Source organism: Streptomyces sp. NPDC005551, assembly GCF_042871785.1.
Classification (GTDB): Bacteria; Actinomycetota; Actinomycetes; order Streptomycetales; family Streptomycetaceae; genus Streptomyces.
On sequence record NZ_JBIAJE010000002.1, the window covers coordinates 1 to 55,969 of the forward strand.

General features: G+C 72.9%; 51 protein-coding genes and 1 pseudogene (1 of these 52 cut by a window edge). 32 read left to right on the top strand and 20 right to left on the bottom strand.

Features of this window, described 5'->3' with window-relative positions:
- Both ACFYP4_RS04260 and coxB read right to left on the bottom strand, forming a co-directional pair.
- Nucleotides 1-207, bottom strand: a pseudogene (locus ACFYP4_RS04260) (cytochrome ubiquinol oxidase subunit I); the annotation flags it as partial.
- A complete protein-coding gene (gene coxB, locus ACFYP4_RS04265; protein ID WP_358856015.1) occupies nt 204-1,163 on the bottom strand; it encodes a cytochrome c oxidase subunit II in 960 nt (319 codons plus the stop codon). The pseudogene ACFYP4_RS04260 and the gene coxB, both read right to left, overlap by 4 nt.
- A gap of 280 nt (nt 1,164-1,443) precedes the next feature.
- Here coxB and ACFYP4_RS04270 point away from each other — a divergent pair, with 280 nt between their 5' ends.
- Nucleotides 1,444-2,826, top strand: a complete 1,383-nt coding sequence (locus ACFYP4_RS04270; protein ID WP_388782735.1) for a cysteine desulfurase/sulfurtransferase TusA family protein — start codon at nt 1,444-1,446, stop codon at nt 2,824-2,826.
- A gap of 54 nt (nt 2,827-2,880) precedes the next feature.
- Here ACFYP4_RS04270 and ACFYP4_RS04275 read toward each other — a convergent pair whose 3' ends face one another.
- A complete protein-coding gene (locus tag ACFYP4_RS04275) occupies nt 2,881-3,855 on the bottom strand; it encodes a carbohydrate kinase family protein (RefSeq protein WP_388782738.1) in 975 nt (324 codons plus the stop codon).
- A 132-nt stretch (nt 3,856-3,987) separates the two neighbouring features.
- Here ACFYP4_RS04275 and ACFYP4_RS04280 point away from each other — a divergent pair, with 132 nt between their 5' ends.
- Entirely contained in the window at nt 3,988-4,197 is a 210-nt protein-coding gene (locus tag ACFYP4_RS04280) for a hypothetical protein (RefSeq protein ID WP_358856012.1), read from the top strand.
- Between the two features lie 177 nt (nt 4,198-4,374).
- On the top strand, nt 4,375-5,913 hold the full coding sequence (locus ACFYP4_RS04285; RefSeq protein WP_358856011.1) for a hypothetical protein: 1,539 nt from the start codon (nt 4,375-4,377) through the stop codon (nt 5,911-5,913).
- 231 nt (nt 5,914-6,144) lie between these two features.
- On the opposite strand, the gene ACFYP4_RS04290 is transcribed toward ACFYP4_RS04285, so the two are convergent.
- Nucleotides 6,145-6,501: an iron-sulfur cluster assembly accessory protein gene (locus tag ACFYP4_RS04290; RefSeq protein ID WP_358855852.1), complete on the bottom strand. Its 357-nt coding sequence runs from the start codon at nt 6,499-6,501 to the stop codon at nt 6,145-6,147.
- Nucleotides 6,502-6,812: 311 nt separating this feature from the next.
- Here ACFYP4_RS04290 and nadA point away from each other — a divergent pair, with 311 nt between their 5' ends.
- On the top strand, nt 6,813-7,997 hold the full coding sequence (gene nadA, locus ACFYP4_RS04295) for a quinolinate synthase NadA (RefSeq protein ID WP_388782742.1): 1,185 nt from the start codon (nt 6,813-6,815) through the stop codon (nt 7,995-7,997).
- A 112-nt stretch (nt 7,998-8,109) separates the two neighbouring features.
- Here the strand turns inward: nadA and ACFYP4_RS04300 are convergent, their stop codons facing one another.
- The 4 genes from ACFYP4_RS04300 to ACFYP4_RS04315 all read right to left on the bottom strand — a co-directional run bounded on the left by ACFYP4_RS04300 (nt 8,110) and on the right by ACFYP4_RS04315 (nt 11,350).
- Nucleotides 8,110-8,793 (bottom strand): response regulator transcription factor, encoded by a 684-nt coding sequence (locus ACFYP4_RS04300; RefSeq protein ID WP_358855854.1) that lies wholly within the window; start codon nt 8,791-8,793, stop codon nt 8,110-8,112.
- Entirely contained in the window at nt 8,790-10,010 is a 1,221-nt protein-coding gene (locus tag ACFYP4_RS04305) for a sensor histidine kinase (protein ID WP_388782744.1), read from the bottom strand. The genes ACFYP4_RS04300 and ACFYP4_RS04305 overlap by 4 nt, the downstream gene beginning before the upstream one ends.
- Before the next feature lie 225 nt (nt 10,011-10,235).
- A complete protein-coding gene (locus ACFYP4_RS04310) occupies nt 10,236-10,514 on the bottom strand; it encodes a hypothetical protein (RefSeq protein ID WP_358855856.1) in 279 nt (92 codons plus the stop codon).
- A 44-nt stretch (nt 10,515-10,558) separates the two neighbouring features.
- The gene (locus ACFYP4_RS04315) at nt 10,559-11,350 is read right to left on the bottom strand and encodes a PspA/IM30 family protein (RefSeq protein ID WP_358855857.1); all 792 of its coding nucleotides are present in this window, start codon (nt 11,348-11,350) and stop codon (nt 10,559-10,561) included.
- A 276-nt stretch (nt 11,351-11,626) separates the two neighbouring features.
- On the opposite strand from ACFYP4_RS04315, the gene ACFYP4_RS04320 reads away from it, so the two are divergent.
- The 3 genes from ACFYP4_RS04320 to ACFYP4_RS04330 all read left to right on the top strand — a co-directional run bounded on the left by ACFYP4_RS04320 (nt 11,627) and on the right by ACFYP4_RS04330 (nt 14,244).
- Nucleotides 11,627-12,253: a DUF3043 domain-containing protein gene (locus ACFYP4_RS04320; RefSeq protein WP_358855858.1), complete on the top strand. Its 627-nt coding sequence runs from the start codon at nt 11,627-11,629 to the stop codon at nt 12,251-12,253.
- Between the two features lie 83 nt (nt 12,254-12,336).
- Nucleotides 12,337-13,038: a methyltransferase domain-containing protein gene (locus ACFYP4_RS04325; protein WP_358855864.1), complete on the top strand. Its 702-nt coding sequence runs from the start codon at nt 12,337-12,339 to the stop codon at nt 13,036-13,038.
- A gap of 132 nt (nt 13,039-13,170) precedes the next feature.
- Entirely contained in the window at nt 13,171-14,244 is a 1,074-nt protein-coding gene (locus tag ACFYP4_RS04330) for a trypsin-like peptidase domain-containing protein (RefSeq protein ID WP_358855859.1), read from the top strand.
- Between the two features lie 73 nt (nt 14,245-14,317).
- Here ACFYP4_RS04330 and ACFYP4_RS04335 read toward each other — a convergent pair whose 3' ends face one another.
- The gene (locus ACFYP4_RS04335) at nt 14,318-14,530 is read right to left on the bottom strand and encodes a hypothetical protein (protein ID WP_358855860.1); all 213 of its coding nucleotides are present in this window, start codon (nt 14,528-14,530) and stop codon (nt 14,318-14,320) included.
- Nucleotides 14,531-14,643: 113 nt separating this feature from the next.
- Between ACFYP4_RS04335 and ACFYP4_RS04340 the strand changes: the two genes are divergently transcribed.
- A complete protein-coding gene (locus tag ACFYP4_RS04340) occupies nt 14,644-15,843 on the top strand; it encodes a bifunctional adenosylcobinamide kinase/adenosylcobinamide-phosphate guanylyltransferase (protein ID WP_358855861.1) in 1,200 nt (399 codons plus the stop codon).
- 7 nt (nt 15,844-15,850) lie between these two features.
- On the opposite strand, the gene ACFYP4_RS04345 is transcribed toward ACFYP4_RS04340, so the two are convergent.
- Nucleotides 15,851-16,915 carry a class I SAM-dependent methyltransferase gene (locus ACFYP4_RS04345; protein WP_388782750.1) on the bottom strand — a complete coding sequence of 355 codons (1,065 nt, stop codon included), beginning with the start codon at nt 16,913-16,915 and terminating at the stop codon, nt 15,851-15,853.
- A 116-nt stretch (nt 16,916-17,031) separates the two neighbouring features.
- On the opposite strand from ACFYP4_RS04345, the gene cobT reads away from it, so the two are divergent.
- Together cobT and ACFYP4_RS04355 are read left to right on the top strand one after the other, a co-directional pair.
- Nucleotides 17,032-18,177 (top strand): nicotinate-nucleotide--dimethylbenzimidazole phosphoribosyltransferase, encoded by a 1,146-nt coding sequence (gene cobT / locus ACFYP4_RS04350; RefSeq protein ID WP_388782753.1) that lies wholly within the window; start codon nt 17,032-17,034, stop codon nt 18,175-18,177.
- A gap of 313 nt (nt 18,178-18,490) precedes the next feature.
- Nucleotides 18,491-20,287: a phosphatidylglycerol lysyltransferase domain-containing protein gene (locus ACFYP4_RS04355; RefSeq protein ID WP_358855917.1), complete on the top strand. Its 1,797-nt coding sequence runs from the start codon at nt 18,491-18,493 to the stop codon at nt 20,285-20,287.
- A gap of 46 nt (nt 20,288-20,333) precedes the next feature.
- Here ACFYP4_RS04355 and ACFYP4_RS04360 read toward each other — a convergent pair whose 3' ends face one another.
- On the bottom strand, nt 20,334-21,101 hold the full coding sequence (locus tag ACFYP4_RS04360) for a hypothetical protein (RefSeq protein WP_358855918.1): 768 nt from the start codon (nt 21,099-21,101) through the stop codon (nt 20,334-20,336).
- 60 nt (nt 21,102-21,161) lie between these two features.
- On the opposite strand from ACFYP4_RS04360, the gene ACFYP4_RS04365 reads away from it, so the two are divergent.
- Nucleotides 21,162-21,944 (top strand): adenosylcobinamide-GDP ribazoletransferase, encoded by a 783-nt coding sequence (locus ACFYP4_RS04365; protein WP_388782757.1) that lies wholly within the window; start codon nt 21,162-21,164, stop codon nt 21,942-21,944.
- A 93-nt stretch (nt 21,945-22,037) separates the two neighbouring features.
- On the opposite strand, the gene ACFYP4_RS04370 is transcribed toward ACFYP4_RS04365, so the two are convergent.
- Entirely contained in the window at nt 22,038-24,074 is a 2,037-nt protein-coding gene (locus tag ACFYP4_RS04370; protein WP_388782760.1) for a hypothetical protein, read from the bottom strand.
- 328 nt (nt 24,075-24,402) lie between these two features.
- On the opposite strand from ACFYP4_RS04370, the gene ACFYP4_RS04375 reads away from it, so the two are divergent.
- The 7 genes from ACFYP4_RS04375 to ACFYP4_RS04405 all read left to right on the top strand — a co-directional run bounded on the left by ACFYP4_RS04375 (nt 24,403) and on the right by ACFYP4_RS04405 (nt 35,142).
- On the top strand, nt 24,403-25,923 hold the full coding sequence (locus tag ACFYP4_RS04375) for a leucyl aminopeptidase (protein ID WP_358855921.1): 1,521 nt from the start codon (nt 24,403-24,405) through the stop codon (nt 25,921-25,923).
- Nucleotides 25,924-26,223: 300 nt separating this feature from the next.
- The gene (gene lpdA / locus ACFYP4_RS04380; protein WP_358855922.1) at nt 26,224-27,612 is read left to right on the top strand and encodes a dihydrolipoyl dehydrogenase; all 1,389 of its coding nucleotides are present in this window, start codon (nt 26,224-26,226) and stop codon (nt 27,610-27,612) included.
- Nucleotides 27,613-27,697: 85 nt separating this feature from the next.
- A complete protein-coding gene (gene sucB / locus ACFYP4_RS04385; protein ID WP_388782763.1) occupies nt 27,698-29,536 on the top strand; it encodes a 2-oxoglutarate dehydrogenase, E2 component, dihydrolipoamide succinyltransferase in 1,839 nt (612 codons plus the stop codon).
- A 233-nt stretch (nt 29,537-29,769) separates the two neighbouring features.
- On the top strand, nt 29,770-30,393 hold the full coding sequence (locus tag ACFYP4_RS04390; protein ID WP_358851668.1) for a GntR family transcriptional regulator: 624 nt from the start codon (nt 29,770-29,772) through the stop codon (nt 30,391-30,393).
- A gap of 355 nt (nt 30,394-30,748) precedes the next feature.
- Nucleotides 30,749-33,451: a pyruvate dehydrogenase (acetyl-transferring), homodimeric type gene (gene aceE, locus ACFYP4_RS04395; protein ID WP_388782767.1), complete on the top strand. Its 2,703-nt coding sequence runs from the start codon at nt 30,749-30,751 to the stop codon at nt 33,449-33,451.
- Between the two features lie 87 nt (nt 33,452-33,538).
- On the top strand, nt 33,539-34,510 hold the full coding sequence (locus tag ACFYP4_RS04400) for a WYL domain-containing protein (protein WP_358851666.1): 972 nt from the start codon (nt 33,539-33,541) through the stop codon (nt 34,508-34,510).
- Nucleotides 34,511-34,623: 113 nt separating this feature from the next.
- On the top strand, nt 34,624-35,142 hold the full coding sequence (locus tag ACFYP4_RS04405) for a DUF4240 domain-containing protein (RefSeq protein ID WP_388783800.1): 519 nt from the start codon (nt 34,624-34,626) through the stop codon (nt 35,140-35,142).
- Nucleotides 35,143-35,170: 28 nt separating this feature from the next.
- Here the strand turns inward: ACFYP4_RS04405 and ACFYP4_RS04410 are convergent, their stop codons facing one another.
- Together ACFYP4_RS04410 and ACFYP4_RS04415 are read right to left on the bottom strand one after the other, a co-directional pair.
- Nucleotides 35,171-35,389 carry a hypothetical protein gene (locus tag ACFYP4_RS04410; RefSeq protein ID WP_358851665.1) on the bottom strand — a complete coding sequence of 73 codons (219 nt, stop codon included), beginning with the start codon at nt 35,387-35,389 and terminating at the stop codon, nt 35,171-35,173.
- A 101-nt stretch (nt 35,390-35,490) separates the two neighbouring features.
- Nucleotides 35,491-36,240: a peptidoglycan recognition protein gene (locus ACFYP4_RS04415; RefSeq protein WP_358851664.1), complete on the bottom strand. Its 750-nt coding sequence runs from the start codon at nt 36,238-36,240 to the stop codon at nt 35,491-35,493.
- 1,046 nt (nt 36,241-37,286) lie between these two features.
- Here ACFYP4_RS04415 and ACFYP4_RS04420 point away from each other — a divergent pair.
- Nucleotides 37,287-38,471: a MarP family serine protease gene (locus ACFYP4_RS04420; RefSeq protein WP_358851663.1), complete on the top strand. Its 1,185-nt coding sequence runs from the start codon at nt 37,287-37,289 to the stop codon at nt 38,469-38,471.
- A 71-nt stretch (nt 38,472-38,542) separates the two neighbouring features.
- On the opposite strand, the gene ACFYP4_RS04425 is transcribed toward ACFYP4_RS04420, so the two are convergent.
- Nucleotides 38,543-39,031 (bottom strand): GNAT family N-acetyltransferase, encoded by a 489-nt coding sequence (locus ACFYP4_RS04425; RefSeq protein ID WP_358851662.1) that lies wholly within the window; start codon nt 39,029-39,031, stop codon nt 38,543-38,545.
- A gap of 71 nt (nt 39,032-39,102) precedes the next feature.
- Between ACFYP4_RS04425 and ACFYP4_RS04430 the strand changes: the two genes are divergently transcribed.
- Together ACFYP4_RS04430 and ACFYP4_RS04435 are read left to right on the top strand one after the other, a co-directional pair.
- Entirely contained in the window at nt 39,103-40,017 is a 915-nt protein-coding gene (locus ACFYP4_RS04430) for a TIGR01777 family oxidoreductase (protein WP_388782772.1), read from the top strand.
- 180 nt (nt 40,018-40,197) lie between these two features.
- A complete protein-coding gene (locus ACFYP4_RS04435; RefSeq protein ID WP_388782775.1) occupies nt 40,198-41,631 on the top strand; it encodes an NAD(P)/FAD-dependent oxidoreductase in 1,434 nt (477 codons plus the stop codon).
- A gap of 7 nt (nt 41,632-41,638) precedes the next feature.
- Here the strand turns inward: ACFYP4_RS04435 and ACFYP4_RS04440 are convergent, their stop codons facing one another.
- Complete coding sequence (locus tag ACFYP4_RS04440) at nt 41,639-43,078, bottom strand: regulator (RefSeq protein ID WP_388782777.1); 1,440 nt, start codon at nt 43,076-43,078, stop codon at nt 41,639-41,641.
- Nucleotides 43,079-43,385: 307 nt separating this feature from the next.
- Between ACFYP4_RS04440 and lipB the strand changes: the two genes are divergently transcribed.
- The 4 genes from lipB (at nt 43,386) to ACFYP4_RS04460 (ending at nt 46,491) form a co-directional block, all read left to right on the top strand.
- On the top strand, nt 43,386-44,183 hold the full coding sequence (lipB, locus tag ACFYP4_RS04445; protein WP_358851658.1) for a lipoyl(octanoyl) transferase LipB: 798 nt from the start codon (nt 43,386-43,388) through the stop codon (nt 44,181-44,183).
- Between the two features lie 114 nt (nt 44,184-44,297).
- Nucleotides 44,298-45,263 (top strand): lipoyl synthase, encoded by a 966-nt coding sequence (gene lipA / locus ACFYP4_RS04450; protein ID WP_358851657.1) that lies wholly within the window; start codon nt 44,298-44,300, stop codon nt 45,261-45,263.
- Nucleotides 45,264-45,538: 275 nt separating this feature from the next.
- On the top strand, nt 45,539-45,742 hold the full coding sequence (locus ACFYP4_RS04455) for a hypothetical protein (protein WP_358851656.1): 204 nt from the start codon (nt 45,539-45,541) through the stop codon (nt 45,740-45,742).
- A 50-nt stretch (nt 45,743-45,792) separates the two neighbouring features.
- Nucleotides 45,793-46,491 carry a DUF4191 domain-containing protein gene (locus ACFYP4_RS04460; protein ID WP_358851655.1) on the top strand — a complete coding sequence of 233 codons (699 nt, stop codon included), beginning with the start codon at nt 45,793-45,795 and terminating at the stop codon, nt 46,489-46,491.
- Nucleotides 46,492-46,615: 124 nt separating this feature from the next.
- Here ACFYP4_RS04460 and ACFYP4_RS04465 read toward each other — a convergent pair whose 3' ends face one another.
- Nucleotides 46,616-47,083 (bottom strand): RDD family protein, encoded by a 468-nt coding sequence (locus ACFYP4_RS04465; RefSeq protein WP_388782781.1) that lies wholly within the window; start codon nt 47,081-47,083, stop codon nt 46,616-46,618.
- Between the two features lie 210 nt (nt 47,084-47,293).
- Between ACFYP4_RS04465 and glnA the strand changes: the two genes are divergently transcribed.
- Nucleotides 47,294-48,703, top strand: coding sequence for a type I glutamate--ammonia ligase (gene glnA / locus ACFYP4_RS04470; protein ID WP_358851653.1), 1,410 nt, complete (start codon nt 47,294-47,296; stop codon nt 48,701-48,703).
- 123 nt (nt 48,704-48,826) lie between these two features.
- Here glnA and ACFYP4_RS04475 read toward each other — a convergent pair whose 3' ends face one another.
- Nucleotides 48,827-49,129, bottom strand: coding sequence for a hypothetical protein (locus ACFYP4_RS04475; RefSeq protein WP_358851652.1), 303 nt, complete (start codon nt 49,127-49,129; stop codon nt 48,827-48,829).
- A 332-nt stretch (nt 49,130-49,461) separates the two neighbouring features.
- Complete coding sequence (locus ACFYP4_RS04480; protein ID WP_388782785.1) at nt 49,462-50,802, bottom strand: DUF2252 domain-containing protein; 1,341 nt, start codon at nt 50,800-50,802, stop codon at nt 49,462-49,464.
- 294 nt (nt 50,803-51,096) lie between these two features.
- Between ACFYP4_RS04480 and ACFYP4_RS04485 the strand changes: the two genes are divergently transcribed.
- The gene (locus ACFYP4_RS04485; RefSeq protein ID WP_388782788.1) at nt 51,097-52,293 is read left to right on the top strand and encodes a winged helix DNA-binding domain-containing protein; all 1,197 of its coding nucleotides are present in this window, start codon (nt 51,097-51,099) and stop codon (nt 52,291-52,293) included.
- 69 nt (nt 52,294-52,362) lie between these two features.
- Here the strand turns inward: ACFYP4_RS04485 and ACFYP4_RS04490 are convergent, their stop codons facing one another.
- On the bottom strand, nt 52,363-52,671 hold the full coding sequence (locus ACFYP4_RS04490; protein WP_388782791.1) for a hypothetical protein: 309 nt from the start codon (nt 52,669-52,671) through the stop codon (nt 52,363-52,365).
- Between the two features lie 162 nt (nt 52,672-52,833).
- On the opposite strand from ACFYP4_RS04490, the gene ACFYP4_RS04495 reads away from it, so the two are divergent.
- The 5 genes from ACFYP4_RS04495 to ACFYP4_RS04515 all read left to right on the top strand — a co-directional run.
- Nucleotides 52,834-53,193: an arsenate reductase family protein gene (locus ACFYP4_RS04495; RefSeq protein WP_358851648.1), complete on the top strand. Its 360-nt coding sequence runs from the start codon at nt 52,834-52,836 to the stop codon at nt 53,191-53,193.
- 122 nt (nt 53,194-53,315) lie between these two features.
- On the top strand, nt 53,316-54,005 hold the full coding sequence (locus ACFYP4_RS04500; protein ID WP_358851647.1) for a hypothetical protein: 690 nt from the start codon (nt 53,316-53,318) through the stop codon (nt 54,003-54,005).
- Between the two features lie 446 nt (nt 54,006-54,451).
- Nucleotides 54,452-55,480, top strand: a complete 1,029-nt coding sequence (glnII, locus tag ACFYP4_RS04505) for a glutamine synthetase (protein ID WP_358851646.1) — start codon at nt 54,452-54,454, stop codon at nt 55,478-55,480.
- 168 nt (nt 55,481-55,648) lie between these two features.
- Complete coding sequence (locus tag ACFYP4_RS04510) at nt 55,649-55,771, top strand: hypothetical protein (RefSeq protein WP_358851645.1); 123 nt, start codon at nt 55,649-55,651, stop codon at nt 55,769-55,771.
- A 117-nt stretch (nt 55,772-55,888) separates the two neighbouring features.
- Nucleotides 55,889-55,969, top strand: partial view of a winged helix-turn-helix domain-containing protein gene (locus ACFYP4_RS04515; protein ID WP_358851644.1) — the start only. It continues 501 nt past the right edge of the window; 81 of the gene's 582 nt are visible here — the first part of the coding sequence; the start codon lies at nt 55,889-55,891; its stop codon lies beyond the right edge, outside the window.

The window sequence follows — 55,969 nt, forward strand, 5'->3', positions numbered from 1 at the left end:
GGCACGCATCAGCAGCGCCATGACGCCACCGATGCAGAAGAACGCGAACGACGTGATCAGGTACAGCGAGCCGATCGTCTTGTGGTCCGTGGTGGTGAGCCACTTGACCACGACGTTGCCGGGCTGCCTGCGCCGGACCGGCACCTCGTTCTGGTAGTGCTCAGCCTCCGCCCCGGCAGCACCCTGAGGTTCGTTGAGGATGCTCACAGTACGTTGCTCTCCCGGTTCTTCTCGTGGTCCGTCTGCTCGATGCCGGCCGGGACGTAACCGGTCTGTCCCTGCTCGGCGAGCTTCCTGAGGTGGGCCTCATAGCGCTCGGGAGAGACGACCTTCACGTTGAACAGCATCCGGGAGTGGTCGACGCCGCAGAGCTCGGCACACTTGCCCAGGAAGGTGCCCTCCTTGTTGGGGGTCACCTGGAAGGAGTTGGTGTGGCCCGGGATCACGTCCTGCTTCATCAGGAACGGCACCACCCAGAACGAGTGGATGACGTCACGTGACGTGAGGACGAAGCGGACCGTCTTGCCCTTGGGGAGCCAGAGGGTCGGGCCGGGGTTGTCGGTCTGCGGGTTCCGCGAGCCGGGCGTGCCGACGTCGTAGACGCCACCGGCGTTCGCCGGGAAGTCGTCCTTGTACTTGCGCGGAATCGCGGCCAGGTTCTTGTCGGTCTTCGCGTTCCCGGTGGAACCGTCGACGTTCTCGATGTAGTTGAAGCCCCAGCTCCACTGATAGCCCACGACGTTGACGGTGACGTCGGGCTTCTTGTCGAGACTGAGGAGCTTCGACTCGTCGCGGGCGGTGAAGTAGAACAGCACCGAGACGATGATGAGCGGGACCACCGTGTACAGCGCCTCGATGGGCATGTTGTACCGGGTCTGCGGGGGAACCTCGACCTTGGTGCGGCTGCGCCGGTGGAACATGGCGCTCCACAGGATCAGACCCCACACCAGCACGCCGACGGCGAGCGCGGCCGCCCACGACCCCTGCCACAGGGAGAGGATCCGCGGAGCCTCTTCCGTGGTCGGGGTGGGCATACCAAGGCGGGGGAAGTCCTTGTATGTGCAACCGGTCGCGGTCGCCAGGACCAGGCCCGCAGTCAGTGCCTGCAGCAGCTTCCGCCGCATCGGGCGCCGCGGCGAGCGGTCGGAGCCGTTGGGACTCACGTAGCGCCTTCCCGAGAGTCTCGCCCGCGCTGGTTGGCTACGGCCTTCTCGCTGGTCGCTCGCCGCCCTGGCACACGGGCAGGGGTTTGGATGTTTATGCGGACCAAACCCTACTGGACGCTATTTGGGGTCGCGCGGGGAGGGTGCCCAACGCGCCGTCGGGCACCCCGAAGGGGTGCGGCTCGCCGCGGGGAGCCCGCCGGGGGACTTCCGGAATGCCCCGCTCCGGCCGTTTCTGACGCCCTCTCCGGACCGGGGTGGGAAGAGTTAGCGTGTGGGCGTGTCCTACTTCGACGCCGCGTCGTCCGCACCGCTGCACCCCGTCGCCCGCCAGGCCCTGCAAGCCTCCCTCGACGAAGGGTGGGCCGACCCCGCCCGGCTCCACCGGGAGGGGCGGCGCGCCCGGTTGCTGCTCGACGCCGCCCGCGAGGCGGCCGCCGACGCGGTGGGCTGCCGCCCGGACGAGCTGGCCTTCACCTCGTCCGGGACCCGTGCCGTGCACGACGGGATCGCGGGCGCCCTCGGGGGACGACGGCGCGTCGGACGCCACCTGATCGTGTCAGCGGTCGAACACTCTTCGGTGCTCCATTCGGCGGAGCTGCACGCATCGGACGGCGGCACGCTGACCCGGGTCCCGGTACGGCGCACCGGTGCCGTCTCCGCCGAGGAGTACGCGGCGGGCCTGCGCGCCGACACGGCTCTGGCCTGCCTCCAGTCCGCCAACCACGAGGTGGGCACGGAACAGCCGGTGGCCGCGGTCGCGCAGGCGTGCCGGGAGGCGGGGGTGCCGCTGCTGGTGGACGCCGCGCAGTCGCTGGGCTGGGGGCCGGTGGAGGGCGACTGGTCCCTGCTCGCGGCGAGCGCCCACAAGTGGGGCGGCCCGGCGGGGGTCGGGCTGCTCGTCGTGCGCAAGGGAGTGCGGTTCGCGCCCCGGGGACCGGTGGACGAGCGCGAGTCGGGCCGGGCGGCCGGGTTCGAGAACATCCCAGGGATCGTGGCCGCGGCGGCGGCGCTGCGCGCCGTCCGGGCGGAGTCGGCCGCGGAGGCGGTCCGGCTGCGTGAGCTGACGGAGCGGATCCGGATCAGGGTGCCCGAGCTGGTCCCGGACGTGGAGGTGGTCGGCGACCCGGTCCGCCGGCTGCCCGGCATCGTCACCTTCTCCTGTCTCTATGTCGACGGGGAGACACTTCTGCACGAGCTGGACCGGGCGGACTTCTCGGTCTCGTCGGGTTCTTCGTGCACGAGCAGCACGCTGACCCCGAGCCATGTCCTGAGGGCGATGGGCGTCCTCAGCGAGGGCAACGTCCGGGTGTCGCTGCCGCCGGGGACCACGTCCGAGGAGGTCGAGCGCTTCCTCGCGGTCCTGCCGGGCACGGTCTCCGCGGTCCGCGAGAAGCTGGGGGCCCCCGGGGAGCCGGCGAGGACGCCCGCGGCGTCCGACGCCCTCGTGGTGGACGCCCTGGGCAGGCGCTGCCCGGTCCCCGTCATCGAGCTGGCCAAGGTCATCGCGGACGTGCCGGTCGGCGGCACGGTCCGGGTCCTCGCGGACGACGAGGCGGCCCGGCTCGACATCCCGGCGTGGTGCGAGATGCGGGGGCAGGAGTACGTCGGCGAGGAGCCGGCGGACCGGGGCTCGGCCTACGTGGTCCGCCGGGTGTCGTGAGCCCCGGCCCCTCCGGCTGCCGGCGCCACCCGGAGAGGCCGTCCGTCCGTACCGCTAGACGAGGTGCGCCTGGACGTCGGCGGCCGCGTCGTGGCCGTACGCCTTGGTGAAGCGGTCCATGAAATGGGCCCGGCGCAGCTGGTACTCCTGCGTGCCGACGGTCTCGATGACCAGCGTCGCGAGCATGCAGCCGACCTGGGCGGCGCGCTCCAGGGAGACGCCCCAGGCGAGGCCGGAGAGGAAGCCCGCGCGGAACGCGTCGCCCACGCCCGTGGGATCGGCCTTGCGCTCCTCCTCGGGACAGCCGACCTCGATCGGGTCCTCGCCGGCGCGCTCGATGCGCACACCGCGCGAACCGAGTGTCGTCACCCGGTGGCCGACCTTGCCGAGGATCTCCTCGTCCGTCCAGCCGGTCTTGGACTCGATGAGCCCCTTCTCGTACTCGTTCGAGAAGAGGTACGTGGCTCCGTCGAGCAGTATCCGGATCTCGTCGCCGTTCATCCGGGCGATCTGCTGCGAGAAGTCGGCGGCGAAGGGGATCGTGCGGGAGCGGCACTCCTCCGTGTGGCGCAGCATCGCCTCGGGGTCGTCCGCGCCGATCAGGACGAGGTCGAGGCCGCCGACGCGGTCCGCCACCGACTTGAGCTCGATGAGGCGGGCCTCGCTCATCGCGCCGGTGTAGAAGGAGCCGATCTGGTTGTGGTCGGCGTCGGTGGTGCAGACGAAGCGCGCGGTGTGCAGCACCTCGGAGATGCGGACGGAACCGGTGTCGACGCCGTGGCGGTCCAGCCAGGCCCGGTACTCGTGGAAGTCGGCGCCGGCCGCGCCCACCAGGATCGGTGAGGTGCCCAGCTGACCCATGCCGAAGGCGATGTTCGCGCCCACTCCGCCCCGGCGCACGTCGAGGTTGTCGACCAGGAAGGAGAGGGAGACCGTGTGCAGCTGGTCCGCGACAAGCTGGTCGGCGAAGCGGCCGGGGAAGGTCATGAGGTGGTCGGTGGCGATGGAGCCGGTGACTGCGATACGCACGGCGAGGACACGCTCCTGCGGGAGGGAGGGGATGACGCTTCACGCTACCGGCTGGACCGGCAGTGCTGAAGCGGGCAAAACTACCCGATAGTAGATCTTTCTTCGTGACCTCCCGGTGCATACGGTGCCGGTATGACGAACCTCAAGGTCCACGGTTCCGCTTCGCTCGACCCCGAGGTCGACCTGGCGTCGCTGCGCGGCGACTGCGCCCGGATGGTCCGGCACTGGGCGGCACCCGCCCACGCCACTCCCCGGCCCGTCTCCCCCTTGCTCATCCACGGCGTCACGGTCCCCTCCTCCTCCGCCCGGCTGCTGGACGCGATGTCCGACTACGGCGACTGACGGAAAACGGCCGGAACCAGGCCTGGAGCCGGGCCCGGCGCCCGCGGGGAACCGCACGCTCCGCCGCTGCGTCTCATCGCCGTCCCCCGCGGAGGGGACGGGGTATACGACTCCTGAGGATCCGACTTTGACAGGGTCGGGTCACAGGGACAGCAGCGGAGCCGAAGGAGCGATGCGGTGAGCACCGAGCGACGCGACAACGACGCGAGCGAACCGGCCGAGGGCGACGCCGGGACGGCCGGGCAGCGCCGCCGGCACTCCCCGGTGGCCGTCGTCTCGGTCGCGGCCGCGGTGCTGCTGGTCGGCGGCGGCGGGGCGTACGTCGCCACGACCGCGGCCGGCAGCGGTGACGACCGGGGCGGTTCGGCCGCCCCCGGCGGCGACGGCACTCCCCCGCCGCTGGCCCTCGACGGCTACACCGAGGGCGGCACGGGCGGCACCGGGGACACCAACGGCATCGCGCCCGGTGAGCCCAACCCCTACGGCGTGACCTACCACGCGGTCGGCGAGCTGCCCGCCGGCCCGGACTCCGCGCCCGTCTATCGGGCGAAGGGCGAGGTCACGGAGGGCGAGGTGGCCCGGCTGGCCGGGGCCCTCGGCCTGAAGGGCACACCGAGGCTCGCGGGCGGGACCTGGAAGGTGGGGCCGGACAAGGACGGTTCCGGGCCGAGCCTCCAGGTGAACAGGCAGGCGCCGGGCACCTGGACGTTCAGTCGGTACGCGCCCGGCACGGACGACTGCGGGAGCGGCACGGTGTGCGGGAGCGCCCCGGGCGCCAAGGACGGTGACGCGGTGAGCGAGGCCGCCGCGAGGAAGGCCGCGGCACCCGTGCTGAAGGCCGTCGGGCAGGACGACGCGAAGCTGGACGCGCGCCAGCTCATGGGCGCCGTCCGGGTGGTGAACGCGGACCCGCGGATCGGTGACCTGCCCACGTACGGGTGGACCACCGGTGTCCAGGTGGGCGGGGACAGCCAGGTGGTGGGCGGCAGCGGGCAGTTGAAGGCTCCGGTCGAGGGGGACACGTACCCCGTGATCGGGGCGGAGAAGACGCTGGATCTGATGAACGGGTCGGCGGCGGGCGGCGGGCGCAAAGGCATCGGGGGCTGCGCGAGCCCCGTACCGCTGAAGGACCGCGAGGAGGCGCCGTGCGAGGGGTCGACCGCCACGTCGGCGCGGGAGTCCGTGGCCGTGGAGAAGGCGGTCTTCGGGCTCGCGGCGCACTTCGTGGCCGGACGGCAGACGCTGGTGCCGTCCTGGCTGTTCGACGTGCGGGCCAAGGGGGCGGACGACGGGTTCACCGTGACGCATCCGGCCGTCGACCCGCGGTACCTGACCTCGCCCGAGCCCGCCGGGACGCCGACCGAGCAGCCGAGTCCGCGGCCGAGCGGACCGGGTGACGAGCCGACCTCGCAGCCGGCCCCGCGGGACGTGCGCGTGCAGGGCTACACCGCCGACGGCAAGAAGCTGACCGTGAGCTTCACGGGCGGGGTGTGCGCCGACTACTCGGCCGACGCGAAGGAGAGCAAGGGCAGGGTGACGGTCACCGTCACCGAGAAGCCGCATCCCGGCAAGGCCTGCATCCTGATCGCCAAGGTCTACCGGCAGACGGTGCGGCTGGACGCGCCGCTCGGCGGCCGCGAGGTCGTGGGGACGGACGGCAAGGAGGTCCGGGAGGGCAAGGTGACGTCTCCGGAGGGCTCGGCGAAGCCCCGGTGACGGCCGCCCCTGGATGACAGCCGCGCCTCCGTGACGGTCGCGCCCGAAATGACGGCCGCACACCGGTGACGGCCACACCGGTGACGGCCGGGCCCCGGACGACAGCCGCGCGGGCCGCTTCGAGACATGACGAAGGCGGCGTCCCCGTCGAACGGGGACGCCGCCTTCGTCATGTCTCCTCGGCGCGCGGCCGTGCCGTACACACCGACCGCGCTCGGCCGGGGAGCCGGTCTAGTTGAAGGAGTCGCCGCAGGCGCAGGAACCCGACGCGTTCGGGTTGTCGATCGTGAATCCCTGCTTCTCGATCGTGTCCACGAAGTCGATGGAGGCGCCGCCCAGGTACGGGGCGCTCATGCGGTCGGTGACGACCTTGACGCCGTCGAAGTCCTTGACGACGTCGCCGTCGAGGGAGCGCTCGTCGAAGAAGAGCTGGTAGCGCAGGCCGGAGCAGCCGCCGGGCTGAACGGCGACGCGCAGCGCCAGGTCCTCGCGGCCTTCCTGGTCGAGCAGGGCCTTGACCTTGGCCGCGGCGGCGTCGGACAGGATGATGCCGTCGCTCACGGTGGTGGTCTCGTCCGATACGGACATCTGCTTCTCTCCCGGGTTGTACGGAGACTGCTTGCCGACGGTTGCAACCGGCGGGGCCGCGGATTCATTCCGGGCCGAAGCGTGTCTTCTCGCTTCTGTCCTCTTCATGCTCGCACATGCACCAGAGCACGGACAGCGGCTGGGGACAACCCCTGCCGGGATTCACGTCACATCGACGCTATGGGCATCGTCAACGTGACGTGAAGCGGTTATCATAGATAGCGTCATTTCGACGAGAAGGCTTGTCCCACATGTCCCGCCGGGCCGCTCGAAACGGTCCGGCGAGCCGCAGAACAGAAAGGGTGCGTGTGGTGACCACCGCCCAGCCCCAGGAGCTCGACGTACAGCCGACGCCTCTCGCCCTGCTGCTGCTCGGCCGGGAGGCCGACCCGCGCAGCGAGCGCGGTGTCGAGTGCCCCGGCGACCTGCCCTCCCCGTCCGAGCCGGACCTGGTGGAGCGCGCCCGCGCGGCCAAGGAGAAGCTCGGGGACAAGGTCTTCGTGCTCGGCCACCACTACCAGCGCGACGAGGTCATCCAGTTCGCGGACGTGACGGGCGACTCCTTCAAGCTGGCCCGCGACGCCGCCGCGCGGCCCGAGGCCGAGTACATCGTCTTCTGCGGCGTGCACTTCATGGCCGAGTCCGCGGACATCCTGACCTCCGACGACCAGAAGGTGGTCCTGCCCGACCTCGCCGCCGGCTGCTCCATGGCCGACATGGCGACGGCCGAGCAGGTCGCCGAGTGCTGGGACGTGCTGACCGAGGCCGGCATAGCCGAGCAGGTCGTGCCCGTCTCCTACATGAACTCGTCCGCCGACATCAAGGCCTTCACCGGCAAGCACGGCGGCACGATCTGCACGTCGTCCAATGCCAAGAAGGCGCTGGACTGGGCCTTCGAGCAGGGCGAGAAGGTGCTGTTCCTGCCCGACCAGCACCTGGGCCGCAACACGGCCGTCCGTGACATGGGGATGTCCCTCGACGACTGCGTCCTCTACAACCCGCACAAGCCGAACGGCGGCCTGACCGTCGAGCAGCTGCGCGACGCGAAGATGATCCTGTGGCGCGGTCACTGCTCCGTCCACGGCCGCTTCTCGCTCGAGTCGGTGGAGGACGTACGGGCCCGGATCCCCGGCGTGAACGTCCTGGTCCACCCGGAGTGCAGGCACGAGGTGGTGGCCGCCGCCGACTACGTGGGCTCCACGGAGTACATCATCAAGGCGCTGGAGGCGGCCCCGGCCGGCTCGAAGTGGGCGATCGGCACGGAGCTGAACCTGGTCCGCCGGCTGGCGAACCGTTTCGCTCCCGAGGGCAAGGAGATCGTCTTCCTCGACAAGACGGTCTGCTTCTGCTCGACCATGAACCGCATCGACCTCCCCCACCTGGTGTGGACCCTGGAGTCGCTGGCCGAGGGCAACCTCGTCAACCGCATCGAGGTGGACAGGGAGACCGAGGCGTTCGCGAAGCTGGCGCTGGAGCGGATGCTGGCGCTGCCGTAGCGCTCCCGCCGCACCCACGCCGACGGGGCGTCCCTCCTCGAAGGAGGGGCGCCCCGCGCGTGTGCGGTGGCCGGCCCGGATCGGCCCCTGGGCCGGCTCCGGATCCTCGGTCTCAGTCCACCCTCGGACGGACCAGGCCCGACTCGTACGCGATCACGACCAGCTGTGCCCGGTCGCGCGCGCCCAGCTTCGCCATGGCGCGGTTGACGTGCGTCTTCACGGTGAGCGGGCTGACCGACAGCCGCTCGGCGATCTCGTCGTTGGAGTGCCCGCCGGCCACCTGGACCAGCACCTCGCGCTCGCGCCCGGTGAGCGTGCCGAGCCGCTCCAGGCGGGCCGGGTCTTGTCCGTCGTCGGCCGGGTCGCCCTGCGCGAGGAACCGGGCGATCAGCCCTTTGGTGGCCGCCGGCGACAGCAGCGCCTCACCGCCCGCCGCGATCCTGATGGCGCTGAGCAGTTCCTCGGGCTCGGAGCCCTTGCCGAGGAACCCGGACGCGCCCGCCCGCAGCGACTGCACCACGTACTCGTCGACCTCGAACGTCGTCAGCATCACCACGCGGACGTGCGCGAGCCCGGGGTCCGCGCTGATCAGCCGGGTGGCGGCCAGTCCGTCGGTGCCCGGCATACGGATGTCCATGAGCACCACGTCGGCGCGTTCCTCCCGCGCCAGCCGCACCGCCTGCGCACCGTCGGACGCCTCCCCCACGACCTCCATGTCGGGCTCGGAGTCGACCAGGACGCGGAAGGCGCTGCGCAGCAGTGCCTGGTCGTCGGCGAGCAGGACGCGGATGGTCATGCGGGGCCCCCCGTGACGGACGTGCGGTTCTTGACCGGCAGGATCGCATGGACCCGGAAACCGCCGCCGTAGCGGGGACCCGCGGTGCAGGTGCCGCCCAGCGCGGTGACGCGCTCGCGCATGCCGAGGAGACCGTGGCCGCCGCCGTCCCGCGGCCCCTCCTGCTGCCCGGGGCCGTTGTCGAGCACGGTCACCTCGACGTTCGACCCCACGCGGACGACGCTTACCTCGGCCTTCGCCTCGGGGCCCGCGTGCTTGCGCACATTGGTCAGGGCTTCCTGGATCACCCGGTACGCCGCGAGGCCGACGGCGGCGGGCAGACTGGTGCCGTGGTCGGCGCGGGCGACCTCGACGGGCAGCCCGGCGTTGCGGAAGGTGTCGGCCAGCTCGTCGAGGCGGTCCAGGCCGGGGGCAGGTTCGGTCGGGGCCTCCGGATCGCCGCTCTGCCGCAGCAGCCCGACCGTGGCCCGCAGTTCGTTGAGCGCCGAGCGGCTGGCCTCCCGGACGTGGGCGAGCGCCTCCTTCGCCTGGTCGGGCCGCTTGTCCATGACGTGTGCGGCGACGCCCGCCTGCACGTTGACGAGGGCGATGTGGTGGGCGACCACGTCGTGCAGGTCGCGGGCGATGCGCAGCCGCTCCTCGGCGACACGCCTGCGCGCCTCCTCCTCACGGGTGCGTTCGGCGCGCTCGGCCCGCTCCCGGATGGCGTGCACGAAGGCGCGCCTGCTGCGTACGGCGTCGCCGGCGGCGGCGGCCATGCCGGTCCAGGCGAAGATGCCGAGGTTCTCCTGGGCGTACCAGGGCAGCGGGCCCGCGAGCATGGCGGACGCCGTCAGCACGGTCATGGTGAGCAGGCCCACGCGCCAGGTGGTGGGGCGGTCGGTCGCCGACGCCACCGTGAAGAGGGCGACCACGGCGGACATCGCCACGGGGGCGCGGGGGTCGCCGGTCACCAGCTCCACGAGGGAGACGGCACCCGTCGCGGCCAGGACCGTCATCGGGGCACGGCGGCGGAAGACGAGGGCTGCCGCGCCGAGCACCATCAACGCGAGGCTGAGGGCGCCTGCCGTGCGGGCACCCCAGGTCGCGCCGTGCTCACCGTGCGGATCGACGTAGGAACCGGCCAGCATGCAGGCCAGTACGCCGGCGGCCAGGGCCGCGTCCAGGGCGAGGGGGTGTGCTCGGAGTCTGCACCGGGTCCGCTCGAGGGTGCTCACCCCGCAAAGGTACGGGGCCCCTGCGGGAGGCGGAACGGGGCTGCCGGGGTGCCGGTGTCCGGGTGTCCCGGTGGCCGGGGAGCGTCGTCCTTCGTGCGTACGGCACCCGGCGGGTCCCGGGGGCGGGGTGGGTCGGCGGACTCACCACGACCGCGTCCTGCTCGACGGTCGGCGGCGGCGCCTCCCGCAGCGGGCGGGGAGGGCGTGTGTCCGTGGGGCGGGAAGTCAGCCGGGGATCAGGCCGTCGTCGCTCAGCATCGTGCGTACCTCGTCGAGGGACGCGTCGGGCGAGGGGAGGATCAGGCCGGACGGCTCCAGGGAGTCGTCCGGCAGGGGCGTGCCCAGGCTGCGGACCGCCTCCAGGAGGGCGGCCAGCGTGCGCCGGAAGCCCTCCTGGTCGCCGCGCTCCATCTCGGCGAGCAGCTCGTCGTCCAGTCTGTTCAGTTCGGTGAGGTGGCCGTCGGCCAGCGTCACCTGCCCCTCCCCCATGATCCGTACGATCATGTCGCCCTCCTCAGGCGTGGGACCCGGCGGATGCCGGTGCGTTCCTACTGCTTGTCGAAGCGCGGAGTGTCCTGCGGCTGCTGCTGGGAGCCGGGCCGGCCGGGGCCGCCCTCGATCGCCTGCTGCGACGTCCCGCCCGCCAGCTCCGCCTTCATGCGCTGGAGTTCCAGCTCCACATCCGTACCACCGGAGAGCCGGTCCAGCTCGCTCTGGATGTCGTCCTTGGCGAGCCCGGACTGGTCGTCGAGGGCTCCGGAGGCGAGCAGTTCGTCGATCGCGCCGGCCCGCGCCTGGAGCTGCGCGGTCTTGTCCTCGGCCCGCTGGATGGCCATGCCGACGTCGCCCATCTCCTCGGAGATGCCCGAGAAGGCCTCCCCGATCCGGGTCTGCGCCTGGGCCGCGGTGTAGGTGGCCTTGATGGTCTCCTTCTTCGTACGGAAGGCGTCCACCTTGGCCTGCAGCCGCTGGGCCGCGAGGGTGAGTTTCTCCTCCTCGCCCTGGAGGGTCTGGTGCTGGGTCTCCAGGTCGGTCACCTGCTGCTGGAGCGCGGCCCGGCGGGAGAGCGCCTCGCGGGCCAGGTCCTCGCGGCCGAGGGCGAGCGCCTTGCGGCCCTGGTCCTCCAGCTTGGAGGACTGCGACTGCAGCTGGTTGAGCTGGAGTTCCAGGCGCTTGCGCGAGGTCGCCACGTCGGCGACGCCGCGGCGCACCTTCTGCAGCAGCTCCAGCTGTTTCTGGTACGAGTAATCGAGGGTTTCGCGCGGGTCCTCGGCCCGGTCAAGGGCCTTGTTCGCCTTCGCGCGGAAGATCATCCCCATACGCTTCATGACACCGCTCATGGGCTTCGCGCGCCCCCTTCTGACGGACTACGGCTCCAGCACCTGCGACAGAACCCACAGTACGGGCCCTGCATCCATTACCGCACTGTTCGGGGACGGATGCGCTCATCCCCAAGGACGACTGCGTACGGCCCCGCTCCGGCGTAGGGAGTAGGTGTCTCTCGGGGTCCCCCGGGGTCCCGCGGGACCTCCGGGAGCCGAACGGCACGCAACGTCCCCCTTGTCCCAGTACAGACGTCCGGTGTTGCCGGATCGTTCCCCGGTCCGCTGTGGTCCATGCCGCGGTACCCCGTACCCTTGGGTTTTGTGTTCCGTAGCCGTGCCAACGAAGAGAAGGCCCCCGCCGTCAAGGCGCGGGTGACCGACTCCAAGCAGCCCCGTGACCCGCAGGCCCCCAAGGGTCGCCCCACGCCCAAGCGCAGTGAGGCCCAGACCCAGCGCCGCAGCGTCGCCAACACGCCGACGTCGCGGAAGGAGGCGGCCAAGCGGCAGCGTGACGAGCGCCGGGCCCAGCTGGAGAAGCAGCGCCAGGCGCTGGCCAGCGGCGACGAGCGTTTCCTGCCCGTCCGCGACAAGGGTCCGGTGCGCAAGTTCGCGCGGGACTTCGTGGACTCGCGGTTCTGCGTCGCCGAGTTCTTCCTGCCGATGGCCGTCGTCATCCTCGTACTGAGCATGGTGCGGGTGGGCTCGTTGCAGAACATCGCGCTGCTGCTGTGGCTCGTGGTGATCGCGATGATCGTGCTCGACTCGATCGGCATCGCGATCCGCCTGAAGAAGCAGCTGAACGCGCGCTTCCCCGACGCGCCCAAGAAGGGCGCCGTCCCGTACGCGCTGATGCGCACGCTGCAGATGCGTCGACTCCGGCTGCCCAAGCCGCAGGTCAAGCGCGGAGAGCGGCCCTGAGCGCGACGTCTTTCTCCGGGGGTGCGGCGAACGCCTGGCTGAGCAAGCTGGGCGGGCTGCGTGATGTGGTGCGGCAGGAGCTGGTGGCCCGGCAGCTCGACGAGCAGATAGCCGGCCGGTTCCCGGTCGGGCAGCGGCTGCGGGTTCTGGACGTCGGTATGGGCCAGGGCACGCAGGCGCTGCGGCTGGCCCGCGCCGGGCACCAGGTCACCGGCCTGGAGAAGGACGCGCGGATGCTGGCCGTCGCCCGCGAGGCGCTGGCGGCGGAACCCGAGGGCATCCAGGGGCGGGTCCGGCTCGTCGAGGGCGACGGCCGGGAGACGGGGGTCCACTTCCTGCCCGGCAGCTTCGACGTGGTGCTGTGTCACGGCGTGCTGATGTACGTCGAGGAGCCGGACGCGCTGCTCGCGGGGATGGCCCGGATGCTGGCGCCCGGCGGACTCCTCTCGCTTCTCGTGCGGAACGCGGACGCGCTGGCCATGCGGCCGGGGCTGGCCGGGGACTGGCGGGGTGCGCTGGAGGCGTTCGACACGGTCGCGTACCGGAACCGGCTCGGCCTCGACGTCCGCGCCGACCGGCTCGCCACCCTGACGTCGACCCTCCTGGGCATCGGGGCGCCGCTGCACGCCTGGTACGGGGTGCGGGTCTTCACGGACCTGGCGGCGGACGGGGCCGCGGTGCCGTCGGACGTGGACGTCCTGCTGGCCGCCGAGGAGCGGGCCGGGCGCACGGATCCCTACCGCCAGGTGGCGGCGCTGCTGCATCTGTGCGGAGTGCGCGGCTGAGAGGCCCGCCCCGTGCGGACGTGAGGCTTCGGGACACCGCGAGTCCCCCGTGCGGACGTACGGGCGGACGGACACCGCCTGTTCGGGTGTGCAGCGGAGGCCGGTCCGGCGCCCGGACGGAACACTTCGGGCATGGACGCTTCCCGTGCCCGCACCCGTCCGCGGCTGTTCGCGGCCGCCGTCGTCTGTTCCGCGGCCCTGCTCGCGGGCTGTGCCGCGGCCGGCCCGTCGGTCACCGGGGCCGGTGCTACGACGGCCGGGGCCGCCGCCGTCCCCAGGACCGCCGGTGACCTCCAGGACGCCTACCAGAGGGTCATCAGGGACGTCCTGCCGTCGGTGGTGCAGATCCAGGCACGCGACGATCTCGGCTCGGGGGTCGTGTACGACGGCCGGGGGCACATCGTCACCAACGCGCACGTGGTGGGGAACGAGAAGACGTTCCGGGTGACGACGGCGAACAGCGAGGACGTGCTGACGGCCCGGCTCGTCTACGCGTACCCGGAGCAGGATCTGGCCGTCGTCAAGCTGGACAAGGTGCCCGACGGTCTGAAGGCGGCGCCGCTGGGCGACTCGTCGAAGGTGGCGGTCGGGCAGATCGTCCTCGCGATGGGCTCGCCGCTCGGACTGTCGTCCAGCGTGACGCAGGGCATCGTCTCGGCGACCGGGCGCACCGTCAGCGAGGGCAGCTCGGGCGGCGGGACCGGCGCGACGATCGCGAACATGGTGCAGACGTCGGCCGCGATCAACCCCGGCAACAGCGGCGGCGCGCTGGTGGACCTGGACGGCAGGGTCATCGGCATCCCGACGCTGGCCGCGACGGACCCCGGCCTCGGGAACGGCGCCGCGCCCGGGATCGGCTTCGCGATCCCGGCGTCGATGGTGCGCACGGTCGCCGACCAGATCATCGCGGACGGCCGGGTCACCGACTCGGGCCGGGCCGCGCTCGGCATCACCGGCCGCACGGTCGTCGACGCCGGCTACCGGGCCACGGGGGTCGCCGTGGTCGAGGTGCGCAGGGGCGGGGCGGCCGACAGGGCCGGCATCGAACCGGGCGACATCATCACCCGGTTCGGGGACACGGACATCGGGACGATCACCTCGCTGACCGAGGCCCTGGCGGCCGAGCAGCCCGGCGAGCGGATCAGGGTGACGTACACCCGGAACGGCGGCGAGAGGACGGCCGACGTGACGCTCGGCGAGCAGTGAGCCGCCCGGCCCCGCGCGAGCTCTCGCCGTGCGGAGTGCTGCCGGGGGGGTGTGCCCCCGGCAGCACGTGGAGCTACGCCTCCTCGGCCTGCAGGCTCATCGGACCGTAGATCTCCGTGGTGTCCTCGAACAGCCGCACCTGGTCGGCACCTCCGTCCGCGAGGTCCTTCCAGTGCTCACCGATCCACGACTCGGCGTCCCCCTGCGTGGTGAACTCCTCCGGCACGACCGAGGGCGCGACCTCCGCCCCGTCCGCCTTCTCGAACCGCCACGTCCATGCCGCCATGTACGCCTCCCAGGTATGAGCACACTGCACAGCAGGGGCCGGACAAGATCCCGCCCCTGCCCGAAGCCTAGCCGGACGCGCAAGACCTGCACCGACAGGCGAAAATCAGCTTCGTGGAACTGACTCTGCTCGGCACCGGTGCCCCGGCGGGCCTGCCCCGCCCCGACTGTCCCTGCGCCGCGTGCGCGACCGCGCTCGGCGCCGACGCGCGGGCGGCGACCGCGCTGCTCGTCGACGGGACGCTGCTGCTCGACCTCACCCCGGGGGCCGCGTTCGCCGCCGCCCGCGCCGGACGCTCGCTGGGTGGCGTACGACAGGTGCTGCTCTCGCATCCGCACAACGGCCCCGCCGTCGAGGTCCCCGCGGGCGTGCCGCAGCCCGGACGGGTGCCCGACGGGCGGGAGCTTGCGCTGCTCACCGGGCATCGGGTGCGGGCCGTGCCGATGGACGCGCCCGGCACCGGATACGCGGTGACGGGCCCCGACGGGCAGCGGCTGCTGTATCTGCCGCCGGGGGCGGCGCCCGCCGGGCTCGACGAGAACGCCGGGGCGTACGACCTGGTCGCCGCCGACGTCGTGGGCCGGCCGGACGCGCTGGCGAGGCTGCGGGCGGCCGGGGCGGTGGGGCCGACGAGCGACGTCGTCGCCGTGCACCTCGACCACGACGTGCCGCCGGGCCCCGAACTGCACCGCCGGCTCGCCGCCGCCGGGGCCCGGGCGGTGCCGGACGGTACGACACTGACCGTCGGCGGGTACGAGGACGTACCGGACGTGCCGCGCCGCACCCTCGTGCTGGGCGGCGCCCGCTCCGGCAAGTCCGTCGAGGCCGAGCGCCGGCTGGAGGCCTTCCCGGAGGTGCTGTACGTGGCGACGGGCGGCACCCGCGCCGGGGACGGCGAGTGGGCGTCCCGGGTGCACGCCCACCGGGAGCGCCGGCCGGGCTCCTGGCGGACCGCCGAGACCTGCGACCTGGTGCCGCTGCTGGCCGAGGACGGTCCCCCGCTGCTCATCGACTGCCTGTCCCTGTGGCTGACGGACGCGATGGACGCGGTCGGCGCCTGGGACGACGCGGAGTGGGCGAGCGGCGGTGAACGCGCCCTGCGCAAGCGGGTCGCGGAGCTGACGGACGCGGTGCGCCGCACCCGCCGGACCCTCGTCGCCGTCTCCAACGAGGTCGGGTCCGGCATCGTCCCTGCGACGGCGTCCGGCCGCCGCTACCGCGACGAACTGGGGCGGCTCAACTCCGCGTTCGCGGCGGAGTGCGAGCACGTGCTGCTGGTGGTGGCGGGGCAGGCGCTGCCGCTGCGGACCTGACGGCGGCTCAGGCCCCGCGGCGGGCGATGATCCGGTACGCGTTCGAGAAGCGGGTGCGGCTGAACAGCGGGGCCAGGACGTGGTCCAGGACCGAGGCCGCGAGGAGCAGGGGGACGGTGGCCCTCGTCAGGACCGTGCGGACGGCACGCTGGAGTTCGGTGGGGGGTTTGGCCCGCCAGGGGGCGTCGACGTCGGGCAGCAGACGCGCGAGGGCCAGGGCGAGGGCGCCCGTCAGGTCGTAGGGGATGTGGGGTTCCCGGCGGTCGGTGGCGACGATCTCGCAGCCGAGGGACTCCAGTTCGGCGAGCAGGTTGGGCAGCGGCATCAGATGCAGGTGCTGCGGCTGCCCGGAGTTGACCCACCAGCGGCCGAGCAGCATGCCGAACACGCAGGCGGGATCGGGTACTTCGATCAGAAGGTGCCCGCCGGGCCGCAGGGCGGCCAGCGCCGCGCGCAGTTCACCGCGCGGGTCGGGGGTGTGCTCCAGATGGTGGAACATGCTCACCACGTCGTAACGGCCCCGCACCCGCTCGGCGATCCCGGGGTCGGTGAGCCGGCCCAGATGGGCCTCGTCGACGCGTCCGGCCGCGTACGCCCTCTCGATGCGCGCGGTGGCGTCGATTCCGTCGAAGGCGGTGTAGGGGTGGATCTCCTTCGCCGTCTGCGCGAAGTGCCCGTGCCCGGTGCCGACGTCCAGCCAGCTCTCCGGCTCCGGGAAGCGCAGCATCGTGCGGGCGGCGGCGCGGTGGCGCCGGCGGCTGCCGCGCAGGGCGAGGATGCGTTCCGCGAAATCGTCGTGTCCCTCGTGGAAGTCGAGGTGGTAGAAGGCCAGACCCTCGGCGGTGAGCCGGGGGTTCTGGAAGGCGTGGGCGCAGCTCCGGCACTCGTCGACGACGAAGGTGCCGGGCTGGTGCCGGCGCGGATTGGGGGTGCGCAGCCGGGTGCGCAGCCGTGTCGACCCGCACCACGGGCAGTCCTCGCGGCGCGGTTCGTGGAAGCGGTCGGTGCCCTGGGCGAGTTCACTGAGGTATGCGGCGCGGCGCAGGGCGCTCGTCCGTGGAGTGGGGGTCATGAGCGGCTCCTGGACCCGGGTGGCAATTCGATGCAAACCGGAACGTAGGGGATCTCGATCATGGGTGCAATGACGTGACTCCGCCGTGTTCGACCGCGGCCGGTACTGTTCGGCGAATGAGCTCGCTAAATCTCGACGACTTCACCGATCTCATCGAGCGCCCCGACGGGGGTGTGCGCCGTGACGCCGAGGCGCGCAGGGAGCGGCAGGGCGTGCCGCCGGGCTCGCTCGGCCGCCTCGACGAGCTGGGCGAGTGGCTGGCGGCGGCGCAGTCCGCGGTGCCGGTGCGGCCGGTCGAGCGCCCTCGCGTGGTGCTGTTCGCCGGCGACCACGGGATCGCCGGACTCGGCGTGTCGGCGCGGCCCGCGGGCAGCGCCGGGCTGCTGGTGCGCGCGCTCCTGGAGGGCGGCAGCCCCGCCGCGATCCTGGCCCGTCGGCTCGGCGTGCCGGTGCGGATCGTCGACATGGCCCTGGACTGCGACCCGGACGGACTGCCCGACGAGGTGGTACGGCACCGCGTGCGGCGCGGGTCGGGGCGGATCGACGTCGAGGACGCGCTGAGCCTCGACGAGGCCGAGGCGGCGTTCCGCGCGGGGGTCGCCGTCGCGGACGAGGAGGCGGACTCCGGTACGGATCTCGTCGTCCTCGGTGATGTGAGCGTCGGCGGGACGACCGCGGCGGCGGTGCTCGTCGCCGCGCTGTGCGGGACCGACGCGTCGGTGGTCACCGGGCGGGGCGGACGGCCGATCGACGACCTCGCGTGGATGCGCAAGTGCGCGGCGGTGCGGGACGCGTTGCGCCGGGCGCGGCCCGTGCTCGGGGACCAGCTCCAGCTGCTCGCCGCGGTCGGCGGGGCCGACCTCGCCGCGATGACCGGGTTCCTGCTGCAGTGTGCGGTGCGCAAGACGCCGGTGATCCTCGACGGGGTGGTCTCCGCCGCGTGCGCCCTGGTCGGGCAGCGGGTCGCCTTCCGGGCGCCGGACTGGTGGCTGGCCGGGCAGAACAGCGGGGAGCCGGCGCAGGCGAAGGCGCTCGACCGGATGGCGCTCGAGCCCCTTCTCGACCATGGGGTCACCGTGGGTGAGGGGGCCGGGGGGTTGCTGGCGCTGCCGTTGGTGCAGGCTGCGGCGGCGTTGGCGGCGGAGTTGCCGGAGGTCTCCGGGACCGGTGACGCCGGGGGGCTCGACGGGGTCGGGTCGCTTCCCGGGGGCGGGGAAGTCCCCGGGGTGGCCGAGGGGGCCGGCGCCTCCCCGGCGGGGTGACGGCCGAGGGTTCGCCCCGGGGGGCGGGGGCGACTGAGCTCGCCCCGGGGGGGCGGGGGGCGGTGGTGCCGCGGCTGCGGGTCGTGCGGGGCTGGGCGCGCAGTTCCTCGCGCCCCTGAGGGGGCTCTGCGGGCGGCGCTGTGACGTGCGGGTGGGGTGGGCTCGGTGCGCGGTTCCTCGCGCCCCTGACCGGGCTCTGCGGGCGGCGCTGTGATGTGCGGGTGGGGTGGGGTTCGGTGCGCGGTTCCTCGCGCCCCTGGGACGTGTCGTGGCGGCCGTTTTCTTGGGGGTTCGGGACTTATCATCCCCCGTCATGGGAGATGTCCGAATTGCCACTGAGCGGGAACGGGGCCCGGCCCGGCAGGGCGAGCGAGTCCCCCGGTCCGCCGGCGCCCCACGCAGGGCCGCGGCGTTCGCCGTCCGGTATCTGCGGGGCGTCGCGTTCGTCAACTTCCTGAGCGCCGGGTGGGTCTCCCTCGGGCAGGACGTGCGGCGGCACAACACGGAGAACTACTTCACGCCGTATCTGCTGACGGCGGGCTTCGCGTCCGGTGTCTTCACGATGTTCCTCGCCCTCACCATGCGACGCCGCAAACGGGCCGCGTGGATCCTCAACCTCGTGCTCAGCGGGTCGTTCCTGGGGCTGTTCGCCCTCGCCATGGTCTTCCCCGAGGTCCACCGGTACCCGCAGAACTGGGTCTCGCTCGGCCTGACCGCCGCCTTCGTGACGTCGCTCGTCGTCGGCCGGCGGGAGTTCTACGCGAAGGGCGACCGCTCGAACCCGAGGCTCGCCGCGGCCGTCGCGACCGGCGGCCTGCTGATCACCTCGCTGCTCGCCGCACTCCTCGTCACGGTCACCAACCAGGCTTCGGACGCGCGGAGTTCGACGTTCGCGGACCGCTGGCGCTACGGCACCGTGCGGCTCGCGTCCGTCGCCGCCGACGACGCGCACTTCCCCGGCATCACGACGCCCGCCTGGGTCGACGTCGCCGTCAACGGGTGCGGCACCCTGCTGGTCCTCGCCGTCCTCTACGCCGCCTTCCGCTCCCGCCGCGCCGTCGACCCGCTCACCGAGGACGACGAGAAGCAGCTGCGCGCCCTGCTGGAGAGGAACGGCGACCGCGACTCCCTGGGCTACTTCGCCCTGCGCCGCGAGAAGAGCGTCGTGTGGTCGCCGACCGGCAAGGCCGCGGTGGCGTACCGCGTGGTGGGCGGGGTGTCGCTGGCGAGCGGGGACCCCGTCGGCGATCCGGAGGCCTGGCCGGGCGCCATCGCGCCCTGGCTGGCCGAGGCCCGCGCGCACGGCTGGATCCCGGCGGTGATGGGCGCGAGCGAGGAGGCGGGCACGATCTACGCGCGGCACGGCCTCGACGCGCTCGAACTGGGTGACGAAGCCCTCGTGGACATCGCCGAGTTCACGCTCGAAGGGCGCGCGATGCGCACCGTCCGGCAGGCCTTCAACCGGGTCAGGCGGGCCGGGTACCAGGTCCGCATCCGGCGGCACGAGGACATCCCGGCCGCGGAGATGACGTACCTCCTGGAGCGGGCGGACGACTGGCGGGACGGCGCCACCGAGCGCGGTTTCTCGATGGCGCTCGGCAGGCTCGGCGATCCCGAGGACGGGCGGTGCGTGATGCTCGAATGCACCGATGGCGACGGCGCGTTGCGGGCGCTGCTGTCCTTCGTCCCGTGGGGCCCGCACGGGCTGTCGCTGGACCTGATGCGGCGCGACCGGGACGCGGACAACGGGCTGATGGAGTTCATGGTGATCGAACTCCTGCGCCGCGCCGGGGAGATCGGGATCACGCAGGTCTCGCTCAACTTCGCGATGTTCAGGTCCGTCTTCGAGCGGGGCTCACGGCTCGGCGCGGGACCGGTGCTGCGGCTGTGGCGTTCACTGCTCAGCTTCTTCTCCCGCTGGTGGCAGATCGAGTCGCTGTACCGCGCGAACGCCAAGTACCGGCCGATCTGGGAGCCCCGGTTCCTGCTCTTCGAGAAGAGCGCGGACCTGCCGCGCATCGGGATCGCGGCGGCGCGCGCCGAGGGGTTCCTGGAGGCGCCGGGTCTGCCGAAGTGGCTGCACCGCAGGCATTTGGAGACGCACCGCTGAGGGCGGGCGGCGGCGGGCCTCCGCCGTCCCGGCGGGGAGCGGGTCATCAGCGGTCCGGCAGGGAGCGGACCGGTTCCGGGTCGTCGGGCTTGCCGCCGATCAGGTCCTGGAGTTTGCGCCGGGGCGCCGCCCAGCGGCGGTCGTGGTGGTAGGCGCGCAGTCTCGCCCTGGCCCGGGCACGGGGCCGCCGCCGGTAGAAGCGCCTGGCCCACGGTGAGCCGGGACGGGCCAGCCGGATCGCTCCGACCAGGGCGACGAGCGGGACGATCACCCCGAAGAGCGCCGTGCGCCCCTTGCCCTTGCTCAGGGCGAGCAGCGCGAAGAGGAAGTTCACGGCGACGCTCAGGACGACGCCGCCGCGGTCGCGCAGTTCCTGCTGGCTGAGGTCGTTGACCCCGAACGGCAGGAAGCCGCCGAGGACCAGGCCGACCAGGGCCGCCGTGACCACCACGACCTCGACGCTCTTGCGTCCGGCCTCGGTCCAGTAGACGTCGTCGAGGTGCAGGATCAGCGCGAACTCGTCGAGCACCAGTCCCGCCCCGATCCCGAAGACCACGGCGAACGCGCATGCGCCGAAGCCGTGCCGGGCGCTGGCCACCGCGCCGAAGCCGCCGATCACGGTCAGCACGACACCCGGTACGACGTGGTGGATGTGCAGCTCACCGGCCTTCACGTTGCCGAACGGACCCTTGCCCGCGCGGATCATCCGGACGACGACACGCGTGACGACGAAGGTCAGGACGAAGGAGGCGAGCGCCAGCAGCAGCGGCAGCTTGCCCGGCTCGACGATGTTGCGGTACACCCAATGACCCATATGCGAACTTTATCCACGACCGCTGTCACCGCTCCTCCTGTCGGCGGATAGCCTGCGCCGGTGTCCAGGACCCCGCTCGACGACAGCCTCCGTTTCGCCTTCGGCACGCTGACGGTGCTGCCCGTCGCGGTGACCCGCTGGGACCGCGACGCCGCACGTGGCGGCATGCTGTGCGCGCCCGTCGCCGGTCTCGTGGTGGGGCTCGGCGCCGCCGCGGCCGGGGTGCTGCTGCTGGCGCTCGGGGCTGGGCCCCTGACGGCCGCCGTGGCCACCGCCGCGGTACCGGCCGCGCTCACCCGGGGCCTGCACCTCGACGGGCTCGCCGACACGGCGGACGGGCTGGGCAGCGGGAAGGCCGCGGAGGACGCGCTGCGGATCATGAAGCAGTCCGACATCGGGCCGTTCGGGGTGATCACCCTGGTGTTCGTGCTGTTCGCCCAGGTGGCCGCCCTCGCCCAGGCCTACGACGGCTCGTGGACCCGGGGCGCGTGCGCGGCGGTCGTCTCGGCGGTCGCCGCCCGGCTCGCCCTCACGCTGGCCGCCCGCAGGGGGGTGCCGCCGGCCCGGCCCGAGGGGCTCGGCGCGGCCGTCGCCGGCGTGGTGCCGGTGGGGAACGCGCTGGTGGTGGCCGTGCTGGTGCTCGCCGCGGCGGCGGGTGCGGGCGCGCTGTCCGGGCCGTACGGCGTGGTGCGCGGCGCGGTCGCGGTCCTCGCCGCCTGCGCCGCCGCCGAACTGCTGCTGCGCCGCTGCGTCCGCCGGTTCGGGGGTGTCACCGGCGATGTGTTCGGAGGGGTCGCGGAGACCGCGGCGACGGCCGCGCTGGCCGTGCTGTCGCTGCACTGAACCGGTCGCGGGCGCTCCCGCGCATGGGGGGCAGTGTGCCCGGGGCGCTCCCCGCCCCGGGCACCGCCCACGCCGTTCCGACGTACCGCCGAGCTAGGGCAGGGTGAGCCGGAGCGCGGTCTGCAGCGTGTCGGGGGTGGTCCAGGCCGAGCGCCTGCCCGCGTACGGCGTCCCGAACACACTGGTGCCGAGCAGCGTCTGCTTCCTGGTCCCTTCGGGCGCGGTCACCGGGATCTGCGTCCCGGACGGGGCGCTGACGGTGACGGCCCTGCCGACGCGGTACGCGGTGACCCGGCCGTTCGCGACGGCCGTCCGCCAGTCGGCGCGGCGCTTGAGCTCGGTGCCGATCGCGCTCTGCCGGGGGTTCTCCAACGGGGCGCTGTCGGCGTAGAGCGCCCGGTAACCGGCCAGCACCTTGTCCAGGACCGGGTACAGCAGCCGGTCCTCGGCGAGGTTGGACTGGTGCACGTAGTGCGGTCGCGGGTCGTTGCCGACGGCGTGCCCGAGGGCGGTGCGCGCCTCCTGCGGGACGATGTACGACAGATAGCCGGTCGCCGTGTCGAGGGGCTCGGACATGCACGTGGAGGTGGGGTTGTCCTCGCAGACGCCGCTGCCGCCGTCGGCCCTGGACGTGTAGATCCAGTTGTACTCGTCGGCCATCTCGGCCTTGGTGCCCACGTTGTAGTACACGTTCATCGGGTAGCGGGGCACGGTCAGCGCGCCGCCCACGGAACGCTGGTCCGGCTCACGGGAGTTGTCCGAGCCGGTCCACCTGATGCCGTTGTCGGAGAGCGCGCCGGCCAGGTTCGGGTTGTCGGCGGGCTGCTGCGGCAGCGACTTGAGGCCGGAGTGCTCACCGGTCACCAGCTCGGTGCGGTCGACCGGCAGGCCCTTGGCGAGGGCCCAGCCGTAGTTGTCGCGGATCTGCGCCGAGATGTCGGAGCGGCTCGTGTACCGGGTGGAGCCGTCCGCGTTCCTGGCGCAGCTCCACGGCACCGTCGAGGTGTCCTGCACGCAGCCGAGGAAGGCGTGGGTGTAGGTGTGGTTGACCCAGCGGTACTCGGCCCGGTCGGCGAGCAGCCGGTCGGCGAGGGCGTCCGTGCCGCCGTTCTCACTCCTCCACTCCTCGCCCGAACCGGCGTTGTAGACCATGTCGAGGGTGAAGCCGCTGGTCCGCTGCCACTGCGCGGCGTAGGCGGCGTCGGCCGCCGTCATCCGGACCGGGGCGGTGGTCTCCTCGCCGCCACCGCCCACGCAGTCGAGTTCGCCCGGCGTGCAGTTGCGTTCGGTGTCCCAGCGGGCGTCGGGTGCGAAGACGTCGTCGACGTGCACCGCGAAGTAGTTGCGGCTGCGCCCGAGGTGGATGCCCTGGGTCAGCCATTCCACGATGCCCCGGGCGAGGACCCGGAACTGCTGCTGGTACTGGTTGTAGGCGAAGGTCACCACGAGTTCGCGGCGCCCGTCGTGGGCGTACTCGCCGACCAGCGCGGCGCGGCCCGTCCCCCCGGGCACGGCGGTGTCGACGTAGGTGGTGAAACCCTCCCTCGGCTTCGCCAGGAAGCCGTAACTCTCCAGCGCGGTGGCGGAGTTGTCCTCGAAGGTGAGCGGGCCTTCGAGGTAGCCGAACGGGCCCGACCGGCCCGCCGTGGTGACGGCCGCCTCCTGGCCGTCGAGGCTCCCGGAGTAGCCGCCCTCGCTGGTGTACTCGAGCCCGACCTCCGGATGGGCCCAGGTGTAGGCGTCCACCTGCGGGATGCCGTACGTCCTCTCGTACGCCTCCAGGGCGCTCTGCTCGGCCGAACCGGTTCCGAACGGTGCCTCGTCGGGCAGCACCACGCCCTGGTACCTGGCCCGCGGCGTGCCGCCGGCCGTGTCGCTCAGGAACGCCGCGTCGATCCTCGGGCGGCCCGGGTCGTCCAGGTCCACCGTGGTGTACGGGACCCCCGTGCTTCTCAGCTCGGCGGTGATCGCCCCGACGGGGCTCTCGCCGTTGTCCACGACGAGGACCTTCAGGTCGACGCGCGGCTCCGGTGCCGCCGAGGCACCGGGCACCCCCAGGCCCGTCACCAGCAGACCGGCGGCCGCCAGGGCGGCCGCCGTGTTTCTCCAACCGAGCGCACTCCGCGCCATGTGGGTCCTCCCCCAGAAAAGATCCCCTTGTGGCTGTTCCGAGGAGGATCCGTCGAAATGATGCAAAGCGGCGGGTCGGCCGCTCACCGGAACCCGATGAGTGTGACCCGGGTCACGGGGTACGACGGCGATAAGTGGCCATGACGCCACTCAGGAGTGAACGTTCGAAGGAATGAGCGAACCCCCGCGCGCGCGTAGGCTCGTCACCGGTATCACCCGGCCCGGTCCGAGGCGCCGCCCCCCGCCGATCTAGGGTCTGGTGCACAGGCCCGGTCGACCCACCCCCGCTCGACCGTCCACATTTCAACGGAAGCGAGAATTCACCACCGTGACTGCTCTCACTCTCAGCACCGCCGCGGCGTCCGGTCTCCGGGCCGACGCCATCGTGGTCGGTGTCGCGAAGGGCGCCCGGGGCCCGGTCGTCGCACCGGGCGCCGAAGCCGTGGACAAGGCGTACGACGGCAGGCTCGCCGACGTCCTGGAGACCCTGGGCGCCTCGGGCGCCGAGGGCGAGGTGACGAAGCTGCCCGCGCCGTCCGGTTTCAAGGCCCCCGTGGTGGTCGCGGTAGGCCTCGGCGCCCTCCAGGAGAAGGGCGAGGCCTACGACGCCGAGTCCCTGCGCCGGGCCGCCGGCGTCGCCGCCCGCGCGCTGGCCGGCACCAAGAAGGCCGCCTTCGCGCTGCCCGTCACGGACCCGGCCGACGCCGGCGCCGTGGGCGAGGGCGCGCTCCTCGGCGCGTACACCTTCGACGCGTACAAGGAGAACGGCTCCGCCGCCAAGGGCGGCAAGGCGCCGCTGGGCGAGGTCGTGCTGCTCGGCGGCAAGCCCCGCGACAAGGTGTACAAGGCCGCCGTCGAGCGCGCCGTCGCCGTCACGGAGGAGCTCAACCGCGCCCGCGACCTGATCAACACCCCGCCGAACGACCTGACCCCGGAGGCCTTCGCGGCCGTCGCGCAGGCCGCGGCCAAGGAGCACGGCATCAAGGTGCAGGTGCTCGACGAGAAGGCGCTCGCCAAGGGCGGCTACGGCGGCATTCTCGGCGTCGGCGCGGGCTCCGCGGCCGCTCCCCGCCTGGTCAAGCTGTCGTACACCAGCTCCAAGGCGAAGAAGCACCTCGCCCTGGTCGGCAAGGGCATCACCTACGACTCGGGCGGCATCTCCCTGAAGCCGCCGGGCCACAACGAGACGATGAAGTGCGACATGAGCGGTGCCGCGGCGGTCTTCGCCGCCGTCGTCGCCGCCGCCCGTCTCGGCCTCGAGGTCAACGTCACCGGCTGGCTGGCGCTCGCCGAGAACATGCCCTCGGGCTCGGCGACCCGTCCCGGCGACGTGCTGCACATGTACAGCGGCAAGACCGTCGAGGTCCTCAACACGGACGCCGAGGGCCGCCTGGTCCTCGCCGACGCGCTGTGGAAGGCGTCCGAGGAGAAGCCGGACGCGATCGTCGACGTGGCGACCCTGACCGGCGCCATGGTGCTGGCCCTCGGCAACCGCACCTTCGGCGTGATGGCCAACGACGACGCGTTCCGCACCGCGATCGTCGAGGCCGCGGAAGAGGTCGGCGAGGCGTCCTGGCCGATGCCGCTCCCGTCCCACCTGCGCAAGGGCATGGACTCCCCCACCGCCGACATCGCCAACATGGGCGAGCGCATGGGCGGCGGTCTGGTGGCCGGCCTGTTCCTGAAGGAGTTCGTGGGCGAGGGCATCACCTGGGCGCACCTCGACATCGCCGGCCCGGCCTTCAACGAGCAGGGCCCCTTCGGCTACACCCCGAAGGGCGGCACCGGCTCCGCGGTCCGCACCCTGGTCCGGCTCGCCGAGCTGACGGCGGCGGGCGACCTGGGCTGACACCCGCGACGGCGTCGCGCCCCGGGCCTCCCGGCCCGGGGCGCGGCCGTTCGTTCGCATGGGCGTACGGCGGTTGCGCTCTCGACGAAATCCGTACTCTCGTACGTCCTCGCACCGCCCGCACGTGACGGAACAGACGTCTCACACCCCGGCCCGGCGTCCCGTCTCCGTCCGACAAGTGCGAAGATGGGTCCTCGGCAGGACAGGGCCCCCACCACAGGGCCGAAGAAGCGGCCGGACACCAGCCGCCGCCCGGTCACTGACGACCGGCGTACGGCGCACATGCATGGAGGACGTGACGTGGCGAACGACGCCAGCACCGTTTTCGACCTAGTGATCCTCGGCGGCGGTAGCGGCGGTTACGCCGCGGCCCTGCGCGGGGCGCAGCTGGGCCTGGACGTCGCCCTGATCGAGAAGGGCAAGGTCGGCGGCACCTGCCTGCACAACGGCTGCATCCCCACCAAGGCTCTGCTGCACGCCGGTGAGATCGCCGACCAGGCACGCGAGAGCGAGCAGTTCGGTGTGAAGGCCACCTTCGAGGGCATCGACATGGCGGCCGTCCACAAGTACAAGGACGACGTGATCTCGGGCCTGTACAAGGGTCTGCAGGGCCTCATCGCCTCCCGCAAGGTGACGTACATCGAGGGCGAGGGGCGGCTCTCCTCCCCCACCTCCGTCGACGTCAACGGCCAGCGCGTCCAGGGCCGCCACGTGCTGCTCGCGACCGGCTCCGTGCCGAAGTCGCTGCCGGGCCTGGAGATCGACGGCAACCGGATCATCTCCTCGGACCACGCGCTGGTCCTGGACCGGGTCCCGCAGTCGGCGATCGTGCTGGGCGGCGGCGTCATCGGCGTCGAGTTCGCCTCGGCGTGGAAGTCCTTCGGCACCGAGGTGACGGTGATCGAGGGCCTCAAGCACCTCGTCCCCGTCGAGGACGAGAACTCCTCCAAGCTCCTCGAGCGCGCGTTCCGCAAGCGCGGCATCAAGTTCAACCTGGGCACCTTCTTCTCGAAGGCCGAGTACACCGAGAACGGCGTCAAGGTCACCCTGGCCGACGGCAAGGAGTTCGAGGCCGAGGTCCTCCTCGTCGCCGTCGGACGCGGCCCGGTCTCGCAGGGCCTCGGCTACGAGGAGCAGGGCGTCGCGATGGACCGCGGCTACGTCCTGGTCGACGAGTACATGCGCACGAACGTGCCGACCATCTCCGCCGTCGGTGACCTGGTCCCGACCCTCCAGCTCGCGCACGTGGGCTTCGCCGAGGGCATCCTGGTGGCGGAGCGTCTGGCCGGTCTGAAGACCGTTCCGATCGACTACGACGGCGTGCCCCGGGTGACGTACTGCCACCCCGAGGTCGCCTCCGTGGGCATCACCGAGGCCAAGGCCAAGGAGATCTACGGTGCGGACAAGGTCGTCGCCCTGAAGTACAACCTCGCGGGCAACGGCAAGAGCAAGATCCTCAAGACCGCGGGCGAGATCAAGCTCGTCCAGGTCAAGGACGGTGCCGTGGTCGGCGTCCACATGGTCGGCGACCGTATGGGCGAGCAGGTCGGCGAGGCCCAGCTGATCTACAACTGGGAGGCGCTGCCCGCCGAGGTCGCCCAGCTCATCCACGCCCACCCGACGCAGAACGAGGCGCTCGGCGAGGCCCACCTGGCACTCGCGGGCAAGCCGCTGCACTCCCACGACTGATCAGCCGCACCGGCTGACCCGTCACTGTCGCACCAGGGCGCGACGACCACAGACTTCCGCACATTCGTAAGGAGCAACCGAAACCATGCCGGTTTCCGTAACCCTTCCGGCGCTCGGCGAGAGCGTCACCGAGGGCACCGTCACCCGCTGGCTGAAGGCCGAGGGCGAACGCGTCGAGGCCGACGAGCCGCTGCTGGAGGTGTCGACCGACAAGGTCGACACCGAGATCCCCTCCCCCGCCGCCGGTGTCCTCTCCTCCATCAAGGTCGCCGAGGACGAGACCGTCGAGGTCGGCGCCGAGCTGGCCGTCATCGACGACGGCACGGGCGCGCCCGCCGCCGAGTCCGCTCCGGCCGCCGAGCCGGCCCCCGAGCCCGAGGCCGCTCCCGAGCCGGCCCCGCAGGCCACCCCGTCCACCGAGCAGGCGGCTCCCGCGCCGGCCCCGACCGCCGAGGCCAGCTCCGGCGGCGGCAGCGCCGAGGGCACCGACGTCGTCCTGCCCGCGCTGGGCGAGTCGGTCACCGAGGGCACCGTCACCCGCTGGCTGAAGGAGGTCGGCGAGGAGGTCTCCGAGGACGAGCCCCTGCTCGAGGTCTCCACGGACAAGGTCGACACCGAGATCCCGTCGCCCGCCTCCGGCGTGCTGCTGGAGATCGTGGTCGGCGAGGACGAGACCGCCGAGGTCGGCGCCAGGCTCGCCGTCATCGGTGCGCCCGGTGCCACCCCGGCGGCCGCTCCCGCCGAGGCCCCGGCCGCTCCGGCCGCCGAGCCCGAGCCCGCGCCCGAGCCCGAGCCGGCTCCTGAGCCCGAGCCCGAGCCGGCTCCCGCAGCCGCCGCTCCGGCTCCGGCCGCCCCGGCCCCGGCCCCGGCCGCTCCGCAGGCTCCGTCCGCTCCCGCGCCGCAGCAGCAGACGACCCCCGCACCCGACCCGGCGCCCGCGGCCCCGGCCCCGGCTCCCGCCGCCCAGGCCCCGGCGCCCGCCGCGACCTCCGGTGACGACGGCGCGTACGTGACCCCGCTGGTGCGCAAGCTCGCCGCCGAGAACAGCGTCGACCTGTCCTCCGTCAAGGGCACCGGCGTCGGCGGCCGCATCCGCAAGCAGGACGTCATCGCCGCCGCCGAGGCCGCGAAGGCCGCCGCCCCGGCTCCGGCCGCGGCGGCCGCCCCCGCGGGCAGGAAGGCTCCGGCACTGGAGGCCTCCCCGCTGCGCGGCCAGACCGTCAAGATGCCCCGCATCCGCAAGGTCATCGGCGACAACATGGTCAAGGCCCTGCACGAGCAGGCGCAGCTGTCCTCGGTCGTCGAGGTCGACGTCACCCGTCTGATGCGCCTGCGCAACCAGGCCAAGGACTCCTTCGCGGCCCGCGAGGGCGTCAAGCTCTCCCCGATGCCCTTCTTCGTGAAGGCGGCGGCCCAGGCGCTGAAGGCCCACCCGGCCGTCAACGCCCGGATCAACGTCGACGAGGGCACGATCACCTACTTCGACACCGAGAGCATCGGTATCGCGGTGGACTCCGAGAAGGGCCTGATGACCCCGGTCATCAAGCACGCGGGCGACCTCAACATCGCCGGTATCGCCAAGGCCACCGCCGACCTGGCGGGCAAGGTCCGGGCGAACAAGATCACGCCGGACGAGCTGTCCGGCGCGACCTTCACGATCAGCAACACCGGCTCGCGCGGTGCGCTGTTCGACACGATCATCGTGCCGCCGAACCAGGTCGCGATCCTGGGCATCGGTGCGACGGTCAAGCGTCCGGCCGTCATCGAGACCGCCGAGGGCACCGTCATCGGCATCCGCGACATGACGTACCTGACGCTCTCCTACGACCACCGTCTGGTGGACGGCGCCGACGCGGCCCGTTACCTGACCGCGGTCAAGGCGATCCTGGAGGCGGGCGAGTTCGAGGTCGAGCTCGGCCTGTAGTCCGCGTCCGCTGTACGGCGCCCCCGTCCGGAGTCTCTCCGGGCGGGGGCGCCGTGTTCCCTCCCCGCGCGGCACGACGCATGCGCGGGCCCGTCCCGCCGGGTCCGGTGACAGCGTGTAAGTCTCGTCTCACCTGCGCGAAAGCGCCCCCGTGCGCCTCTCCACGGCAGCGGCACGGCCTTATTGTCTAGACGTCAACGCCCTCGGGGCCCGCGCGTTCCAAAGGAGCTCTCATGACCGCGCCCGTCGTCCACTCGCTGCGCGAACAGATCCGCGAGCACATCGTGGAGGGGATCGTGAGCGGGCGCTGGCAGCCGGGCGAGCGGATCGTGGAGCGGCGGATCGCGACCGAGCTGGAGGTCAGCCAGACGCCGGTCCGGGAGGCGCTGCGCGAGCTGGAGTCCCTGCGGCTGATCGAGTCGGCGCCCAACAAGGGCGTACGGGTGCGGAACCTGACCGCCGCCGACCTGGAGGAGAGCTACCCCGTCCGGGCCGGTCTCGAGGCCATCGCGGCGGAGCTGGCGGCCGAGCGGCTGGCCGAGGACTGCTCGGCGCTGGAGCCGCACGTGGCCGCGCTCTACGAGGCGGACCGCAACGCGGACGGGACGGCGCAGGTGCGGCACACCGTGGGGTTCCACCGGGAGCTGGTGCGGGCCGCGGACAACTCCGTGCTCCTGCACACCTGGGAGGGCCTCGGTATCGAGGTGTTCACGGCGTTGTCGATCCGCTGGCTCGGCACCGTCCAGCAGTCGTACGCGGAGGAGCACGAGGCCCTCGTGGACGCCTTCCGCCGTCGGGACCCGCTGATCGCGGACCTGGTCAAGGCGCATGTCCTGGGCTGCGCGCCGCGTCCCTGAGCGTCCCTGACGGATGCGCGCCGCGTCCCTGAGCGTCTCTGACGGATGCGCGCCGCGTCCCTGACGGCCGTGCACCGCGTCCCTGACGAATGTGCGTCTCTCCGCTCAGACGTGCTCCGACCTGCGGGAACCCTCGATTTCTGCGGCACCCCGTGCCTGCGCCGAAGGCACCGGGTGCCGACTTTGTCGATCTGAAGAGTTTTCTCCGCCAACCCTTTGATCGATCATCGATCAGGGAGTTACAGTCACCGACGGGCTTCCACCGAGGCCCCACGCCCTGTCCTGCCAAAGACCTAGGGCACCCCCGAACCCCTTGCCGATGAGGGAACCCCCTTCGACTGAGGAAGGCGGCGTAATGACCGACCCCACCGCAATCCAGCCGAGCGAGCTCGACCAGCTCCCGGACCGCGACCCGGAGGAGACCGCCGAATGGCAGGCCTCCCTGGACGCCGTCACCGAGGCGGCCGGGCCGCACCGTGCCGCGTACCTGATGCGCCGCACGCTGGAGCGCGCCGAGGGCAACGGCCTCGCGCTGCCCAAGCTGCTCGAGACCGACTACGTCAACACCATCCCCACCTCCGCCGAGCACACTGTGGACGGCGACGAGGAGATGGAGCGCCGTATCACCGCGTGGAACCGCTGGAACGCGGCCGCGATGGTGACGCGCGGCGCGAAGCACGGCGTAGGCGGGCACATCGCCACCTTCGCCTCGGCCGCCTGGCTCTACGAGACGGGCTTCAACCACTTCTTCAAGGGCAAGGAGGGTGACGGCTCCGGCGACCAGCTCTACATCCAGGGCCACGCCTCCCCCGGCATCTACGCCCGCGCCTTCCTCGACGGCCGGCTGACCGAGCACCACCTCGACCGCTTCCGCCAGGAGTCGGCCGGCGACGGCCTGCCGTCGTACCCGCACCCGCGGCGCCTGCCCTGGCTGTGGGAGTTCCCCACCGTCTCCATGGGCCTCGGCCCGCTCTCCGCGATCTACCAGGCACGCTTCAACCGCTACCTGACCAACCGCGGCATCAAGGACGTCTCGCAGTCCCACGTGTGGGCGTTCCTCGGCGACGGCGAGATGGACGAGCCCGAGTCGACGGCGGCACTGGCACTGGCCAGCCGCGAGGGCCTGGACAACCTGACCTTCGTCATCAACTGCAACCTCCAGCGCCTCGACGGCCCCGTCCGCGCCAACTTCAAGATCGTGCAGGAGCTGGAGGCCCAGTTCCGCGGCGCCGGCTGGAACGTCGTGAAGTCGCTGTGGGGCAACGCCTGGGACGAGCTGTTCCGGCTCGACACCACGGGCGCCCTCGTCCGCCGGCTGCGCGAGGTGCCCGACGCGCAGGTGCAGACGTACCAGACCCGCGACGCCGCCTACATCCGCCGGGACTTCTTCGGCGCCGACCCGGCCCTCGTTTCGATGGCCGAGCTGCTGTCCGACGACAAGATCCTCGAGTGCTTCCACCTCTCGCGCGGCGGTCACGAGTCGCGCAAGGTGTACGCCGCGTACCGGGCGGCCCTGTCCCACAAGGGCGCGCCGACGGTGATCCTGGCCCAGACGGTCAAGGGCCACACCCTCGGTCCCGGCTTCGCGTCGAAGAACGCCAACCACCAGATGAAGAAGCTGTCCACGGACGAGTTCAAGCAGATGCGCGACCTGCTCGAACTGCCCATCTCCGACAGCCAGTTCGTCGACGGTGTGGTGCCCTACGGCCACCCCGGCGCCGACTCCCCCGAGGTCCGCTACCTCCAGGAGCGCCGCGCGGCCCTCGGCGGCCCGGCCCCGGCCCGCCGCACGCACGCGCTCGCGCCGCTGCCGGCCCCCGCCGACAAGGTCTTCGCGTCCTTCGACAAGGGCTCCGGCTCGCAGAACGTGGCGACGACCATGGCGTTCGTCCGCCTGGTCAAGGACCTCGTCCGCGACAAGGAGACCGGGAAGCGCTGGGTGCCGATCGTCCCCGACGAGGCGCGCACCTTCGGCATGGAGAGCCTCTTCCCCTCCCTCGGCATCTACTCGCCGAAGGGGCAGACGTACGAGCCGGTCGACCGCGACCAGCTGATGTACTACAAGGAGGCCACGAACGGCCAGATCCTCAACGAGGGGATCACCGAGGCCGGCTCCATGGCGGACTTCATCGCCGCGTCGACCGCGTACTCCACGCACGGCGAAGCGATGATCCCCTTCTACATCTTCTACTCGATGTTCGGCTGGCAGCGCACGGCCGACCAGATGTGGCAGCTCGGCGACCAGCTCGGCCGCGGTTTCCTGGTCGGCGCCACCGCCGGCCGCACGACGCTGACCGGTGAGGGTCTCCAGCACGCGGACGGCCACTCCCCCGTCATCGCGGCGACGAACCCGGCGGCGCTGACGTACGACCCGGCGTTCGCGTACGAGGTCGCGGTGATCGTGAAGGACGGCCTGCGCCGGATGTACGGCGAGGCGGCCCCGGGCGAGGACCAGAACGTCTTCTACTACCTGACGGTCTACAACGAGCCGCTGCCGCAGCCCGCGAAGCCGTCCGGCCTCGGCATCGACGAGGGGATCGTCAAGGGCCTGTACCGCTTCAACACGGCCGAGTCGGCGGGCCTCGCGCCCGCCGCCGACGCCGCGCGCATCCAGCTCCTCGGCTCCGGTACGGCCATCCACTGGGCGCTGAAGGCCCAGCGGCTGCTCGCCGAGGACTGGGGGGTGGCCGCCGACGTGTGGTCCGCGACCTCCTGGACCGAGCTGCGGCGCGACGCGCTGGAGGCCGACGCGGCCCTGCTGCGCGGCGAGGAGCGGGTGCCGTACGTCCGTCAGGCGCTGCACGGCGCCGAGGGCCCGGTACTGGCGGTCAGCGACTACATGCGCCAGGTCCCGGACCAGATCGCCCAGTGGGTGGAGCAGGACTACTCCTCGCTCGGCGCCGACGGCTTCGGCCTCTCCGACACCCGCGAGGCGGCCCGCCGCCACTTCGGTGTCGACGCCGAGTCGATCGTCGTCGCCGCCCTGGCCCAGCTCGCCCGCCGCGGCGAGGTCAAGGCCTCGGCGGTGAAGGAGGCGCGGGAGCGCTACGGCCTGTAACGGCCGTCGGCGGGAGACCGTTCGGTGCAGGGGTACGGCGGCCGCCGTACCCCCTGCGCTGTCGGTGCCGCCCGGCATCATGAGGGCATGCGTGCTGCCCGCCTGATCAAGATGGTGCTGCTGCTCCAGTCCCGGCCGTCGATGACCGCCGCGGAGCTGGCGCGGGAGCTGGAGGTGTCCGAGCGGACCGTCACCCGCGACGCGCAGGCGCTGTCGGAGGCCGGCGTCCCGGTGTACGCGGACCGGGGACGGACCGGCGGGTACCGGCTGGTCGGGGGGTACCGGACGCGGCTGACGGGGCTGGCGCGGACCGAGGCGGAGGCCCTGTTCCTGTCCGGGGTGCCGGGGGCACTGCGGGAGATGGGCCTCGACGACGCAGCCTCGGCGGCCCGCCTGAAGGTGTCCGCCGCGCTGCTGCCCTCGCTGCGGGACGCCTCGCGGACGGCGGGGCAGCGCTTCCATCTCGACGCGCCCGCCTGGTTCAGCGAGCCTGAGACCCCCCGGCTGCTGCCCGCCGTCGCGGACGCGGTGTGGGACGACCGCCGGATCGACGCGCGCTACCGGCGCGGCGAGGAGGAGGCGGAGCGGTCCCTGGAGCCGTACGGGCTCGTCCTGAAGGCGGGCCTGTGGTACCTGTGCGCGCGGGAGGCGGAGTCGGGGTCCTTCCGGGTCTACCGCATCGACAGGTTCACCGAGGTCACCCCGGGCGAGGAGCGTTTCGTCCGGGACGACGGCTTCGAGCTGCCCGGGTTCTGGGAGGAGCGGGCGGCCCAGTTCGCGCGGTCCATCCTGCGCGCGGAGGTCGTCGTACGGCTCTCGGCCCAGGGTGTGCGGCGGCTGCCGTACGTCCTCGATCCGGTGACCGCGAAGGAGGCGCTGGGCGCCGCGGGCGAGCCCGACCGGGACGGGTGGGTGAGCGTCCGTCTGCCGGTCGAGTCCGAGGAGGTCGCGCACACGCAGCTCATGACGCTGGGGCCGGAGGCGGAGGTGCTGGCCCCCGCCGGGCTGCGGGCGCGCTTCTCGGCGGACGCGCGGCGGCTCGCGGCGCTCTACGGCTGACCGGCCGTCACGGGCCGCCGGGCCCGGCGGTCCTGCCGCGGGCACGTGCGCGCACGACAATCCGCGGCACTCCGCGTGCGTCCCTCCCGTCCAGGACCGATGCTTGACCCGTGATGGACGAGACGGAGTTCTGGGAGCTGGTGGACGCCACCCGCGAGGCCGCCGAGGGTGACCCCGAGGAGCAGGCCGACCTGCTGGTCGAGCGGCTCCTGCGGCTGGATCCGGAATCGGTCCTGGACTTCGCCCGGCACTTCGAGTCCCGCTACAACCGCGCCTACCGCTGGGATCTCTGGGGCGCCGCCTGGATGCTGCTCGACGGGGCGAGCGACGACGCCTTCGACTTTTTCCGGTGCTGGCTCATCGGCCAGGGCCGCGAGGTCTTCGAGGGCGCGGTGCACGACCCGGACTCGCTCGCCGACCTCCTGGAGGACTTCGACGAGGAGGTCGACGGGGACGGCGAGGAGCTGGGGTACGCGGCGGACGAGGCGTACGAGCAGCTCACCGGCGTCGTGGCTCCCGACCTCGGGATCCCGCCGGCGCCCGCCGAGCCCGAGGGCACGCCGATCGACTTCGAGAACGACGGCCTGCTCGCCGAGCGGTACCCGCGGCTGTGGGAGCGGTTCAAGGACTGAGAGCCCCGCGGCGGGTACGAGACGGCCGTCAGCGGGCGTCCGGGAGCAGCGGGGGTCCGGTCCGGGGTCCGGTCCGGTGCCCCTCGGGCGCCGCGTGCAGGGGCGGTGCCGCGTTCGCGCGGTCCAGGGCGGACGCCGTGGCCGCCGCCGGTCCGATCACGACCGTCACCACCGCGCACGCCACCGTCCACGGGCTGCGCAGGGCGCCGCTCCACCGGCCGGTTCCCCGCGGATTGCTGCCGCTCATCTTCCCCACCTCCGGTCGGCTGCCTGTCGATACGCAGAGGCGAGGCTAGGGAGCGGGGCTCTGCGGAGTCCCTGGACCGCCTGTGGGGCCGCTGTGGGTCTTCAGCGCCCCTGGAGCCGGGCGGCCAGCTCGCGCATGGCCGGCAGCCGGGCGGTCAGCGCCGCCCCCGGGCAACTGGTCATGAAGCCCGCGTTGTGGCCGGCCAGCGCGGGCAGGGACGCGGTGGTGCCCGCCCGGTAGCGGCTGAGGTCGTTGCTGGACCGGAGCCGGACCCTGGTCCGCGGGTCGATGTCGCCGAGGCCGAGCTTCCACGCGGCGAGCGCGGCGATCGCGTCGGTCATCGCCCGCGGCACCGGCGTACCCGCCGTGAAGGTGCCGATGGCCGCGACGCCCACGGTGCGGTGGTTGAAGCCCTGGGTGTGGGCGCCGGTGACGGGCCGGTCGACGCCGCCGGCCCGGCCCTCGTAGATCGTGCCGCAGCGGTCGACGAGGAAGTTGTACCCGATGTCGTCCCACTGACGGGCGCCGGTCTGGCCCGCGTACAGGTAGCGGATAATGCGGGGCGTGTCCGCGCAGTCGTACCCGTTCGGCGAGTCGGTGTGGTGCACGAAGACCGCCGCGACGCGGTCGTCGTAGCGCGGGGGCGGCTGGCCGGGCGCACGGGCGTCGATCCAGCGCGAGCGCGGCACGACGGGCGGGCGCGGGGCCTTGTGCTCCACGGCGGGCCGCGCGGCGACGGGCCGGTCGGCGCCGGATCCCCCACCACCGAGGCCCACCGTGCACAGCACCAGCGCAAGCACGACGCAGATCCCCGGCAGGAAGAGCAGGGCCACGCGGACCGGGGCGGGCAACCGCGACGTGTCGAAACGTCGCGGGGGGTGCGGGGGCGGGTTGTCCCGGGGTGCGGGTTCTCGCGCGGGGGCGTTGTGCGGGGGTGCGGGTCCCTGGGCTGGGGCGCCGGTTCCGGGTGCGGGTCCCTGCGCGGGGGCGCCGGCTCCGGGTGCGGGTCCCTGCGCGGGGGCGTTGTCCGGAGGTGCGGAGTCCGGCGCGGGCGCGGCGCCGGAGGGTACGGAGTCCGGCGCGGGCGCACCGCCCCGGGCCGGCGTGCGGGCGTCGACCTGGGTCGGCGGGTGTGTGCCCGCCGGTGCGCCGCCCGGGGGCGGCGTGGGAGCGCCGCCCCCCGGGACGCCGTCCCGAGACGGCACGGGGGCGTAGCCCGGGGCGCCACCCCGGGGCGAGGTGGGGGCTGCGGACCCGTTGTCGGTGGAGTGGCCGTCGCCGGGGTGCGTTTCCGGTGAGGGGCCGGACGTGGGTGGGCGGGAGCCCCACGGGGCGCCGTCCCCGGTCGGGGCAGGCACGGCCGCCCCGTCGTCGGCGGGGTGTGGCGGGCCGGGGCGCGTCCCCGGTCGGGGCCCGGGCGTGGGCGGGCGGGAGCCGGGCGTGGGCCCGTCCCCGGGTGGAGTGGGGGCGGCGGGCCCGTCGGCGGTGGGGTGGCCGTCGCCGGGGTGCGTTTCCGGTGGGGGGCCGGGCGTGGGCGGGCGGGAGCCGGGCGGGGGGCTTTCGGCGCGGGGGAGGCGCAGGCGGCGTACCGCTGCCCGCAGGCGCGCCGCTCGTGGCTCCCGCGCCTCGTCGGTCCGCACGTGCCGCGCGGTCCGTCGCCGCGCGGCGCCGGGTATTCGTGTCCCCCGCGCTCCGGGGAAGACACGCATGGATCCCACCCTCGCCCAGGTCCGGGCCATCCGCGACGTTTGCTGTGCCGGCCGGTGGAACCATCGTCCCGGTCCGGGGCGTTTTTACGGGTCCACGCACGTGTGCCGGTTTCCGGGCCCTACGCGCGCGTGCCTGATCACTGGGCCCGCCCCGCACGTACTGAGGGGCCCGAGAGAAAGGCGGCTCCGTGGACCTGCTCGACTTGCTGCTGTTGCTGGTGATCCTCGCCTACGCGGCGTCCGGCTACCGGCGCGGCCTCGTCGCCGGCTGCGTCTCGCTGGCCGGTTTCGTGGGCGGCGCCGTCATAGGGGTGTGGCTCCTGCCGTGGGTGATGGACCTGGCCACGCCGGGGACCCCGGCGGCCACGGTGACGGCCGTGCTGACGGTGCTGGTGCCCGCCGTGACCGGTCACGAGCTGGCGGGACGGCTGGCGCTGAAGCTGCGCCGCGAGCTGGAGGGCGGCCCGCTGCGGGTGGCCGACGGGGTCGGCGGAGCCGCCGCGAACACGCTCGCGGTGCTCCTGGTGGCCTGGGTCGCAGCGAGCGTCCTCGGCGCCTCCTCGTCCACCGTGGTCACCCAGGCGATACGCGGCTCCGCGCTGCTGGGGGCCGTGCAGGACGCGATGCCGCAGGCCACGCCCGCCTGGTTCGCGCGGGCGACCTCGGCGCTGACGGAGGCGGGCTTCCCGCAGGTCTTCAACCCGTTCGAGAACGAGCCCGCGGCCGGTGTCGCCAAGCCCTCCGGGGACAGCGTCACGGCGAGCGCGGCGGACGCGGCCAAGCGCAGCACGGTGAAGATCGAGGGCGCCTCGGGCGACCAGGGCCGCGAGGGCAGCGGCTTCGTGTACGCCTCGCAGCACGTGATGACCAACGCCCACGTGGTGGCGGGCATCGACCGGCCGGCCGTCCGGGTGGGCGGCGTGGGCCGCGCGTACGAGGCGAGGGTGGTGCTCTTCGACCCGGAGAAGGACGTCGCCGTCCTGTACGTGCCGGGGCTGCGCGCGCCCGTCCTGCGCTTCGACGACAGCGCCCGGCGGGGCGACTCGGCGGTCGTCGCGGGCTATCCGCAGGACGGCGGCCTGAACCTCCAGGCGGCGACGGTCGCGAGCCGCATCGACGCGACGGGCCGCAACATCTACAACACGGACACGGTGACCCGTGAGATCTACTCCATCCGCTCCACCGTCCGCCCCGGCAACTCGGGCGGCCCGCTGCTCACCACGGACGGAAAGGTCTTCGGTGTCGTCTTCGCCCGCTCGACCTCGGACAGCGAGACGGGGTACGTGCTGACGGTGGACGAGATCGCGGGCGACGCCGGGCGCGCGGCGAGGGCCACGGCACCGGTGGACACGGGCGGCCTGGTCACCTCGTAGCCGGCTCCCGCGGGGCCGCCGCCGTACGCGCCCGGCCCGGCGCGTACGGCGGCCGTGCGCGCTCCCGTGGTTCAGAGTTGACGTCCCATCATGACGTCGTCGACGTAGGCGCCCTCGATCAGGAACTCCCCGGGCAGGACGCCCTCCACCGCGAACCCCTCCGACTCGTACAGCTTCCGGGCGGGGGTGTTGTGGCCGAGGACGCGGAGCGTGATGCGCCGGGCCCCCTGACGCCGGGCCTCGTCCCCGGCGGCCCGCAGCAGGGCCCGGCCCACTCCGGCGCCGCGCGCCTCCTCGGCGACGACGAGTCCCTGGATCTGCCGGACATGGGCGTTGCAGGCGAGGGGAGTCGGGAATCCCAGCCGGAGGTAGCCGACGACCTGGCCGGCGAGTTCGGCGACCAGATGGTCGCGCGGCCCGGACCGCTCGCTGTAGAAGGGCTCGTAAGGCGGCTGGGGACGCGGCTGGACCGCGTGCACCGGGGACCAGGTGACGCGGTCGAGCAGGCCGAGCGCCTCCTCGTCGTCGGGAGCGGCGTGACGTATGTGCGGTACCGGCATGCCGGTCACTGTACGACGTGGACGCGGCGGTCCGGCCGGGGTTTTCCGGGGGCACCCGGCAGGATGGATCCATGAACTCACCGCTTGCCCCCGGCTCCCGCATCGCGATCGCCGGTGCGTCCGGACTGATCGGCTCGGCACTGGCGCGCTCCCTGGCCGCGGACGGCCACGAGGTGGTGCGGATCGTACGCCGGGCTCCCCGGACGAAGGACGAGGTCCGGTGGGATCCCAGGGCCCGGCGGGTCGACACGGCCGGGCTCGCCGGGTGCGCCGCGGTGGTCAACCTCGCGGGCGCCGGGATCGCCTCCCGGCGCTGGACGGAGGACTACCGGCGGGAGATCCGCGACAGCCGCGTGCTCGGCACGGCCGCGCTCGCCGAGGCGGTGGCCTCCCTGGACGCACCGCCGCGCGTCCTCGTCAACGGCAGTGCGATCGGTATCTACGGCGACACCGGCGACCGGGCGGTGGACGAGAGCGCGCCGCCCGGTGAAGGTTTCCTGCCGTCCGTGTGCGTGGAGTGGGAGGGGGCGGCGGCAGCGGCGCGGGAGGCGGGCGTCCGTACGGTGTTCGCCCGTACCGGGCTGGTGGTGGCCCGGGAGGGCGGGGCCTGGGGGAAGCTGTTTCCGGTCTTCAAGGCCGGGCTCGGGGGGCGGATGGGGGACGGGCGCCAGTACTGGAGCTACATCTCCCTGCACGACGAGGTGGCCGCGCTGCGGCATCTCATCGACACGGAGTCGCTGTCCGGGCCGGTCAATCTGACGGCGCCCGAGCCGCTCACCAACGCCGAGGTGACGGCGGCGATGGGGCGGGTGCTGCGGCGGCCCACGCTGTTCGCCGTGCCGGCGTCGGTGTTGCGGGCCGCGCTCGGGGGGATGGCCGGTGACGTGCTGGGCAGCCAGCGGGTCCGGCCGGCCCGGCTGCTCGACTCCGGTTTCGTCTTCGCGTTCCCGTCGATCGACGCGGCCCTGCGGTCCGCTCTGCGCTGAACGAGCCGTCTCCGCGCGCCATCGCGTCCCGGCCCGGGAACGCCCGGGCCGGTCCGCGCCCCCGGGGGTGCGGGAGTGCTCCCCCGTGCGACCGTGCGAGGGCTCCGTGCGCCCTTGCCCTGCGGGGCGGCCGACCTAACCTCGACCGGAACTCGGGTATTCCGGGCCCCTGTCGGGGGCATGACGTCCCCACAGCCGCGCGACCTCCAGGAGGAGCACGTGCTAGAGCCGGCACGCGAAGCGCACATCTCGCAGGACGTGGACGTCGTGATCGTGGGGGCCGGGGTCGCGGGACTCGCGGCGGCCCACCACCTCACCAGGGCGGGCCTCACCACCGCCGTTCTGGAGGCCGCCCCGCGCGTGGGGGGCCGCATGTCGACGGAGAAGGTGGACGGGTTCCGGCTCGACAGACAGGGCCGGCCGCTGTCCACCTCGTATCCCGAGTTGCGCCGCACCCCGGGCCTGGAGGCGCTGGCCCTGCGGTCGTTCTCACCGGGCGTCCTGCTCCACAGCGACGGCCGGCACCACCGGGCGTACGCTCCCCTCCACCGCCGGAGCGCGAGAGGCGCACTCACCGCGGTACGCGCCCTGGCGAGCGCCCCCCGGCTGCCGGGAACGGCAGTCCGTCCGGGCGGTCACTCCGGCCCGTCGGCGCGCCCGGCGGGCCCGCTGGGCCGACCCCTCGACCAGGCCCGTCTGGGGGGCGCGCTGGCGCGGCTGGCCGCCACCCCGCCGGGCGGCATCCTGGGCCGCCCGGAACTGCCCGCCGCGCAGGCGCTGTCGGCGCGCGGCTTCCCGGCCCGCACCGTCGACGGCTTCCTCCGGCCCTTGCTGGCCGCCCTGTTGTGCGATCCGGACCTCACGACCTCCAGCCGCTGCGCGGACCTCGCGCTGCACTCCTTCGCCACGGGGCGGCTGTGCGTCCCCGAGGGCGGTTGCGACACCCTTCCCGAACTCCTCGCGGCGGCCCTGCCCCCCGGCACCGTCCGTACCGGCGTGCACGTCACCGCGGTCTCCACCACGTCGGTGACCACCCGGGACCATGGCGTACTCCCCTGCCGTTCCCTGGTGCTGGCGACCGGCGCCCGCGCCGCGGCGGCCCTCCTGCCCGGGCTGCGGGTCCCCGCCTTCCATCCCGTCACCGTCGTCCACCACACGGCCGACGAGCCGCCGCTCGGCGAGCCGGCGCTGCTCCTGGACGCCGACCGGAGCGGTCCGGTGACGCACACCGCGGTGATCAGCCAGGTCGACCCCACCCGGGCGCCGGCGGGCCGCGCCCTCGTCTCCTCGACGGTGCTGGGCACTCCGCCGGCCGCCGCAGGCCTGGACGCGGCGGTCCGCGCCCAACTGGCCCGCCTGTACGGGACGTCGACCCGCCGCTGGGAACTCCTCGCGGTCCACCACGACCCCGAGGCGGTCCCCGCGATGCCCCCGCCGCACGACCTGTGCCGCCCGGTGCGCCTGCTGGCGGGCCTGTACGTGTGCGGCGACCACCGCGGCACCAGCACCGTCCAGGGCGCGCTGCACTCGGGCCGCCGGGCCGCCCGGGCCCTGCTGAGGGACCTGGGGGTCCGTCCGGCCCCCGCCAACAGACCTCTGGAGAAGGCCGCCTGAACGCCGCTCACCCGAGGGCGGACACCCGGTCCCGGTAGCCCCGCACGGGAGCGGCGTCCCGGTAGGGCTCGAGACGGCGTTCGAAGTCGCGCACGTACTCCACCGCCCGCACCGAACGCATCTCCGCCGCCTGGCCCGCGGCCTCGGCGCCCAGCTGACAGGCCTGGTCGAGTTCGCCGAGCGCCAGCCGTGCCGTGGCCAGCACCACGCGGCAGAACAGCCGGCTGCGCGCGTAACCGGGCGCCCGCAGTCTGAGCGAGCGCTCCGCGTGCTGGGCCGCGGCCCGGTACTGCTGGAGATCCCGGTGGCAGTGCCCGAACTCGTCGGCGAGCTGCGCCTCGTCGAAGAACCGGGCCCAGGGCGGGACCTCGTCGGCGGGCCGGGCCGCCTCCAGGGCCCGCTCGGCCCGCACGAGGGAGGCCGTGCAGGCGCGCACCTCCCCCAGCACGCCGTGTCCGCGCGCCTCGACGGAGTGCAGCATCGCCTGCATCACGGGCGGGGCGGAGGAGCCGACGCCCTGCTGCGCCACCCGCGCCAGCTGGACGGCCTCGCGCCCGTGCCCCAGGTAGATTGCCTGCCGGCTCATGGTCACCAGCACGTACGCCCCGTAGGCCCGGTCGCCCGCCGCCTGGGCGAGGCGCAGCGCCTGGACGAAGTACCGCTGGGCGAGCCCGTGCGCGGCGATGTCGTACGAGGTCCAGCCGGCGAGGCGGGTGAGGTCGGCGGCGGCCGCGAAGAGGCGGCGGCCGGTCTGTTCGCCGTAGGTGCCGCGGAGCATCGGTTCGGCCTCGTGCTCGAGGTAGCGCACGAGGGCCTGGCGGGCGTGGCCGCCGCCGTACGCGTGATCGAGTGACCGGAACAACTCGCCGACCGAGCGCAGGGCGGCGATGTCACCGCCGGTGACCCGCAGTCCGGGTCCGCGCTCGGACTGGGCGCGCCGGCGGGGCACCGCGGGGCGGCCCTGCGCGGGGACCCGCGGGGCCGCCGGCTCACCGCGGCCGACCCGTTCGTCGGCGCGGCCGATGAGCCAGTCCCGGCTCGGGACGACCAGTCCCGCCGGGGTGAAGGCGATCTTGCGGAGTTCGGCGTGGCTGCCGGAGTCCTTGCGCCACAGGCCGCCGACGATGTCGACGGCCTCCTCGGGGCTCGCGGCGAACTCCAGACCGGCGTACACCGGGGCGCACGCGTCCAGCCCCAGGTCCTGGGCGGTGAGCCGGCGGCCGAGGCGACGGGTGAAGACCTCGGCGATGAGTGCCGGCGTGGTGCCCCGGGGCTGCTGTCCGCGCAGCCAGCGGGTCACGGATGTCTTGTCGTATCTGAGATCGAGGCCGTGTTCGAGGCCGAGCTGGTCCACCCGGCGGGCGAGACCTGCGTTGGAGAACCCCGCTTCTGCGATGAGCGCGGCGAGCTGTCGGTTGGGAGTGCGCTGCGCGGGTCGTTCCGTCATGGTGCGGTGCGGTCTCCTGCCTTCCGGGCGTCAAGTGCCCGGATTGCCTGTGAGCAGCCCTTATGGCCTCGTGAACGGCGCGAATGTAGCGGTCCGTAAACACCCGATCGCACATTTCCGCGTTCATTCATCCGATCGTGTGAGGATTGTCCGCGGGGCTGACGTCCGTCGGCCGGACGTACAGTGGCGTAGGCGTGCTTCATGCCTTACGGGTCCCGCCCCGCCGGTCGTGCGGGCGGATTCCGGGGGCCGGTGGGCGGCGCGCCGCCAGTCCGTGACTGTGGGAGCTTCTAGAAAGGCGCTTGCCGTGAGTGAACTGCGGTTCGTCCGGATGGGATTCGGTGCCGAGGCCGTCGAGTACCAGGCGGCCTGGGACGAGCAGCGCCGGGTGCACGCCGCCCGTTTCCTGGACGAGGTCCCCGACACCTGTCTGCTCCTGGAGCACCCGCCCGTGTACACGGCAGGGCGGCGCACGGCGGACAACGAGCGCCCCCTCGACGGCACACCGGTCGTCGACGTGGACCGCGGCGGCAAGATCACCTGGCACGGTCCTGGCCAGCTCGTGGGCTACCCCATCCAGAAGCTCCCGCGCCCGGTGGACGTGGTGGCGCACCTGCGCCGGCTCGAGGAGGCCATGATCCGCGTGTGCGCGGAGTTCGGCGTCAGGACCAGCCGGGTCGAGGGCCGCGCGGGCGTCTGGGTCCTCGGCGACCCGGTGGAGCAGCGCCCCTCCCCCGGCGGCCTCTCCCTCGACCTGGACCCGCGGCTGGCGGACGACGAGTTCGACCCCCGCCTCGACGGCCCGGAGTACGCGCCCTCCAACGCCGGCCAGCGGCGCGAGGACCGCAAGATCTGCGCCGTGGGCATCCGGGTGGCCAAGGGCGTCACGATGCACGGCTTCGCCCTGAACGTGAACCCGGACACCTCGTCCTTCGACAGGATCATCCCGTGCGGCATCCGCGACGCGGGCGTGACCTCGCTCGCGTACGAACTGGGCCGCGACCTCACCATCGCCGACGTCCTGCCGGTGGCCGAGCGGCATCTGCGGGACGTCCTCGAGAACGCGGAGCTCAGGCCGCGCGAGGTGGAGCGGACCTCGGCGTAGCCGCCCGCCCCGGGAATGCACCCCCGGACCCGAAGGTTGCCCAGACGCAGGGCCGAAAACAGCACGGGCGTACCCTGGTGTACGCCGACGAATCGAAGTTGTAGGGAGCCGGACGTGTCCGCAGTCGCACCCGACGGACGCAAGATGCTGCGCCTGGAGGTCCGGAACAGCCAGACCCCCATCGAGCGCAAGCCCGAGTGGATCAAGACCCGGGCGAAAATGGGTCCCGAGTACAACGCGCTGCAGAAGCTCGTCAAGAGCGAGGGCCTGCACACGGTCTGCCAGGAGGCGGGCTGCCCCAACATCTACGAGTGCTGGGAAGACCGCGAGGCCACCTTCCTCATCGGCGGCGACCAGTGCACCCGGCGCTGCGACTTCTGCCAGATCGACACCGGAAAGCCCGAGGCGCTGGACCGCGACGAGCCGCGCCGCGTCGGCGAGTCCGTCGTCACGATGGACCTGAACTACGCGACCATCACCGGCGTCGCCCGCGACGACTTGGCGGACGGCGGCGCCTGGCTGTACGCCGAGACGGTCCGCCAGATCCACGCCCAGACCGCGCAGCGCGAGGCCGGCCGCACCAAGGTGGAACTGCTCGCCCCCGACTTCAACGCCGAGCCGGACCAGCTCGCCGAGGTCTTCTCCTCCCGCCCCGAGGTCTTCGCGCACAACGTGGAGACGGTCCCCCGCATCTTCAAGCGCATCCGCCCCGGCTTCCGCTACGAGCGCTCGCTGAAGGTCATCACCGAGGCCCGCGACTACGGCCTGGTCACCAAGTCCAACCTGATCCTCGGCATGGGCGAGACCCGTGAGGAGGTCAGCGAGGCGCTCCGGCAGCTGCACGAGGCCGGCTGCGAGCTGATCACCATCACGCAGTACCTGCGCCCGTCCGTGCGGCACCACCCCGTGGAGCGCTGGGTCAAGCCCCACGAGTTCGTCGAGCTGAAGGACGAGGCCGAGCAGATCGGCTTCTCCGGCGTCATGTCGGGCCCGCTGGTCCGCTCCTCGTACCGCGCCGGCCGGCTCTACCAGATGGCCGTCGAGAAGCGCGGCGCGTACATCGCCTCGCAGGCGGTCTGATCGGCGTACGGGCAGGGGTGGTGGCACGGGGTGCCTTGTGTGTGTGAGTCCCCGCACAGGCGGCCACCGCCCGGCAGCGGCCGGTTCGACGCGGTTCCGACGTCCTCGCAGCTTGGGGGCTCCCGTCGGGCCGCGTCGGCGTCCCACCCCTCCGCTTCCAGGCTTCATGGGCGTTTGACCGGCCGGTCACGCCCTGGTAACACCATTCAGTGACCCTGGTCTCGTACCACGTACCGCCTCCGCCCGAGCCGCCATCCCGAGGGGGGACCTCCACCATGCAGGCCGCGCCCGTACGCGCCACCGCGATTCCCACGTTCACCGATGCACTGCGTGCCGTCGAGTCGCTGCTCATGAGCAGCGGACAGCGCACCGCGCGCCGCAACGCCTGGACCTCCGTGCAGGAGGACCGCCGCCGCGCCAAGGACCGGTTCGAGGCGCAGCGCGTCCTCGAAGAGGCCGTGGGCCCCCGCCTGTCGTAGCGGCGGCACCGCCGTCGTCGGCGCTCCCCGGGCCACGTAGACTCGTGGGCATGGCGAGGAAGGAAACCGCAGCGGACGCTGCGAACCCCGGGCGACTCAAGCAGATCGCCCTGACCTACAAGATGACCCGCAAGGCCGACTCCAAGATCGGTCTTGTACTCGCGGCTGTCGGAATCGTCACCCTCGGTGTCTTCCTCGCGATCGGCTTCTTGATCGGACACCCGGTCTATCTCGGTATTTTCGGTCTCCTGATCGCCTTCCTCGCGTCGGCGATCGTCTTCGGACGCCGGGCCGAGCGTGCCGCCTTCGGGCAGATGGAAGGACAGCCGGGCGCCGCGGCGGCCGTGCTGGACAACATCGGCCGCGGCTGGACGACGACCCCGGCCGTGGCGATGAACCGCAGCCAGGACGTGGTGCACCGGGCCGTCGGCAAGGCGGGCATCGTGCTGGTGGCCGAGGGCAACCCGAACCGGGTGAAGAGCCTGCTGGCCGCCGAGAAGCGGAAGATGGCGCGGATCGTCTCGGACGTTCCGGTGCACGACGTGCTCGTGGGCACCGGCGAGGGCCAGGTGGAGCTCAAGCGGCTCCGCACGACCATGCTGAAGCTGCCGCGCGTGCTCACCGGCCCGCAGGTCACGAGGACCAACGACCGGCTGCGCGCGATGGGCGACCTGATGAGCAACATGCCGCTGCCCAAGGGGCCGATGCCCAAGGGCATGCGGATGCCGCGCGGCGGAAAGATGCGCTGACCCCTCCCACGTCGAAGGGGGCGCCCGGATCACTCCGGGCGCCCCCTTCTCTGCGTTTCCCTCCCCGCACACCAAGCACCCGCTGTGCCGAGCACGCGCTGTCGCGCCGCACCCGCGCGGCCTTTCAGCTGCGGACCTCGACGGTGCGGGCGAGGCGGTCGTGCAGGCCGCGGCCGTCGCGGTCCCAGATCAGGGCGGGGACGGCCACGCACAGCAGCGCCGTCCGCAGCAGGGCGCGCAGCGGGTTCGGCCGGCCACCGCCCTCGGGGACGACACGGAGCCCGAAGAGGCGCTTGCCGGGGGTGAAGCCGACGGTGCCGACGGTCAGGACGCCCAGCACGAAGAAGACGAGCAGCGCCCAGTTCCCCGTCGCCTGGTCGTAGCCGTGGGTGAGCAGCCCGTATGCGATCAGCAGGCACAGGGCCCAGTCGACGGCGAGGGCGCCGAGACGGCGGCCCGGGCGGGCGATCGAGCCCGGCCCCTCCTCCGGCAGGCCGAGCTGCTCACCCCGGTATCCGAAGTCGGCGCCGGCTTCCTCCGCGGCCGCGCGGGGGCCGGAGAGCCACGATCCCATTGCTTGCCTGTTGTCCACCCGTCCACGGTACTGCGACCGGGTATGTGCCCGGCCGGTCGGGGTATGCGTAGGCTGCTGTGGAACCCGGGCCGGTTAACTTCCACGAAACAAACGGGTCACGCTTGGGAAATCCCCCGTCCCTAAGGTCGGGTCCAGCGTGTGCCACCGCACTGGCCGCACAAACGAACTACCACCCCGGTCCCAGTGGGCGGGAGTAGGAGGAGCTGGATGTTCCAGAACGCCGACGAGGCCAAGAAGTACATCGCGGACGAGGACGTCAAGTTCGTAGACGTCCGCTTCTGCGACCTGCCGGGTGTGATGCAGCACTTCACGATCCCGGCCAAGGCCTTCGACCCGGCCGAGGAGCTCGCCTTCGACGGCTCATCGATCCGGGGCTTCCAGGCCATCCACGAGTCCGACATGGCGCTCCGCGCCGACCTGACCACCGCGCGCGTCGACCCCTTCCGCCGCGACAAGACGGTCAACATCAACTTCTTCATCCACGACCCGATCACGGGCGAGCAGTACTCCCGTGACCCGCGCAACGTGGCGAAGAAGGCCGAGGCCTACCTCGCCTCCACGGGCATCGCCGACACGGCCTACTTCGGCCCCGAGGCCGAGTTCTACGTCTTCGACAGCGTGCGCTTCAAGACCGCGGAGAACGAGTCCTTCTACCACATCGACTCCGAGGCGGGCGCCTGGAACACCGGTGCGGTCGAGGACAACCGCGGCTACAAGGTCCGCTACAAGGGCGGCTACTTCCCGGCCCCGCCGGTCGACCACTTCGCCGACCTGCGCGCCGAGATCTCCCTGGAGCTGGAGGCCTCGGGGCTCCAGGTCGAGCGCCAGCACCACGAGGTCGGCACCGCCGGCCAGGCGGAGATCAACTACAAGTTCAACACGCTGCTCGCCGCGGCCGACGACCTCCAGCTCTTCAAGTACATCGTGAAGAACGTCGCCTGGCGCAACGGCAAGACCGCGACCTTCATGCCGAAGCCGATCTTCGGCGACAACGGCTCGGGCATGCACGTCCACCAGTCGCTGTGGGCCAACGGCGACCCGCTGTTCTACGACGAGGCCGGTTACGCGGGCCTGTCGGACACCGCCCGCTTCTACATCGGCGGCATCCTCAAGCACGCCCCGTCGCTGCTCGCCTTCACCAACCCGACGGTGAACTCGTACCACCGTCTGGTCCCGGGCTTCGAGGCGCCGGTCAACATGGTGTACTCGCAGCGCAACCGCTCCGCCGCGATGCGCATCCCGATCACGGGCTCGAACCCGAAGGCCAAGCGCGTCGAGTTCCGTGCCCCGGACTCCTCCGGTAACCCGTACCTCGCCTTCTCGGCGCTGCTGCTCGCCGGCCTCGACGGCATCAAGAACAAGATCGAGCCGGCCGAGCCGATCGACAAGGACCTCTACGAGCTGGCTCCCGAGGAGCACGCGAACGTGGCGCAGGTCCCGACCTCGCTCCCGGCCGTCCTCGACGCCCTCGAGCGCGACCACGAGTTCCTCCTCCAGGGCGACGTCTTCACGTCGGACCTGATCGAGACGTGGATTGACTACAAGCGCACGAACGAGATCGCGCCGCTCCAGCTGCGTCCGCACCCGCACGAGTTCGAGCTGTACTTCGACGTGTAAACCGTCGCGGCTCCAGGCCGGAGCCCCCGTCACCGCCCCAGGGCGGTGACGGGGGCTCCGTCGTGATGCGGCCCACCGGGAGCCGTGCGGCCGCCGGGGGCGGGAGAGGGCGTCAGACAGGCCCTAGTTGCCCTTCCTGCGTTCCTGGCGGCGCGCCTCGCGTGGGCGTTCGCGGCGGTAGCGGCGCTCCCACCTGGCCTGCTGGTCCCGGCTCTCGCGGTAGGCGCGGTAGCTCGGGTCCGCCCGGCCCGCGGGCCCTGCGGATCCGCCGGGAGCGGACGGGGCGCCCGCCGCGGACGCGCCCGCACCGGCGCGTCCGTACCGGACGTACAGGAAGAGCAGGGCGACCGCGGCCAGCCACAGGACGTGGTGGGAGAAGCCTAGGACGACAAGGACCGAGGTCGCCGAAATGATCAAGGTGCCCATGACGGGACTCCTTGGGGCGTGGGTGGACTGGATCTCTGCGGGGCTTCGACAGGGCGCCTGGGGCGGGCGGCCGTCCGTCGGTGCGTAGTCAGTGACCCCGAGTCCGCCGCCTGATGCCTGTCCGGCGGGAAGCGGTGCTCAGCGGCTCCGGAACGCTCGCCCAGCGTAGGGACCCGATCCCGGCCCGTGCATCCCATTTCCCGGTCCATCACCCGGATGGCAGCTCCCGCACGGGTGCCCTGGGGCACCGCAGCGCGGCGGCCGGGCGCCTGGCCCGGGACGCCGCGGGGCCGTCCGGCCGGTGCCCGCGACTCAGACCCGGTGCCGGTGACTCAGACCCCGGGGGCGGCTCTGACCACCCCGGCGGCCACGGCCGCGCACAGGGTCCCGTGGTCCAGGGCGTTCTGGTCGGCGTAGCGGAGGGCGAAGTCCGCGACGGCGCGTTCGAAGGTGTCGGCGCCGCCGAGGTAGGCGGCGATGGCGATGCGGTCGCCGGAGCGGGCGTGGGCGCGGGCCAGGGCCGTGCCGCAGAGCCGCGCGTAGCCGAGGAGTTCGTCCGGGCTCATGCCGGCGACGTCCGCGGTGCCCTTCGTGTCGCGGAGCTGACGCCAGTAGTACGGCCGTCCCTGGGGCCCCGTCATCCAGCCGAGGAAGATGTCGTTCGCGGCCTGGAGCAGCCGCTGGCCGGCGACGACGCGGTGACCGGGGTGGTCGTAGGGGCCGCTTGGCAGGTGTTCCTCGAGGACGGACCGGCCGGCCTCCTTGATCTGCAGGAACAGCGGGTCGTCCGCGTCGCGCCCGGCGAGCAGCACGACGAAGCAGCGGGTGCCGACGCTGCCGACGCCCACGACCTTGCCGGCGGCGTCCATGAAGCGGTAGCGGCCCAGGAGCAGCCGCCGCTCCTCGGAGAGCGTGGAGCGGTAGTCGCTGAAGATCTTGCGGAGCGCCCCCGTGTCGGGCGGGCCGGCGCGCTCAAGGAGCGGCGGGTCCTGGACGATGCGGGGCCGGCCGTCGACGGTCTCGGTGAGTCTGCCCAGCGCCTGAAGGCTCGTCCGGCGCCGGGCGCGCGCGAGGCTGGACTCGGCGCGTCCGCGGTGGCGTGCGGAGCGGACCAGCGGGACCAGCAGGTCGGCGTCGACGCGTTCGTACCAGACGGCGAGTTCGCCCCGTCCCGCGAGGCGCCGCATGGCGTGGCGGTACTCGGCGCCCGCCGCACGTGCCGCGCGGCGGGCCCGCGCCTCGCTGTGCCCGTTCTCGCGGGCGGTCACGGCGATGCTGGCGGCGAGTCGCTTGACGTCCCATTCGAAGGGCCCGGGGAAGGTCTCGTCGAAGTCGTTCAGGTCGAAGAGCAGCGCGCGTTCCGGAGAGGTGAACACACCGAAGTTGAGCAGGTGCGCGTCGCCGCAGAGCTGGACGGTCAGGCCGGTGTGCGGCCGGGCGGCGAGGTCCGCGGCCATCACGGCGGCCCCGCCGCGCAGGAACGCGACGGGGGAGGCGCTCATCCGCCCGTACCGGACCGGCAGCAGTTCTGGGAGCCGGTCCCGGCCCTGGCGTTCCAGTACGGCGACGGGGTCGGGGCGGTCGACCGCGGCCAGCCACTCGGCGTGCGCGGAGCGCGGGACGCGTTTGCGGACCGCTCTGCCCTTCTCGGCGCGGTCGGCGGTCGCGGTCATGGGGCGGGGCGCGCGGTCGCGGCCGGCCCGACGGGCCTTCGTCCACCCTGAGGGGCCATCGCCGTTCCGCCTTTCCCCGCTCCTGCCCGCTGCCTTCCCCCGGTCGCCCCAGTGAAGGCCGCCGGCCGGGCCGTGCGCATGCCGGGTACGGCAATCGGGTGACGTGCCCCCGGGTCCTGTCGTCGGGCTCCTGGCGGACGGGAGTCCGACGACAGGACCCGGGGCGGCCGGGTGTCCGACAGGATGGGAAGTGCCGCGACCGGTACCCGGGGCGGCGGAACGGGCGGAGGTGACGTGGGAGCGCAGGGGCGGCACATCGGGGTGGCGGAGCGGCGGGCCCGGCTGGCGCTGCGGCACCGGCTGGCGGGTGCGGCGGGCGCGGCCGGCCCGGAGGAGGTCGCGGGCTCGCTCGTCGCGCTGCACGGCACCGATCCGGCGACGGTGTACCTGTCGGTGGGGGCCCGGCTGACCGACTCCCGGAGGACCGTCGGGGAGGTGGAGCGGGCGCTGTACGAGGACCGCACGCTGGTGCGCATGCACGGGATGCGGCACACGGTGTTCGTGTTCCCCGCCGGGCTGGCGGCCGTGGTGCACGCCTCGACGGGGCTCGCCGTCGCCGAGAAGGCGCGGGCCGCGCTGGTCGCGGACGTGGTGACCGGCAGCGGCGGGCGGCTGACCGAGGAGTGGCTGGCCGAGGTGGAGGCGTCCGCGCTCGCCGCGCTGGCCCGGCGCGGTGAGGCCACGGTCAACGAACTCGTTCGGGACGAACCGCGGTTGAGGGAGCGGTTCACCTACGGGGCGGGCCGGAGCTACGAGAGTCCGCAGACCGTGTCGTCGCGGCTGATGCGGGTTCTCGGTGTCGAGGGGCGGGTCGTGCGCGGGCGCCCGCTCGGTGCGTGGACGTCGAGCCAGTTCCGCTGGGCGGTCGCTGCGCCGCACTCCGGACCGGCGCCCTCCGAGGCCCGGGCCGAGCTCATGCGGTGCTGGCTCCGGGCGTGCGGTCCCGCCTCGGAGGCCGATCTGAAGTGGTGGACGGGCTGGAAGGTCACCGACGTGCGCCGGGCGCTCGCGGCGGCCGGGGCGGTGGCCGTGTCGCTCGACGGCGGTCTCACGGGGTACGTGGCGGACGGGGACGAGGGGCCGGTGGCCGGGCCCGGCGAGCCGTGGGCCGCGCTGCTGCCCGGGCTCGACCCGACGGCCATGGGGTGGCAGGAGCGGGACTGGTTCCTCGCGCCGGAGCTGCGGCCCGCGCTCTTCGACCGGAGCGGGAACGTGGGGCCGACGGTGTGGTGGAACGGGCGGGTCGTCGGGGGCTGGGCCCAGCGGGCCGACGGGGAGGTCGTGTGGCGGGTGCTGGACGCCGCGGGGCTCGGCCGGGAGGGCCACGACGCCGTCGCCGCCCAGGCCGACCGGCTGTCCGCGTGGCTGGGCGCCACCCGGGTCACTCCGCGGTTCCGGACGCCGCTGGAACGCGAGTTGGCGGCGGGGTGAGGTGCCGCCGCGCCGCCCTCTGCCGCTCCGTCCCGGGGCTCCGCCGGTGCGGGCGGAGCCCCGGGGAGGTCAGCGGGCGTACCGCATCAGCGCCCGGACCATGTGGCACGTGGTGTCCGACGGGGGGTGGACGCCGATGAGCTGCGCGGCGCCGCGGATCGTCTCGTTGCGGGCCTGGTTCGGCACGTAGACACCGGAGTCGAGCAGGGCGATCGCGAGGCGCATCGCCTTGAGCCGGCGGTTGTGGGTGACGTACCAGTCGCGGGGCCGCCCGGGCGGGAGCGGGCGCTTGTTCACGGGCTCGTACGGCAGGTCGGGCTGGGCCGCCCTGTGGGCGGTGGACCGGGTGGACTTCGGCTTCAGTGCGGCAGCGGGCACGGGCATCCTCCTGTCGCGGTCAGGGCCTCGCCGGAACCTCCGGCGCACCCTCGAACACTGCTTCTATTCTACCGCCCGGCACTGACAAAAGCCCCTGGCCACAGGGGTTTTGACGGGGGATGTGACGCAGACGGGAAGGGCTGTTCCGGGTACCGTGCGGGTATGGAGATCTGGATCAACCCCGCCTGTTCGAAGTGCCGCAGCGCCGTCGGCCTGCTCGACGCGGAGGGCGCCGACTACACCGTGCGCCGCTACCTGGAGGACGTGCCCACCGAGGACGAGATCAGGGACGTACTGGCGCGTCTCGGACTCGAACCGTGGGACATCACCCGCACCCAGGAGTCCGTCGCCAAGGAACTCGGCCTCGGGGAGTGGGCGCGGGACGCCGGTTCGCGGGACCGGTGGACCGAGGCGCTGTCGGAGCATCCCGAGCTGATCCAGCGTCCCATCATCACGGCGGACGACGGAACCGCCGTGGTGGGCCGCACGGAGGAGGCGGTGCGGGACGCCCTGTCCCGCTGACGGTCCGCCACCGGCCCGTCCTTGTGGCCCACGTCACCCCGACGGTCTCCGTGACCGTTGAGTGACCTCGTTCGGTATCTCGTACATAGCGGCGTACGTTCCCCCGCATCCAGGAGGCGCGCATGTCGCGTAGGAGAACGCTCGGCACCAAGAAGAAGCTCGCCCTGCTGGTCGGCGCCGCCACCGTGGCCGGAGGCGGGGCCTTCGCCCTCGCGGCCACGTCGAACGCGTCGCCGGTCCAGAGCGCCCAGGACTCGGCGGTCTGTCAGGGACTGGCCACCGCGGTGGGCAACAACCAGCGGTTCATCGACGCCCAGCGGGCCGCTCCCGACGCCCAGTCGAAGGCCCGGATCGCCAACCGCGAGGACGTCATCAAGGAGATCGGGCGCCAGCAGAAGGCCTCCGGCTGCGAGGTCGGGGAGTCGGCTCAGGACTCCCAGGCCGGCGGGCCGGCGACCGAGGCGCCCGCCGGGACGGCTCCCGAGGAGACCGCACCCGGTGACGAGGCGGGCGCCGGGGACGCGGGCCAGGACGCGGGAGGCGAGGAAGCGGGCGGTGCCGCCGGCGAGCAGGTGTGCGCCGGTTCGACCGTCACGCTCTCCGGCGAGAACGGCGCCCCGGCCGCGTCCAGCAACGAGTTCCCCGCCGGGACCAGGCTGAAGGTGACCAACCTGGACAACGACAAGTCCACGACGGTCGAGGTGACCTCGGTCTCGGGCAGCTGCGTCCTGCTCAACAACGCGGCGTTCGAAGAGGTCAGGGAGCCCGGAAAGTTCCTGATCCGCCGGGCCCGTATCGAGAAGGTCGGCTGACGGCCCTTCGCCGTCGCATGCGGGAACACGCCGAGGGTCCCGCTTCTCCCACGCGGGAGGGGCGGGGCCCTCGACCGGTCCGGGACCTCGTCGACCGGTCCGGGACCCTCGACCGGTCCGGGACCCTCGACCGGTCCGGGCCCCCGCCCCTGCGCGGGCCCGGTGCGGGGCCCCCTGCGCGCCCGCAAACGCATCGCATACGAGCCGCCGCCCCGGCGGACGGTCCTTACGGGCCCTGACCTGCCGCCCCCCTCGCCCACGCCCTCCGTGCCCCCTCACCGCGTGACCCCGGGCACACGAGTCCCAGGTAACACGGGGTTCACCTGCGGGCAATGACCGGGAAATCGCCTGTTGACAGGCTGCCGGACATCCCAGCGGCGCCCCAGTGCCGCAGCGCCGCAGCACCCGCGCATGCGCCTGCAGACCCACCCCGAAGGATGTGGCCCGTGAGCTTCAAGGCTGAGTACATCTGGATCGACGGCACCGAGCCGACGGCCAAGCTCCGTTCCAAAACGAAGATCCTGGCCGACGACGCCAAGGGTGCCGAGCTGCCGATCTGGGGCTTCGACGGGTCGAGCACCAACCAGGCCGAGGGCCACGCCTCGGACCGCGTACTCAAGCCGGTCGCCACGTACCCGGACCCGATCCGCGGCGGCGACGACGTCCTCGTCATGTGCGAGGTCCTCAACATCGACATGACGCCGCACGAGTCCAACACCCGTGCCGCGCTCGCCGAGGTCGCGGAGCGGCACGCCGCGCAGGAGCCGATCTTCGGCATCGAGCAGGAGTACACCTTCTTCAAGGGCTCGCGTCCGCTCGGCTTCCCCGAGGGCGGCTTCCCGGCCGCGCAGGGCGGCTACTACTGCGGCGTCGGCTCGGACGAGATCTTCGGCCGTGACGTCGTCGAGGCGCACCTCGACAACTGCCTGAAGGCGGGTCTGGGCATCTCCGGCATCAACGCCGAGGTCATGCCCGGCCAGTGGGAGTTCCAGGTCGGCCCGCTCGCGCCGCTGGAGGTCTCCGACCAGCTGTGGGTCGCGCGCTGGCTGCTCTACCGCACCGCCGAGGACTTCGGCGTCTCCGCGACGCTGGACCCGAAGCCGGTCAAGGGCGACTGGAACGGCGCCGGCGCGCACACCAACTTCTCCACCAAGGCGATGCGCGAGGGCTACGACGCGATCATCACCGCGTGCGAGTCGCTGGGCGAGGGCTCGAAGCCGCTCGACCACGTCAAGAACTACGGCGCCGGCATCGACGACCGGCTGACGGGTCTGCACGAGACCGCCCCGTGGAACGAGTACAGCTACGGCGTCTCCAACCGCGGCGCCTCGGTCCGCATCCCGTGGCAGGTCGAGAAGGACGGCAAGGGCTACATCGAGGACCGCCGTCCGAACGCGAACGTCGACCCGTACGTGGTGACGCGACTGCTCGTCGACACCTGCTGCACCGCCCTGGAGAAGGCCGGCCAGGTCTGATCAACCCCCGCCTCCCGTGAAGGGGCGCCCGCCGGACCGGCGGGCGCCCCTTCCGTGTTCCCCGCCGGGCGCGGGAGACGGGATCGCGCCGAGGAGGCCCGGTATCACGTGCCGAGAAGGTCCCCACCGGAGCTGCTCAGGGCCGGGCTCATCTGCTTCAATGGACCCATGGCCAGCTTCCGGAAGTGCATCGCGACGGGTCGCCGCGACCTCGAGCCCTTCTGGCCCTCCCGTCAGCACCACGACTTCGACCGGGAGTGTTGTCGCGCGATGAACGCGCGGGCCCTCTAAAGCCGTTCACCCGGCCTTCGGCCAGCGCGCACGACGTACGTCCGCCGACTCCCCCGCGAAGACCTCGCGGCCGTCGGCACCACACGACGACTCCTCGCGCGAAAGAGCTGACCTCCCATGGCGAACACCCGTACCTTCTCCACCGCCGGCACCCTCACCGCTCCCGCCCCGACCGCCGCACGGCACCGGCTGCGCGCC

What these genes read in the sequence shown, in the direction of transcription:
- ACFYP4_RS04280 (WP_358856012.1), top strand. Translation starts at nt 3,988, where the DNA reads ATGACGAACCTCAAGGTCCACGGTTCCGCTTCGCTCGACCCCGAGGTC.
- ACFYP4_RS04290 (WP_358855852.1), bottom strand. Translation starts at nt 6,501, where the DNA reads ATGTCCGTATCGGACGAGACCACCACCGTGAGCGACGGCATCATCCTG.
- ACFYP4_RS04300 (WP_358855854.1), bottom strand. Translation starts at nt 8,793, where the DNA reads ATGACCATCCGCGTCCTGCTCGCCGACGACCAGGCACTGCTGCGCAGC.
- ACFYP4_RS04310 (WP_358855856.1), bottom strand. Translation starts at nt 10,514, where the DNA reads ATGATCGTACGGATCATGGGGGAGGGGCAGGTGACGCTGGCCGACGGC.
- ACFYP4_RS04315 (WP_358855857.1), bottom strand. Translation starts at nt 11,350, where the DNA reads ATGAGCGGTGTCATGAAGCGTATGGGGATGATCTTCCGCGCGAAGGCG.
- ACFYP4_RS04320 (WP_358855858.1), top strand. Translation starts at nt 11,627, where the DNA reads ATGCCGCGGTACCCCGTACCCTTGGGTTTTGTGTTCCGTAGCCGTGCC.
- ACFYP4_RS04330 (WP_358855859.1), top strand. Translation starts at nt 13,171, where the DNA reads ATGGACGCTTCCCGTGCCCGCACCCGTCCGCGGCTGTTCGCGGCCGCC.
- ACFYP4_RS04335 (WP_358855860.1), bottom strand. Translation starts at nt 14,530, where the DNA reads ATGGCGGCATGGACGTGGCGGTTCGAGAAGGCGGACGGGGCGGAGGTC.
- ACFYP4_RS04345 (WP_388782750.1), bottom strand. Translation starts at nt 16,915, where the DNA reads ATGACCCCCACTCCACGGACGAGCGCCCTGCGCCGCGCCGCATACCTC.
- cobT (WP_388782753.1), top strand. Translation starts at nt 17,032, where the DNA reads ATGAGCTCGCTAAATCTCGACGACTTCACCGATCTCATCGAGCGCCCC.
- ACFYP4_RS04355 (WP_358855917.1), top strand. Translation starts at nt 18,491, where the DNA reads ATGGGAGATGTCCGAATTGCCACTGAGCGGGAACGGGGCCCGGCCCGG.
- ACFYP4_RS04360 (WP_358855918.1), bottom strand. Translation starts at nt 21,101, where the DNA reads ATGGGTCATTGGGTGTACCGCAACATCGTCGAGCCGGGCAAGCTGCCG.
- ACFYP4_RS04370 (WP_388782760.1), bottom strand. Translation starts at nt 24,074, where the DNA reads ATGGCGCGGAGTGCGCTCGGTTGGAGAAACACGGCGGCCGCCCTGGCG.
- sucB (WP_388782763.1), top strand. Translation starts at nt 27,698, where the DNA reads ATGCCGGTTTCCGTAACCCTTCCGGCGCTCGGCGAGAGCGTCACCGAG.
- ACFYP4_RS04390 (WP_358851668.1), top strand. Translation starts at nt 29,770, where the DNA reads ATGACCGCGCCCGTCGTCCACTCGCTGCGCGAACAGATCCGCGAGCAC.
- aceE (WP_388782767.1), top strand. Translation starts at nt 30,749, where the DNA reads ATGACCGACCCCACCGCAATCCAGCCGAGCGAGCTCGACCAGCTCCCG.
- ACFYP4_RS04400 (WP_358851666.1), top strand. Translation starts at nt 33,539, where the DNA reads ATGCGTGCTGCCCGCCTGATCAAGATGGTGCTGCTGCTCCAGTCCCGG.
- ACFYP4_RS04405 (WP_388783800.1), top strand. Translation starts at nt 34,624, where the DNA reads ATGGACGAGACGGAGTTCTGGGAGCTGGTGGACGCCACCCGCGAGGCC.
- ACFYP4_RS04410 (WP_358851665.1), bottom strand. Translation starts at nt 35,389, where the DNA reads ATGAGCGGCAGCAATCCGCGGGGAACCGGCCGGTGGAGCGGCGCCCTG.
- ACFYP4_RS04425 (WP_358851662.1), bottom strand. Translation starts at nt 39,031, where the DNA reads ATGCCGGTACCGCACATACGTCACGCCGCTCCCGACGACGAGGAGGCG.
- ACFYP4_RS04430 (WP_388782772.1), top strand. Translation starts at nt 39,103, where the DNA reads ATGAACTCACCGCTTGCCCCCGGCTCCCGCATCGCGATCGCCGGTGCG.
- ACFYP4_RS04435 (WP_388782775.1), top strand. Translation starts at nt 40,198, where the DNA reads ATGACGTCCCCACAGCCGCGCGACCTCCAGGAGGAGCACGTGCTAGAG.
- ACFYP4_RS04440 (WP_388782777.1), bottom strand. Translation starts at nt 43,078, where the DNA reads ATGACGGAACGACCCGCGCAGCGCACTCCCAACCGACAGCTCGCCGCG.
- ACFYP4_RS04455 (WP_358851656.1), top strand. Translation starts at nt 45,539, where the DNA reads ATGCAGGCCGCGCCCGTACGCGCCACCGCGATTCCCACGTTCACCGAT.
- ACFYP4_RS04460 (WP_358851655.1), top strand. Translation starts at nt 45,793, where the DNA reads ATGGCGAGGAAGGAAACCGCAGCGGACGCTGCGAACCCCGGGCGACTC.
- glnA (WP_358851653.1), top strand. Translation starts at nt 47,294, where the DNA reads ATGTTCCAGAACGCCGACGAGGCCAAGAAGTACATCGCGGACGAGGAC.
- ACFYP4_RS04475 (WP_358851652.1), bottom strand. Translation starts at nt 49,129, where the DNA reads ATGGGCACCTTGATCATTTCGGCGACCTCGGTCCTTGTCGTCCTAGGC.
- ACFYP4_RS04480 (WP_388782785.1), bottom strand. Translation starts at nt 50,802, where the DNA reads ATGACCGCGACCGCCGACCGCGCCGAGAAGGGCAGAGCGGTCCGCAAA.
- ACFYP4_RS04495 (WP_358851648.1), top strand. Translation starts at nt 52,834, where the DNA reads ATGGAGATCTGGATCAACCCCGCCTGTTCGAAGTGCCGCAGCGCCGTC.
- ACFYP4_RS04500 (WP_358851647.1), top strand. Translation starts at nt 53,316, where the DNA reads ATGTCGCGTAGGAGAACGCTCGGCACCAAGAAGAAGCTCGCCCTGCTG.
- ACFYP4_RS04510 (WP_358851645.1), top strand. Translation starts at nt 55,649, where the DNA reads ATGGCCAGCTTCCGGAAGTGCATCGCGACGGGTCGCCGCGACCTCGAG.